The organism is Rubrobacter sp. M3-4 (genome assembly GCF_059772285.1).
On record NZ_JCBAJP010000008.1, the window covers coordinates 54,900 to 109,783 of the forward strand.

General features: G+C 66.6%; 60 protein-coding genes, 2 tRNA genes, 1 other RNA gene and 1 riboswitch (1 of these 64 only partly in view). Of the genes, 42 read left to right on the forward strand and 21 right to left on the reverse strand.

Annotated elements, in window-relative coordinates; genetic code table 11:
- A protein-coding gene (gene rpiA, locus AC6EKW_RS10450; protein WP_498514340.1) for a ribose 5-phosphate isomerase A crosses the window boundary here: on the forward strand, nt 1-58 show its 3' end. The gene continues 665 nt to the left of window position 1, outside the view; 58 of the gene's 723 nt are visible here — the last part of the coding sequence; the start codon falls outside the window, past its left edge; the stop codon is at nt 56-58.
- Here rpiA and AC6EKW_RS10455 read toward each other — a convergent pair.
- The gene (locus AC6EKW_RS10455; RefSeq protein WP_273886586.1) at nt 55-288 is read right to left on the reverse strand and encodes a hypothetical protein; all 234 of its coding nucleotides are present in this window, start codon (nt 286-288) and stop codon (nt 55-57) included. The genes rpiA and AC6EKW_RS10455 overlap by 4 nt on opposite strands.
- Before the next feature lie 149 nt (nt 289-437).
- On the opposite strand from AC6EKW_RS10455, the gene AC6EKW_RS10460 reads away from it, so the two are divergent.
- From AC6EKW_RS10460 to AC6EKW_RS10500, 9 genes are all read left to right on the forward strand, one after another.
- Nucleotides 438-947 carry a phosphatase PAP2 family protein gene (locus AC6EKW_RS10460; protein ID WP_498514341.1) on the forward strand — a complete coding sequence of 170 codons (510 nt, stop codon included), beginning with the start codon at nt 438-440 and terminating at the stop codon, nt 945-947.
- A 35-nt stretch (nt 948-982) separates the two neighbouring features.
- Nucleotides 983-1,513, forward strand: coding sequence for a hypothetical protein (locus AC6EKW_RS10465; protein ID WP_498514342.1), 531 nt, complete (start codon nt 983-985; stop codon nt 1,511-1,513).
- Between the two features lie 14 nt (nt 1,514-1,527).
- Nucleotides 1,528-2,223: a DUF3891 family protein gene (locus AC6EKW_RS10470; protein WP_498514343.1), complete on the forward strand. Its 696-nt coding sequence runs from the start codon at nt 1,528-1,530 to the stop codon at nt 2,221-2,223.
- Nucleotides 2,224-2,271: 48 nt separating this feature from the next.
- Nucleotides 2,272-3,333 (forward strand): M42 family metallopeptidase, encoded by a 1,062-nt coding sequence (locus tag AC6EKW_RS10475; RefSeq protein ID WP_498514344.1) that lies wholly within the window; start codon nt 2,272-2,274, stop codon nt 3,331-3,333.
- A 47-nt stretch (nt 3,334-3,380) separates the two neighbouring features.
- Nucleotides 3,381-3,725 carry a histidine triad nucleotide-binding protein gene (locus AC6EKW_RS10480; RefSeq protein ID WP_273843604.1) on the forward strand — a complete coding sequence of 115 codons (345 nt, stop codon included), beginning with the start codon at nt 3,381-3,383 and terminating at the stop codon, nt 3,723-3,725.
- 87 nt (nt 3,726-3,812) lie between these two features.
- Nucleotides 3,813-4,382, forward strand: a complete 570-nt coding sequence (locus AC6EKW_RS10485) for a CAP domain-containing protein (protein WP_498514345.1) — start codon at nt 3,813-3,815, stop codon at nt 4,380-4,382.
- Nucleotides 4,383-4,566: 184 nt separating this feature from the next.
- Entirely contained in the window at nt 4,567-5,178 is a 612-nt protein-coding gene (locus tag AC6EKW_RS10490) for a hypothetical protein (protein WP_273886592.1), read from the forward strand.
- Nucleotides 5,178-6,119: a golvesin C-terminal-like domain-containing protein gene (locus AC6EKW_RS10495; RefSeq protein WP_498514346.1), complete on the forward strand. Its 942-nt coding sequence runs from the start codon at nt 5,178-5,180 to the stop codon at nt 6,117-6,119. Before AC6EKW_RS10490 ends, AC6EKW_RS10495 begins: the two co-directional genes overlap by 1 nt.
- A gap of 134 nt (nt 6,120-6,253) precedes the next feature.
- On the forward strand, nt 6,254-7,000 hold the full coding sequence (locus AC6EKW_RS10500; RefSeq protein ID WP_498514347.1) for an SDR family NAD(P)-dependent oxidoreductase: 747 nt from the start codon (nt 6,254-6,256) through the stop codon (nt 6,998-7,000).
- 52 nt (nt 7,001-7,052) lie between these two features.
- On the opposite strand, the gene moeB is transcribed toward AC6EKW_RS10500, so the two are convergent.
- The 6 genes from moeB to AC6EKW_RS10530 all read right to left on the reverse strand — a co-directional run bounded on the left by moeB (nt 7,053) and on the right by AC6EKW_RS10530 (nt 11,849).
- Nucleotides 7,053-8,234: a molybdopterin-synthase adenylyltransferase MoeB gene (gene moeB / locus AC6EKW_RS10505; protein ID WP_273886595.1), complete on the reverse strand. Its 1,182-nt coding sequence runs from the start codon at nt 8,232-8,234 to the stop codon at nt 7,053-7,055.
- A 67-nt stretch (nt 8,235-8,301) separates the two neighbouring features.
- Nucleotides 8,302-8,565: a ubiquitin-like small modifier protein 1 gene (locus AC6EKW_RS10510; RefSeq protein ID WP_420541999.1), complete on the reverse strand. Its 264-nt coding sequence runs from the start codon at nt 8,563-8,565 to the stop codon at nt 8,302-8,304.
- A gap of 48 nt (nt 8,566-8,613) precedes the next feature.
- Complete coding sequence (locus tag AC6EKW_RS10515) at nt 8,614-9,033, reverse strand: M67 family metallopeptidase (protein WP_273886597.1); 420 nt, start codon at nt 9,031-9,033, stop codon at nt 8,614-8,616.
- Nucleotides 9,034-9,957: a PLP-dependent cysteine synthase family protein gene (locus AC6EKW_RS10520; protein WP_273886598.1), complete on the reverse strand. Its 924-nt coding sequence runs from the start codon at nt 9,955-9,957 to the stop codon at nt 9,034-9,036.
- Between the two features lie 168 nt (nt 9,958-10,125).
- Nucleotides 10,126-10,851 (reverse strand): chlorite dismutase family protein, encoded by a 726-nt coding sequence (locus tag AC6EKW_RS10525; protein WP_273886599.1) that lies wholly within the window; start codon nt 10,849-10,851, stop codon nt 10,126-10,128.
- Between the two features lie 2 nt (nt 10,852-10,853).
- A complete protein-coding gene (locus AC6EKW_RS10530; RefSeq protein ID WP_498514348.1) occupies nt 10,854-11,849 on the reverse strand; it encodes an aldo/keto reductase in 996 nt (331 codons plus the stop codon).
- A 295-nt stretch (nt 11,850-12,144) separates the two neighbouring features.
- On the opposite strand from AC6EKW_RS10530, the gene AC6EKW_RS10535 reads away from it, so the two are divergent.
- The 3 genes from AC6EKW_RS10535 (at nt 12,145) to AC6EKW_RS10545 (ending at nt 14,351) form a co-directional block, all read left to right on the forward strand.
- Nucleotides 12,145-13,236 (forward strand): septal ring lytic transglycosylase RlpA family protein, encoded by a 1,092-nt coding sequence (locus tag AC6EKW_RS10535; protein ID WP_498514349.1) that lies wholly within the window; start codon nt 12,145-12,147, stop codon nt 13,234-13,236.
- A 56-nt stretch (nt 13,237-13,292) separates the two neighbouring features.
- Nucleotides 13,293-14,048, forward strand: a complete 756-nt coding sequence (locus AC6EKW_RS10540) for a 2-phosphosulfolactate phosphatase (protein ID WP_498514350.1) — start codon at nt 13,293-13,295, stop codon at nt 14,046-14,048.
- 105 nt (nt 14,049-14,153) lie between these two features.
- Complete coding sequence (locus AC6EKW_RS10545) at nt 14,154-14,351, forward strand: hypothetical protein (RefSeq protein WP_273843581.1); 198 nt, start codon at nt 14,154-14,156, stop codon at nt 14,349-14,351.
- A gap of 147 nt (nt 14,352-14,498) precedes the next feature.
- Here AC6EKW_RS10545 and AC6EKW_RS10550 read toward each other — a convergent pair.
- Together AC6EKW_RS10550 and AC6EKW_RS10555 are read right to left on the reverse strand one after the other, a co-directional pair.
- Nucleotides 14,499-14,589 (reverse strand) — tRNA-Ser (locus AC6EKW_RS10550).
- A 77-nt stretch (nt 14,590-14,666) separates the two neighbouring features.
- Nucleotides 14,667-15,512, reverse strand: a complete 846-nt coding sequence (locus AC6EKW_RS10555; protein ID WP_273886603.1) for a YihY/virulence factor BrkB family protein — start codon at nt 15,510-15,512, stop codon at nt 14,667-14,669.
- Between the two features lie 170 nt (nt 15,513-15,682).
- Here AC6EKW_RS10555 and AC6EKW_RS10560 point away from each other — a divergent pair, with 170 nt between their 5' ends.
- The 13 genes from AC6EKW_RS10560 (at nt 15,683) to AC6EKW_RS10620 (ending at nt 29,662) form a co-directional block, all read left to right on the forward strand.
- Entirely contained in the window at nt 15,683-16,339 is a 657-nt protein-coding gene (locus AC6EKW_RS10560; RefSeq protein ID WP_273886604.1) for a DsbA family protein, read from the forward strand.
- The gene (locus AC6EKW_RS10565) at nt 16,329-16,763 is read left to right on the forward strand and encodes a vitamin K epoxide reductase family protein (protein WP_273886605.1); all 435 of its coding nucleotides are present in this window, start codon (nt 16,329-16,331) and stop codon (nt 16,761-16,763) included. Before AC6EKW_RS10560 ends, AC6EKW_RS10565 begins: the two co-directional genes overlap by 11 nt.
- A 42-nt stretch (nt 16,764-16,805) precedes the next feature.
- On the forward strand, nt 16,806-18,923 hold the full coding sequence (locus AC6EKW_RS10570) for a DNA topoisomerase III (protein ID WP_498514351.1): 2,118 nt from the start codon (nt 16,806-16,808) through the stop codon (nt 18,921-18,923).
- A 48-nt stretch (nt 18,924-18,971) separates the two neighbouring features.
- Complete coding sequence (locus tag AC6EKW_RS10575) at nt 18,972-19,712, forward strand: ABC transporter ATP-binding protein (RefSeq protein ID WP_273886607.1); 741 nt, start codon at nt 18,972-18,974, stop codon at nt 19,710-19,712.
- Complete coding sequence (locus AC6EKW_RS10580; protein WP_273886608.1) at nt 19,699-20,466, forward strand: ABC transporter permease; 768 nt, start codon at nt 19,699-19,701, stop codon at nt 20,464-20,466. The genes AC6EKW_RS10575 and AC6EKW_RS10580 overlap by 14 nt, the downstream gene beginning before the upstream one ends.
- A complete protein-coding gene (locus AC6EKW_RS10585) occupies nt 20,444-21,637 on the forward strand; it encodes a putative hexosyltransferase (protein ID WP_498514352.1) in 1,194 nt (397 codons plus the stop codon). Before AC6EKW_RS10580 ends, AC6EKW_RS10585 begins: the two co-directional genes overlap by 23 nt.
- A 64-nt stretch (nt 21,638-21,701) precedes the next feature.
- Nucleotides 21,702-21,857: riboswitch (cyclic di-AMP (ydaO/yuaA leader) on the forward strand.
- 224 nt (nt 21,858-22,081) lie between these two features.
- Nucleotides 22,082-22,438, forward strand: a complete 357-nt coding sequence (locus AC6EKW_RS10590; RefSeq protein WP_273843563.1) for a Na-translocating system protein MpsC family protein — start codon at nt 22,082-22,084, stop codon at nt 22,436-22,438.
- 316 nt (nt 22,439-22,754) lie between these two features.
- Entirely contained in the window at nt 22,755-22,847 is a 93-nt protein-coding gene (locus tag AC6EKW_RS10595) for a potassium-transporting ATPase subunit F (RefSeq protein ID WP_498514353.1), read from the forward strand.
- A 1-nt stretch (nt 22,848) separates the two neighbouring features.
- Nucleotides 22,849-24,915, forward strand: coding sequence for a potassium-transporting ATPase subunit KdpB (gene kdpB / locus AC6EKW_RS10600; RefSeq protein ID WP_498514354.1), 2,067 nt, complete (start codon nt 22,849-22,851; stop codon nt 24,913-24,915).
- Between the two features lie 200 nt (nt 24,916-25,115).
- Nucleotides 25,116-26,819 carry a potassium-transporting ATPase subunit KdpA gene (gene kdpA, locus AC6EKW_RS10605; protein WP_273843555.1) on the forward strand — a complete coding sequence of 568 codons (1,704 nt, stop codon included), beginning with the start codon at nt 25,116-25,118 and terminating at the stop codon, nt 26,817-26,819.
- Nucleotides 26,820-26,829: 10 nt separating this feature from the next.
- A complete protein-coding gene (kdpC, locus tag AC6EKW_RS10610; RefSeq protein WP_498514355.1) occupies nt 26,830-27,453 on the forward strand; it encodes a potassium-transporting ATPase subunit KdpC in 624 nt (207 codons plus the stop codon).
- A 1-nt stretch (nt 27,454) separates the two neighbouring features.
- The gene (locus AC6EKW_RS10615) at nt 27,455-28,567 is read left to right on the forward strand and encodes a universal stress protein (protein WP_498514356.1); all 1,113 of its coding nucleotides are present in this window, start codon (nt 27,455-27,457) and stop codon (nt 28,565-28,567) included.
- A gap of 42 nt (nt 28,568-28,609) precedes the next feature.
- Complete coding sequence (locus AC6EKW_RS10620) at nt 28,610-29,662, forward strand: zinc-dependent alcohol dehydrogenase family protein (RefSeq protein ID WP_498514357.1); 1,053 nt, start codon at nt 28,610-28,612, stop codon at nt 29,660-29,662.
- Between the two features lie 2 nt (nt 29,663-29,664).
- Here AC6EKW_RS10620 and folB read toward each other — a convergent pair whose 3' ends face one another.
- Nucleotides 29,665-30,036 (reverse strand): dihydroneopterin aldolase, encoded by a 372-nt coding sequence (folB, locus tag AC6EKW_RS10625; protein ID WP_273843546.1) that lies wholly within the window; start codon nt 30,034-30,036, stop codon nt 29,665-29,667.
- 128 nt (nt 30,037-30,164) lie between these two features.
- Between folB and AC6EKW_RS10630 the strand changes: the two genes are divergently transcribed.
- From AC6EKW_RS10630 to AC6EKW_RS10645, 4 genes are read left to right on the forward strand one after another with little or no spacing between them, the layout of a single operon-like run.
- Nucleotides 30,165-30,851, forward strand: coding sequence for a RibD family protein (locus AC6EKW_RS10630; protein WP_498514358.1), 687 nt, complete (start codon nt 30,165-30,167; stop codon nt 30,849-30,851).
- On the forward strand, nt 30,844-31,854 hold the full coding sequence (locus tag AC6EKW_RS10635; protein ID WP_498514359.1) for a zinc-dependent alcohol dehydrogenase: 1,011 nt from the start codon (nt 30,844-30,846) through the stop codon (nt 31,852-31,854). The genes AC6EKW_RS10630 and AC6EKW_RS10635 overlap by 8 nt, the downstream gene beginning before the upstream one ends.
- Nucleotides 31,855-31,857: 3 nt before the next feature.
- Complete coding sequence (locus AC6EKW_RS10640) at nt 31,858-32,232, forward strand: 6-pyruvoyl trahydropterin synthase family protein (RefSeq protein WP_498514360.1); 375 nt, start codon at nt 31,858-31,860, stop codon at nt 32,230-32,232.
- Nucleotides 32,233-32,236: 4 nt separating this feature from the next.
- Nucleotides 32,237-34,120, forward strand: a complete 1,884-nt coding sequence (locus AC6EKW_RS10645; protein WP_498514361.1) for a glycosyltransferase — start codon at nt 32,237-32,239, stop codon at nt 34,118-34,120.
- Here the strand turns inward: AC6EKW_RS10645 and AC6EKW_RS10650 are convergent.
- Nucleotides 34,117-34,911: a sulfite exporter TauE/SafE family protein gene (locus AC6EKW_RS10650; RefSeq protein ID WP_498514362.1), complete on the reverse strand. Its 795-nt coding sequence runs from the start codon at nt 34,909-34,911 to the stop codon at nt 34,117-34,119. The genes AC6EKW_RS10645 and AC6EKW_RS10650 overlap by 4 nt on opposite strands.
- A 192-nt stretch (nt 34,912-35,103) precedes the next feature.
- On the reverse strand, nt 35,104-36,252 hold the full coding sequence (cax, locus tag AC6EKW_RS10655) for a calcium/proton exchanger (RefSeq protein WP_498514363.1): 1,149 nt from the start codon (nt 36,250-36,252) through the stop codon (nt 35,104-35,106).
- Between the two features lie 30 nt (nt 36,253-36,282).
- On the opposite strand from cax, the gene AC6EKW_RS10660 reads away from it, so the two are divergent.
- Genes AC6EKW_RS10660 through AC6EKW_RS10675 form a run of 4 tightly spaced genes read left to right on the forward strand, consistent with a single transcriptional unit; the run spans nt 36,283 to nt 38,340 of the window.
- Entirely contained in the window at nt 36,283-36,999 is a 717-nt protein-coding gene (locus AC6EKW_RS10660) for a histidinol-phosphatase HisJ family protein (RefSeq protein ID WP_498514364.1), read from the forward strand.
- On the forward strand, nt 36,996-37,637 hold the full coding sequence (locus AC6EKW_RS10665; protein WP_498514365.1) for an alanine--tRNA ligase-related protein: 642 nt from the start codon (nt 36,996-36,998) through the stop codon (nt 37,635-37,637). The genes AC6EKW_RS10660 and AC6EKW_RS10665 overlap by 4 nt, the downstream gene beginning before the upstream one ends.
- Nucleotides 37,634-38,110, forward strand: a complete 477-nt coding sequence (locus AC6EKW_RS10670; RefSeq protein ID WP_498514366.1) for a DUF192 domain-containing protein — start codon at nt 37,634-37,636, stop codon at nt 38,108-38,110. Before AC6EKW_RS10665 ends, AC6EKW_RS10670 begins: the two co-directional genes overlap by 4 nt.
- Nucleotides 38,111-38,148: 38 nt before the next feature.
- On the forward strand, nt 38,149-38,340 hold the full coding sequence (locus AC6EKW_RS10675) for a hypothetical protein (protein ID WP_498514367.1): 192 nt from the start codon (nt 38,149-38,151) through the stop codon (nt 38,338-38,340).
- Nucleotides 38,341-38,625: 285 nt separating this feature from the next.
- Here the strand turns inward: AC6EKW_RS10675 and AC6EKW_RS10680 are convergent, their stop codons facing one another.
- On the reverse strand, nt 38,626-39,309 hold the full coding sequence (locus AC6EKW_RS10680; protein WP_498514368.1) for an HAD family hydrolase: 684 nt from the start codon (nt 39,307-39,309) through the stop codon (nt 38,626-38,628).
- Between the two features lie 159 nt (nt 39,310-39,468).
- Here AC6EKW_RS10680 and AC6EKW_RS10685 point away from each other — a divergent pair.
- Nucleotides 39,469-39,559, forward strand: a tRNA-Ser gene (locus AC6EKW_RS10685).
- A 39-nt stretch (nt 39,560-39,598) separates the two neighbouring features.
- Here AC6EKW_RS10685 and AC6EKW_RS10690 read toward each other — a convergent pair.
- On the reverse strand, nt 39,599-41,731 hold the full coding sequence (locus tag AC6EKW_RS10690; RefSeq protein WP_498514369.1) for a hypothetical protein: 2,133 nt from the start codon (nt 41,729-41,731) through the stop codon (nt 39,599-39,601).
- Nucleotides 41,732-42,080: 349 nt separating this feature from the next.
- Between AC6EKW_RS10690 and ffs the strand changes: the two genes are divergently transcribed.
- The 6 genes from ffs to AC6EKW_RS10720 all read left to right on the forward strand — a co-directional run bounded on the left by ffs (nt 42,081) and on the right by AC6EKW_RS10720 (nt 47,833).
- Nucleotides 42,081-42,346: signal recognition particle sRNA large type (gene ffs / locus AC6EKW_RS10695), an RNA gene on the forward strand.
- Between the two features lie 82 nt (nt 42,347-42,428).
- Nucleotides 42,429-44,147, forward strand: coding sequence for a DNA polymerase III subunit gamma/tau (dnaX, locus tag AC6EKW_RS10700; RefSeq protein ID WP_498514370.1), 1,719 nt, complete (start codon nt 42,429-42,431; stop codon nt 44,145-44,147).
- Nucleotides 44,148-44,151: 4 nt separating this feature from the next.
- Nucleotides 44,152-44,484 carry a YbaB/EbfC family nucleoid-associated protein gene (locus AC6EKW_RS10705; RefSeq protein WP_273886620.1) on the forward strand — a complete coding sequence of 111 codons (333 nt, stop codon included), beginning with the start codon at nt 44,152-44,154 and terminating at the stop codon, nt 44,482-44,484.
- Nucleotides 44,485-44,494: 10 nt separating this feature from the next.
- Nucleotides 44,495-45,094, forward strand: a complete 600-nt coding sequence (gene recR / locus AC6EKW_RS10710; protein ID WP_420542008.1) for a recombination mediator RecR — start codon at nt 44,495-44,497, stop codon at nt 45,092-45,094.
- Nucleotides 45,084-47,372, forward strand: coding sequence for a DEAD/DEAH box helicase (locus AC6EKW_RS10715; RefSeq protein WP_498514371.1), 2,289 nt, complete (start codon nt 45,084-45,086; stop codon nt 47,370-47,372). Before recR ends, AC6EKW_RS10715 begins: the two co-directional genes overlap by 11 nt.
- A gap of 17 nt (nt 47,373-47,389) precedes the next feature.
- Nucleotides 47,390-47,833: a TIGR00725 family protein gene (locus AC6EKW_RS10720; RefSeq protein WP_498514372.1), complete on the forward strand. Its 444-nt coding sequence runs from the start codon at nt 47,390-47,392 to the stop codon at nt 47,831-47,833.
- 26 nt (nt 47,834-47,859) lie between these two features.
- Here the strand turns inward: AC6EKW_RS10720 and AC6EKW_RS10725 are convergent, their stop codons facing one another.
- The 6 genes from AC6EKW_RS10725 to AC6EKW_RS10750 all read right to left on the reverse strand — a co-directional run bounded on the left by AC6EKW_RS10725 (nt 47,860) and on the right by AC6EKW_RS10750 (nt 53,035).
- On the reverse strand, nt 47,860-48,933 hold the full coding sequence (locus AC6EKW_RS10725) for an S-adenosylmethionine:tRNA ribosyltransferase-isomerase (protein ID WP_498514373.1): 1,074 nt from the start codon (nt 48,931-48,933) through the stop codon (nt 47,860-47,862).
- Nucleotides 48,930-49,640: an SDR family NAD(P)-dependent oxidoreductase gene (locus tag AC6EKW_RS10730; protein WP_498514374.1), complete on the reverse strand. Its 711-nt coding sequence runs from the start codon at nt 49,638-49,640 to the stop codon at nt 48,930-48,932. Before AC6EKW_RS10730 ends, AC6EKW_RS10725 begins: the two co-directional genes overlap by 4 nt.
- Before the next feature lie 306 nt (nt 49,641-49,946).
- Complete coding sequence (locus AC6EKW_RS10735) at nt 49,947-50,579, reverse strand: response regulator (RefSeq protein WP_498514375.1); 633 nt, start codon at nt 50,577-50,579, stop codon at nt 49,947-49,949.
- Nucleotides 50,580-50,581: 2 nt separating this feature from the next.
- Nucleotides 50,582-51,760 (reverse strand): GAF domain-containing sensor histidine kinase, encoded by a 1,179-nt coding sequence (locus tag AC6EKW_RS10740; protein ID WP_498514376.1) that lies wholly within the window; start codon nt 51,758-51,760, stop codon nt 50,582-50,584.
- Between the two features lie 36 nt (nt 51,761-51,796).
- Nucleotides 51,797-52,453, reverse strand: coding sequence for a DedA family protein (locus AC6EKW_RS10745; RefSeq protein ID WP_273886627.1), 657 nt, complete (start codon nt 52,451-52,453; stop codon nt 51,797-51,799).
- A 15-nt stretch (nt 52,454-52,468) separates the two neighbouring features.
- Nucleotides 52,469-53,035 (reverse strand): GNAT family N-acetyltransferase, encoded by a 567-nt coding sequence (locus AC6EKW_RS10750; RefSeq protein ID WP_498514377.1) that lies wholly within the window; start codon nt 53,033-53,035, stop codon nt 52,469-52,471.
- A gap of 35 nt (nt 53,036-53,070) precedes the next feature.
- On the opposite strand from AC6EKW_RS10750, the gene AC6EKW_RS10755 reads away from it, so the two are divergent.
- A complete protein-coding gene (locus tag AC6EKW_RS10755) occupies nt 53,071-53,853 on the forward strand; it encodes a biotin--[acetyl-CoA-carboxylase] ligase (RefSeq protein ID WP_498514378.1) in 783 nt (260 codons plus the stop codon).
- Here AC6EKW_RS10755 and aroD read toward each other — a convergent pair.
- Nucleotides 53,850-54,620 (reverse strand): type I 3-dehydroquinate dehydratase, encoded by a 771-nt coding sequence (gene aroD, locus AC6EKW_RS10760; RefSeq protein ID WP_273886630.1) that lies wholly within the window; start codon nt 54,618-54,620, stop codon nt 53,850-53,852. The genes AC6EKW_RS10755 and aroD overlap by 4 nt on opposite strands.
- Nucleotides 54,621-54,884: the final 264 nt, after the last annotated feature.

Sequence of the window (54,884 nt, forward strand, 5' to 3'; positions counted from 1 at the left end):
GGCGGTGGTGGCCCGCTCCTCCGGGGAGGTCGAGATAATGGAACGGAGAGGGAGCTAGCCCGCCCCGAACCCCGCGCGCAAGCCCGCACGGTGGGGCCGCTCCTTCTCCACGACGAGCTTGTATATGGAATCGAGCTCGACGTAGACCACCGCCTTCTCCCTGCCGACCAGAGCTCGAAGGTAGCCGTCCTCCAGGGAGAGATCGTCGAGCTTGTCGTTCTCGATCGTGAAGGTGTCCCTGCGGTCCCAGACGACCAGGTCGTGGCCGGCCTCTCTGGCTTCCTTCAAGGCTTTCTCTATCAGGTTTTTATCCATGGTACTCTTGAAACCCCCGTTCTGTGGAACGTGCTCTCAAGCAGGACCTATTCTACCCGGGATAGGGTTCGGCGGACGGCTGCGAACCGGGTAGACTTTATCGGCCGGAGTTGAAGACCATCTTGAAGGACATAGAGGAGTTCGACCGGGCGCTCTTCGGGGCTATCTTCCGCCTCAAGTGGGCGCCACTGACCCGTCTGCTGCGTCTGTTCACCCTGCTCGGCACCGCGGGGTTCCTGTGGGGGATGCTGGCCGCCGTGGCCTTCATATTCGGCGGGTTCAGGCTCTCGCACCTGCTCGTCCCCTGGGGGGCGGTGGCGATCTCCTGGACGTGCGCCGAGGGCTCCAAGCACCTCTTCAACCGCACCCGGCCCTACATCAGCGATACCGGGATCGCCCCCCTGATAAAGACCCCGAGCTCGAGCTCCTTCCCCTCCGGGCACTCGGCGACGGCGGCCGCAGGGGCGATAACCCTCTCGTTTGTCTACCCGGCTTTCGCTCCGGCCTTCGTCGCGGCCGGGTTTCTGGTCGCGCTCTCCCGGGTCTACCTGGGGGTGCACTACCCCTTCGACGTCGCCGCCGGGCTTCTCATAGGCTCGGTGGTGGCGGCCGCCCTCCTGATGCTCGCGTGAGATCCGGTGGGATCTGGTACAAAAGAGACGTGAAGGTGCAGCGCTACCATACGCTCGGGGCGGTGGCCTCCGAACTTCGGGCCCTCGCCTCCCTGGTGCGCGACCTCGACGGGCTGCTCGTCGGGGAGCCCGTGGTGCTGGCGCGCAGGCGGGACCTCGAAGTGGTGAGGCTCACCCTGCCCGGTTGCCGGGTTCTTTCTATTGAGGCCGGTATCTCGCGCAGGCAGTGGATAGAGCTCGGCAGCGTGTACTTCACGTGCACGACGGTCGACGCAGCCGTGGCGCCGGTCAACCTGCTGGTCGGGGTGGGCCTGCAGATTCTAATCACGCTGGGGTTCGCGGCGGGCATCATCCTCTACCGCCGCCGATCCCATCTGCGCGAGAGGGTGCTCGGGATGGGGCTCCCGGAGGAGTTCGCCCTCCGGTGGGCGGGGGAGATGGAGGATGGGGGCTTCGCCCTGATCCTGGTGACGGTCCTGCAGGAGAAGCTCGAGGTGACCGAGGAGGCCTTCCTCGGTCGGTCTGTGCGCTCCCCGCTCGCCGTGGACCGCAGGCTCGTTCTCTGAGGAGGAATGGATCCGTGATAGTGAGAGAGAAGGATGGCGGGTATCTCCTCATCGGCCAGCACGAGCACGCGCTGGCCTCGGGACGGTTCGCCCGGCACTGGGGTTGGGAACCGAGGCCCTCGTCCTCCACGGTCTACGCCATCGCCAACCACGACGTGGGATGGCGCGAGCTCGACCGCCGGGTGCTCTGGAACGAGGAGGGCCGGCCGTACTCCTTCGTCGACTACCCGATAGAGCCCAAGCTGGAGGGTTACCGGCGGGGCATAGGTCTGGTCGAGGATGAGGACCCCTACGCCGGGTTGCTCTGCAGCATGCACTACGCCTCCTTCTTCCGGCATCCGAAGACCGAGCCTGAGGCACGTTTCCTGGAGGAGGAGCTGTCCCGGCAGGAGCGCCTGCGCCGGGTCTTGCCAGAGGAAGCGCTCGGGACCGTCGAGCACGACTTCCGCCTCTTGCAGCTCTGCGACGACCTCTCGCTCTTCATCTGCCTCAACGACGCTGGACGCAACGACCACCCCTGGTACCGGGGCGGGTTCTCGTTCATGGGCCGGAGGCTCGAGCCGATCTGGGAGGGGGAGGTGCTCAGGATCTCCCCCAACCCCTTCACGGAGGACTTCGAGATCTCCATCCCCCGGCGGATGGTGGGCAAGGGAGGGGACCCCGAGGAGGAGGGGGAGATCCGCGTCGAGATAAAAGGCGGTGGAGGATAATATACTCTCGTCGTTCGGGTTTCGAGAAGAGAGCGATCTAGAAAGAGCATGATGAGAGAAACGTCCTACGATTTCTTCAAGAGGCTGCTCGCCGCGCCGGGTCCCAGCGGGGCCGAGGGGGCCGCAGCCGGGATCTGGCGCGAGGAGGCCTCCGGCTTCGCCGAGGTGCGCGGCGACAGGATGGGCAACTCCTTCGCCACGCTGAACCCGGGGGGTTCGCCGCGGGTGATGCTGAGCGGACATATCGACGAGATCGGGCTCATGGTCACCCACATCGACGAGAAGGGCCTCATCCGCTTCATCGGCGTCGGTGGGTGGGACTCGCAGGTCCTCGTCGGGCAGCGGGTGCGCCTCATGGGGCGTGGCGGCGAGGTCCTCGGCGTCATCGGCAAGAAGGCCATCCACCTCATGGACGCCGAGGAGCGCAAGAAGGTCTCCGAGATAAAGAGCCTCTGGATAGACATCGGGGCCAGAGACAGAGAAGAGGCGGAGAAGCGGGTCCGCGTCGGCGACGTGGGGGTCCTCGACCAGGAGCTCGTCGAGCTCGCGAACGGCAGGATAGCCGCCCGCTCGGTCGACAACCGGGTGGGGGCCTTCGTGGTTCTCGAGGCGCTCCGGCTCCTCTCCGAGGCGGATGGCCTCGCAGCCGAGGTCGTGGCCGTGGCGAGCGTGCAGGAGGAGATCGGGCTCAACGGCGCCCGGGCCGCGGCCTTCGGGCTCGACCCGGACGCGGCGATAGCCGTGGACGTCGCGCACGCGACCGACATCCCCGGCGTCTCGGAGAACGAGGAGGGCGAGCACGCTCTGGGTAGCGGCCCGGTGATCTCCCGCGCCTCCGCGCTGAGCCCGTTCGTCACCGAGGGGATCATCTCCGCCGCCGAGAGGGAGGGCATCCCGTACACACTCGCCGGGGACTCCCGGCGCACCGGCACCGACGCCGACGCGATCCACTTCTCGCGGGCGGGGATCGCGACCGGGCTCGTCTCCTGTCCCAACCGCTACATGCACTCCCCGAACGAGATCGTCGACCTCGAGGACGTCGAGCGCTGCGCGCGCGTGATCGCGGCGTACATCAGGGACCTGGAGAAGGGGACGGACTTCACGCGCTAGAAGGGTTCGCTTGAAGCGGCGGGCCGCGGCGGCTAAGCTACCCGGATATGGCAGAGAAGACGCTCTTCCAGAAGATAATGGACCGGGAGATACCGGGCGACATCCTCTACGAGGACGATCGCTGCATCGCCCTGCGCGACATCAACCCGCAGGCCCCGACGCACGTGCTCGTCGTCCCCCGCAAGGTCATCCCCTCCCTGGACGACCTGACGGAGGAGGATGAACCCATAGTCGGGCATCTGTTCACGGTGGCGAAGGAGGTCGCGGCCCGGGAGGGGCTCGAGAACGGCTGGCGCGCGGTGATCAACTGCGGTCCCGACGCGAACCAGACCATAGACCACCTTCACCTGCACGTGATCGGGGGGCGCAGGATGGGCTGGCCGCCGGGGTGAGAGACCTCGGGCTAAAGCTCCGCGGGCTTTCTGACGACTACGGGGATGTGTCCCTGTAGTCGTTTTTCGAAAGGAGGCCCGCAGACCTTGTCCGCGCGCCCGTTCTCTCTCACCGCAGCCCTCGCTTTCCTCGCTGCCTGCCTCGTGACCCTCGCGGCGTTCTCTCAGAACGTCGGGGCCCAGACCACGGGAGCCAAAGTGAGGAGGTGCTCCGGCGGCAAGATCACGCTCAGCCGCTACGAGGCCGGGGTATTCTGGCGACAGAACCGCATCCGGGCCGAGCACGGCCTCAGGCGGCTCTGCGTGAACCCCATTCTGGAGCGCGCTGCCCGAGCTCACTCGCGCGAGATGCTGCAGAAGCAGTACTTCTCGCACGACTCCTACGACGGGCAGAGCTTTTACGAGCGTCTGATCTCCTTTGGATATACCCCGAACGGGTACCGTTACTGGGCCGTGGGGGAGAACATCGCCTGGGGCAGCGGTTCCTACGGCCGTCCGGCGCACATCATGAACGCCTGGATGCACAGCCCGGAGCACCGGGCCAATATCCTGAACGGCGACTACCGGGAGGTAGGGATAGGTGTGTCCCGCGGGACCTTCGCGGGGTACAGGGGCGCCTCCATCTATACCGTGGACTTCGGCGTCCGCGAGCGTTGACCGGAGTGTGAAAGATCTAACCGAAGCTCCCCGGGGGCGGTAAAGGTCTGGCCCCCTCCTACCGATAACCAGCGTGTCGAGGCGAGATGGCCGCGCGGCGAGGAGAACGTACCGTTCGCGCGGATCTCATCTCCCGGAGAAGGAGGGGACGAGAATGAGATCTTCCGGAAGAACGGAGGGTGCCTTGTCCCGGACCATGGACCGCGGGGAGTTCTTGAAGGTCGGCGGCGGTCTGGCCGGGGGCGCGGCGTTGCTCGGCGTCGCTCCCGCGGCTTATGCCCGGGTCGAGGTGTCGTCGTCGTTGGAGCATGAGTTCAACCGGGCGGCGAAGAGATACAGGATACCGGTCGAGTTGCTTTTGGCGATGGGCTACGTCAACACCCACTGGGAGATGCCTCCCGCCAGCCTCTGCTCCTACCGCAAGGGGGACCCGGAGAGGCGGGGCGCTTTCGGCATCATGGCGCTCGTACAGAACCCCGGGGCGAACACCCTGGGTACGGCTTCGAAGCTCACCGGCATCCCGGAGCACCGGCTCAAAACCGATCGCTTCTCAAACATCCTCGGCGGGGCGGCGCTGCTCGCCTCCTCGCAGGGCAGCGCGAGGCCCGCGACCCTCGCCGGCTGGTACGGAGCCGTCTCCGGGAGGGGAGGGCACGGCCCGAAGTACGAGGCCGTCTCGGGTGTGGGGGGTGGGGACCTTTACGCGGCGCAGGTCCTCCAGACCCTGAGAAAAGGGGCCTCCAGACGTACCAGCGGCGGGGAACGGATCGTCCTGCAGGCGCGGGAGATCTCGTAATGGGTGCGGACTACCCCTACGCAGGCTACTACCCGGCGAGCACGGCGAACTACACCCCCGCAAACCGCCCCACCGACTACTCCATAGACATGGTCATAATCCACGTCACCCAGGGCTCCTGGTCGGCCACGATAAACTGGTTCGAAAACCCCGCAGCCCAGTCCTCGGCCCACTACGTGGTGCGCTCCTCCGACGGCTACATAGGACAGTCGGTTCTCGAGAAGGACATCGCCTGGCACGCGGGCAACTGGTACTACAACGAGCACTCGGTAGGGATAGAGCACGAGGGCTACATAGACGACCCGTCGTGGTTCACGGATGTTATGTACCGCTCTTCGGCGAGGCTGACGGCGTATCTGTGCGAGAAGTACAAGATAGCGATAGACCGGCAGCACATAATCGGGCACGACGAGGTACCGGACCCGAACAACCCTGGTCAGTACGGAGGGGTTGACCATCACAAGGACCCTGGTCCCTACTGGAACTGGGACCTCTACATGAGCTACGTCGCCCAGTACGCCGGCGCAGCCCAGGTCTACAGGCAGGTGGTGGACAACGCCAGCGCCCGGTTTTCGGCCTCCAGGAACTGGAAGACGAGCTCCTGGAACGGACAGAAACACGGCCGGAACTACCGTTACACCACCCCGAAGGCCGTCTCGGACGACGCGCTCTACAGGTTCAAGATCCCGACCACCGGGAGTTACAAGGTGTACGCCTGGTGGCCGAGCTCCCCGGGGTACAACCCTTCGGTCCCGGTCGGGATCCAGACGACCTCGGGGATCGAGTGGGTGCGGGTGGACCAGACCAAAAACGGCGGCCGCTGGAACAACCTCGGCACGTTCACGCTCGCAGCCGGAGACTCTGCCTGCGTGAGAATCTCCCGCTGGACCTCGGCCGGAGGTTACATCATCGCCGATGCCGTGAAGATCGTGAGCGCCTGAAGGAGCGAGAGGCGGACCCGCGCGGGTCCGCCTCTCGCCGTCGCGCCGGTATACGGATCCCCGCCCTGCCGCAGGAGACGACTTCTGCCAGAATGTCGCTTGCTGGAGGCAAACGCTGCGGAGGGGCTTTCTGGATGGATTTTCTGCGGGACAGGGTGGCGCTCGTTACCGGCGGGTCGCGTGGCATCGGCGAGGCCATCGTGAGGACGCTGTGCGGGGCCGGGGCCGGGGTGGTGCTCCACTACAACAGGGGCGAGAGGGAGGCGCGAAAGATAGCCTCCGAGACCGGGCACTGTCTCTGCGTGGGGGCCGACCTGGAGGACGCATCCTCCGTGGAGGGGCTCTGGTCCGAGGCAGTCGGGTGGCGGGGACGGGTAGACGTGCTGGTGAACAACGCAGGCATCTACGAGCCGGTCTCCGTGGAAGACGGTGGTCGCTGGAAGGAGGTCTGGCAGAGGACGCTCGGGATCAACCTGATCTCCGCCGCGGATCTCTGCCGGAAGGCCATCCTCCACTTCAGGGAGCGCGGGGGCGGCACGATCATCAACGTCGCGAGCCGGGCGGCCTTCCGCGGGGACGACCCCGAGTACATGCCCTACGCTGCCTCCAAGGGGGGCATGGTCTCGCTCACCCGCACCATCGCCCGGGGATTCGCCCGGGAGGGAGTCCTCGCCTACACCGTGGCCCCCGGCTTCGTCGAGACGGAGATGGCCCGCGAGTTCGTCCGGCGCGGCGGCGGGGACCCCGCACGCGAGATACCCCTCGGCTCGCTGGCACCACCGCAGGAGGTCGCGAACGTCGTCGCCTTCCTGGCCTCCGGGGCCGTCCGCCACGCGACCGGGGCCACGATAGACATAAACGGCGCCTCCTACGTGCACTGAAAAGCGGGGGCCGTGAACCGCACGACCCCCGCCCGCCGGAGTTGTGATCTCCCTAGTACTTCGGGACGCTCGGGTCTATCTCCTCGCTCCAGGCGTTGATCCCGCCCTTGACGTTGTAGACGTTCTCGAAGCCGGCGTCCCGCAGAAGCTTCACGGCCCTGGCGCTGCGCGCACCGCTCTTGCAGTGGACGGCGAGCGGCCTGTCGCGGTCGAGCTCGGCCAGGCGCTCCGGCAGCTCACCGAGCGGGATGAGCGGAGCCCCGATGTTCGCGACCGCGTACTCGTGCGGCTCGCGTACGTCGAGCACCGAGATATCGCCGCGGTCGAGCTTCTCCTTGAGCTCCTGCACGGTGATCTCCGGCACCTCGTTCTCCTCCTCGGCCGCCCGGGCCTGCGGGATGCCGCAGAACTCCTCGTAGTCTATGAGCTCGTGGATCGTACGGTTCTCACCGCAGATCGGGCACTGGGGGTTCTTGCGCAGCTTCATCTCCCGGAAGCGCATGCCGAGGGCGTCGTAGAGCAGGAGCCGACCGATCAGGGGCTCCCCGACCCCGAGGATGAGCTTCACAGTCTCGGTGGCCTGGATGACCCCGATCGCGCCGGGAAGGATCCCCAGCACCCCACCTTCGGCGCAGCTCGGGACGAGCCCCGGAGGCGGCGGCTCGGGGTAGAGGCAGCGGTAGCACGGCCCTTCCTCCGCGTAGAACACGCTCGCCTGCCCCTCGAAGCGGAAGATGGAGCCGTAGACGTTCGGCTTGCCCAGAAGGACGCACGCGTCGTTGACGAGATAGCGGGTCGGGAAGTTGTCCGTGCCGTCGACGATGATGTCGAAGTCGCGGAAGATGTCGAGGGCGTTCTCGCTCGTGAGCTGCTCCTCGAAGGCCTCGACTCTGACGTTGGGGTTTATGTCCGCGATGGTCTCACGGGCGCTCTCGAGCTTGGGCCGGCCCACATCGGAGGTCCCGTGGATGATCTGCCGGTGCAGGTTCGACTCGTCGACGACGTCGAAGTCGACGATCCCGATGGTGCCGACCCCCGCCGCCGCGAGGTACATCGCGAGCGGCGCGCCGAGCCCGCCGGCTCCGATCGTCAGCACCCGGGCCTGCTTGAGCTTCTTCTGCCCCTCCAGCGCCACCTCGGGCATGATCAGGTGGCGGCTGTAGCGGGCGATCTCCTCGTTGGTGAGCTCGACCTGCCCGTTCGTCTCGTGTATCAGAGGTTTGCGCGTCTGCATGTCTTCCTGAAACTCCTGACTTTGCTCTCCTGGGCTGGGACGAACCGCGGCCCGCCGGGATGGAACCTCAGCGGGTCTCCCCGCGACAACCCCCAGCGATGGACGGGATGATCGAGAGCTCGTCGTCCTCCGAGACGGCGGTCTCCGGCCCGTCGAGGTAGCGGATGTCCTCGTCACCCTTGTAGACGTTCACGAACGAACGCAGCTTGCCGTCTCCGGTGTAGAGGTGCTGCCTGAGCTCCGGGTACTCCTCTGCGAGCTTGCCGAGAGCCTCCCCGGCGGTCTTGCCGGTGATGGTGACCTCGGCGTTGCCCCCCGCATACTGTCTCAAGGGCGTTGGAATCTTGACCTTGGGCATCTTCTCGTGACTCCTTTTCTCTTACTCCACCAGCGTCTCTTCGTCGTAACCCGAGCGGTCGGGCTTGAGCACCCAGGAACGTATGTCCTTGATGCCGTCGGCCCCGACGGAGGCTATGACGTAGGACCACCCGGGCCAGGCATGCTCCCGGTCGTACTCCGAGGGTTCCGCCGGATGATCCGGGTGGGTGTGGTAGAAGCCGAGAACCTCCATCTCCCGCTCCTCGGCCCTCTCCTCGAACTCCTTTATCTTCAGCGGCTCGATGAGGAAGCGGCGCTCGCGCTCACCCTCGTGGGTGTTCTCCGCCCGCCACACGTCCACCACGATCTTCGTTCCCCCGGCGTTCATCCCGACGAGCACGCCGGCGCATTCCTCCGGGTACGCTTCCTTCGCATGTTCCTCGATGTTGCGGATGTCTCCCCGTCCGATCTTTAGCGGCAACTAGTCCTCCCAGAAGCTCTCGGAGAGGTATTTGTCCGCCCCGTCGGGCAGTATCGTCACGACGACTCCCTCCCCGATCTCTTTTGCAACTTCGAGCGAGGTGGCCACCGCGGCCCCGGCGGAGATGCCGATGAGCAGCCCCTCCTCGCGCGCCACCCGCTTCACCATCGCGTAGGCCGCCTCGGTCGAGGCGGCACGGTTCTCGTCGGCGACGAGCGGGTCGTAGATCTCGGGTACGATCGCACTCTCCATGTGCTTCATGCCCTCGAGACCGTGGAACGGAGAGTCCGGCTCGAAGGAGATCACCTTTATCTCCGGGTTGTACTCCTTGAGCCTCCGCGCGGTCCCGACGAAGGTGCCGCTGGTGCCGAGCCCGGCGACGAAATGCGTCACCTCCCCAGTCGTCTGCTCCCAGATCTCGGGCGCCGTGGTCTCGTAGTGCGCCCTCGGGTTGGCCGGGTTGGAGTACTGGTCCGGATAGAAGTAGCGCTCCGGATCCTCGGCGTAGAGCCTCCTGGCCTCCCGGATCGCCCCGTCCGAACCCTCTCCCGGGTCGGTCAGCACGATCTCTACCCCATACGCCCTCAGGATCTTCTTGCGCTCCTCGCTCGCGTTGGCCGGCATGCACAGCCTCACCCGATACCCGAGCGCAGCCCCGATCCAGGCGTACGCTATCCCCGTGTTGCCACTGGTCGCGTCGAGGATCGTCTTGCCCCGCCTCAGCTCACCCCTGCGCTCACCCTCCCGGATCATCCACAGCGCCGGACGGTCCTTGACCGAACCCCCAGGGTTGTACCACTCCGCCTTGCCCAGGAGCCTCACGCCGGGAACTTCCCGCTCGATGCTTGATAGCTCTACGAGAGGGGTGTTGCCGACCAGCTCCGTGGGGCGTACACCTATCCTGTCGCTAATCCGAGTAATCATGTCGGGATTATTATACAGACGGGGCGTCTGCTGTCCAGCGGGACGTGCTTTGAGGACCCTCAGAGTTTTTTCAGCCGGAGGGCCATGGATCGACCCTCCGGCCAAGGTTGGTGCGTATCAAAAATTATACAGCAGGTTAAACCCGCATCTCTACGGTCATAATGTTAACTATCCTAAAAAATCTAGGATATCCGGTAAAGATCTCCGTCGGCAGGTGAAGATGGGGGTATCGAGTTCGGTGTAGCTGCTGGCTTCGGTCTCGCGCAGATCCATCATGAGGTCCTGAAACTTCTTCGGGGACTCGGCCTCGAAAGAGAGGATGAACTCGTAGTCGCCGATGCCGAAGCAGTAGGCGGTGTTGTTCTTTATCGGGTAATGGGCCCGACCGACCTTCATGTGTTCGTTCATCATCCGCTGGCGCTCTTCGAGCGGGAGCCGGTACCACTCGCGGCGCTTCACGAACGGGTAGACGAAGAGGTACTCTCCCTCGCCGGGGACGATATAGCGCTTGTTCTCGAAGCCCGGGGTGTGTTCCCCGACGTAGATGGAGCGGCGGCTGATGGCGAAGTATGAGTGGGTGATCGAGAGGTATTTGCCGAGGCCGGTGTTGAGCAGCGCGCCGGTCATCTTCTCGAAGGCGTCCAGGTCGTATGCGATGCGCCAGAGCATGAAATCAGCGTCGGAGCGGAGCCCGAGCAGGGAGTAGGAGCGCAGGATCATCTGCTCCGAGCCGCTCTCCGCCGCGTCCAGGAACTCCTGTTTGCCGCGCTCACGCTCCTCTTCGGGGAGCCTCCTCCAGAGCGGGTCGAGCTTGAAGAAGGCGTAGTTTACGTACTGGACCGGGAGGTTTTCCTCCTCCTGCTCCCGGTATCGCTGGGTCGTCGTCTCGGCCATGACTACCTCCTGCTCGCGGACGCAAGGCCGAAGTTGTTCTCGTAGAGCTCGCCTATGCGGGCGAGTTCTTCGTCGGTGAGGTCGGGGGTGTCGGGGGCGGAGGCGAACTCCACGAGCTGCTCTCTGCCGTAGATGTTGGGCAGTGTGGAGACCACCTCCGGTTCGGCCAGGCAGAACTTGAGCGCCGCCTGTCCCAGCGTGCGGCCCCTTTCCTCGAGGAAGCGCAATTGCTCGACTTTCCTGACGCCCTCGACGAGCCACTCTTTCGGGCGGTGACGCCGGTGGTCGTTTTCCGGGAAGGTGGTGTTCTCGTCGTAGTGACCCTCGAGCATGCCGCTCGAGTGCGGGACGCGGACGACGAGGCTCGAGCCGGCCTCCCGCGCGGCGGCGATGAAGTCCCGGCCGGGATCCTGCTCGAGGATGTTGTAGATCATCTGCACCACCTGCACGCGGCGGTCGTGGATCGCGCGCAGGCCTTCCTCTCGCCAGCCGATGGCCGGGCCGAGGGCGACGCCGTAGGCCCGGACCTTTCCTTCCCGTCTGAAGTCTTCCAAAAGTTCGAAGAGCGCGTCGCTGTCTATGGCGTCGGACTTGGGGTTGTGCAGCTGGATGAAGTCTATGTAATCAGTGTCGAGCCGCTTCAGGCTCTGCTCCAGCGCGAAGCGCAGGAATCCTTCCGACCAGTTCTGCGGGCGTTCGCGTTGCCCTTCGCGCTCTGCGTGGTTGTAGAAGTCGTAGCCGAACTTCGTCGAGATCACGACATCGTCCCGCATGCTCCCGGAGGTGAGCCCGGCTTCGGCCAGGACTTCCTCGCCGAACCCCCTGCCGTACGTGTCCGCGGTGTCGAAGTAGTTGATGCCGAGGTCCCAGGCTTCCTTGAGGAGAGAGCGCGCCTTCCCCCTGTCTACATCACCCCACCAGCCGGTGGTTATGGTCCAGACCCCGAACCCCACCTCCGATACGCTTATGTCCGTGCCCTGTATGGTACGGTACTTCATCGACAGCCTCCGTCTCTCGTCTTGATTCCTCTCTTGGCCCGCCCTCGATGCTATAAACCGTCAAATCCAGTTTCTACACCATTCTAACTCCCCCTTCTGTACGCGTTTTCTCTCGTCCCCACCCCGCCACTACACAACATCTCGCGGACGATGCCCGGTCCACACCAGATATGAAGGTTGGTTCATTTTTGTTTAGAATGTTGCAACGAGGCGTTGCCTTTTCTACAGGGACGTTGATAAACTGATAAACAAGAGCAGTTTGCCAGGAAGATGAAACTTTGGAGGGGGGAATCGATTGGCAGCTCACGTCTTGCCGCTTCGGCGGGGGGCCAGGGTTCTGTCGTTGTTCGTCTGTTTCTCTCTGATCTTTTCGCTGGTCGTCGCCCGGGTGGCCTGGGCTCAGCAGATGGTCGCCTCGTGGTACGGGCCGGGCTTTCAGGGAGCCAAGACGGCGAGCGGGGAGCCGTTCAACATGTACGACTACACGGCTGCCTCTCCGTACCTGCCGTTCGGCACCAAGCTTAAGGTCTGCTACGACGGGTGCGTGGTGGTCACGGTCAACGACCGGGGTCCGTACGTGGCGGGCAGGCAGCTCGACCTCTCCTACGCCGCCGCCCGGGCCATCGGCCTGACCGCGGTGGGTGTCGCTTCGGTGGACGTGCAGGAGATGCCGGCTTCGACCCCGACGGGTCCCTACCCGTCCGGTGGTGGTTCAGGATCGACGGGGGCGCAGCCGCAGACCAGTGCTCTGACGCCGAGCGCCGCTTCCTCCTCGTCCTCTACTTCCTCGGCGACGTCGCCGTCGAGCAGCGTCTCCTCCGGGGCCAGCGCGTCGCCGCAGCCCAGCTCGGCGGCCTCCCAGTATGCGAACGCCGCGCAGGATCAGTACGCCAACGCCGCGCAGGATCAGTACGGCGGTCAGCCGCCGCAGGCTCCGCCCTCCTCGCCGGCCCCCGAGGCGGTGGTTCCGCCTCCGCCTCCCGCGCCCTCTCAGCTCGAAGTACCGCCACCGCAGCTCGTCAAGCCCGACTCGACGGCGCAGAGGGCGATAGAGATGGGGTTGGCGAAGGCTCCGCAGGGGTACACCGGTCCGGTGAAGCACTCCTCCGCGGCCTCTACCAGCGATCCGCAGTCGGTGCGTTCCTCGGCTGCGACGGTCTACTCGTCCGCACCGGCTTCTTCTCCGCAGAGCTCGCAGCCGGCTGACACCGTCACCCAGGCTTCGCACAGCTCCGGGGCGAGCTCCGCAGGTGGGGAGAAGCAGAAAGGGGCCGGCGGGATAACCATCCTCCCTGATACGGGCGGGGTGCAGCCCTGGACGCTCGTGGCGGGGGCTGCGCTGCTCTGCCTCGGTACGGTCGGCGTACGCCGGATCGTCCGCCGCTGAACCCGCGGCCCCGCGCTACGCGCGTATAATCGGCGTTCGTGCGTGGCGATGGGAGCTTGAGGGTCGGTTATGCCGGCGGGGAGCGGGGCGCGCGGGAGGCCGCCCGCCGTGGGGCTGCCGTGGTCGTCGTCGACGCGCTTCGGGCTTCGGCGACGATAGCGGTGCTGGTGGCGCTGGGGGTGCGGGTGAGGCCGGTGGCCACCGTTTCGGAGGCGCTGGCTACGGAGGCCGACTACCGGGCCGGGGAGCGTGGCGGGGAGAAGGTCCCGGGTTTCGACTTCGGGAACTCGCCGGTGGAGATCCTCGAGGCCGGCGTGGGCGCAGGTTCTACGGTGGCCCTCACCACCACCAACGGCACCCGCGTCATACGGGCCGCGAGCGGGGCTCCGGACATCTTCGCCGGGTGTTTCGTGAACGCGAGCGCGGTGGCGGAGGCCCTGCGCTCGCGTTCGGGGGAGGTGATCGTCGTCGGCTGCGGCTGGAGGGGGCACCGGGCCGCCGAGGACGAACGGGCCGCCGGGTCGATCATCGCCCGGCTGGTCGAAGCGGGTGCGATCCCCGACGTGCGCGCGCAGAAGGTGATGCGCGGATACCGGGAGCGCCCCCTGCGGACCCTCTACGGCACGAGCGCCGCGCGCAGGCTCCTCAGCCTGGGATACGACAGGGATCTGGACGTCTGTTTCGCCGAGGATTCCTTCCCGGTGGTCCCGGTTCTCGTAGACGGAGCTTTCGTAGCGCTCCGGAAGGGAGCGAAGATGTCCTCTGGTGCGCTACCGCACAATGCGCGCTCCGGTCGGCGAATTTCTTCTTGACAAGCCCTCCGGCCGGACTTATTCTGAAGGCAGGCTGGGAGGCTCAAACGTTACAAGCTACGACGTGGAGCCCTCCCAATCAGCCGGAGAGAGGAGGTGAAGTGGATGCCGACCATCACCCACGAGAAGGTTCGGGAGTACACCCGCGAGGAGGTCGACCGGGCCATCGACGTCATCGAGCGTCACCTCGAGAAGGAGGCCAGGACCCGCAATCTGCTGGACGAGCAGGCGATCATGCGTCCGAAGGACCTCTGCAAGCAGCAGGGTCTGGACATGGTTGCCGAGCTGCGGAGCATGGTCTGAGAGCTAAGCCTATGAAAGGGGATGCACAGTAGCAGCATCTTCCATCCGCCTTCATGGGCGGCTGTCCATCCCCCTTCATACGGGCTGGGAAAAGGGCCGGGAACGTTCCCGGCCCTTTTCCTGTTCTCCTGTGTGTTGGTGGGAGAGCGGAGGAGGAGGGATTCGAACCCTCGATACCCCTGTTGAGAGGTATAACACCTTAGCAGGGTGCCGCCTTCAACCACTCGGCCACTCCTCCGAGCGTTCGGGGAGCAAGTATATCAGAGATGGGGTGGGCTACCAGGATCGTTCTCGCCGGATCTGAGGCCCGTTGGATCAGCCGTTCGCCGGGGGCTTTCTCAGGTGGTCCAGCGTGGCGTTTAGCTCGGCGCCCAGCAGCAGGATTATCGAGGTGATGTAGAGGTAGAGCAGGAGCACTATGACGGTGCCGAGGGAGCCGTAGATCCTGTTGTACGAGCCGTAGTTGGCCACGTAGAAGCTGAAGGCCAGGCTGGCTGCGACCCACAGGAGCACGGCGAAGATGCCGCCCGGGACGATCCAGCGCAGTCGTTGATCGACGTTGGGTGCGAAGTAGTAGAGCAGCGCCACGGTCACGACCAGAAACAGCAAGGCCACGGGCCAGCGCACCACGCTCCAGACGAGCTCGAAGAGGGGACCGAGGCCGAATAGGCTGGCCAGGGCACGTCCTATCTGGGGCCCGAGGATGAGCAGCAAGGCTCCGACGACTATCATCAACGAGAGCCCGGCGGTCATCAGCAGGGCCATGCCGCGGACCTTCCAGAACGGGCGGGTCTCCTCGACGCCGTAGGCTTTGTTCAGCGCCCGGATGAGAGACGAGAAAGCCCCGGAGGCTGACCACAGGGTGAAGAGGATGCTGAAGGTGAAGAGCCCCGGGGCGGAGTTCTCTCCGCTTATTATCGGTCTCATGTATGACGCTACGAGCGTGTAGACCGAGTCGGGAACGAGCTGCTGGAAGTAACCGAGCACGATGGTGGCGAGCTGCGGGTTGCCGATGGTGCTCAGCAGAGAGAGCAGCGCGAGCAGGAAGGGGAAGAGGGCGAGTATGAGATGGAAGGCGAGGCTGGCGGCGACGGCCGGGATCTCGTTGTCCCGGAAGCGCAACGCGAGCTGCTTCGCCGTCTCTGGGATCAGGGCGCCCACCACGACACCTCCGCCTTTTCGCCCTTCGGAGCCCGGGAGAGGGTAACAGATCGGTAACACCTTTCAACCGGGGGCTTCCCGGTAGCGGGTCTGCTGGCATATAATCCCAGGTTGCGTTCCCCGCGTGGAAGGAGCCCGAGCTGAAGAGCGCCCCCATAAGGTCTCCCAGGATGATACTCGCCCTGATCGTGGCGGCCGCGATCATCGTCGCCGCCATCCTCGTCGTGCTCAGCCAGCTCGGCGGAGGAGGAGCGTCGAGCGGGGAGGTGAGCAAGCTCTACGCCGGGGTGCCCCAGAACGGCACGACGCTCGGGAAGGGGAGCGCTCCGGTCACCATCTACCTCTACGAGGATTTCCAGTGCCCCTACTGCGGGGAGTTCAGCCGCAACGTCTTCCCCAAGCTGGTCGAGAACTACGTGAAGACCGGCAAGGTGAAGCTGGTCTCCGAGCCGATGGCGTTCATAGGACCGGACTCGGTGAAGGCGGCGGAGGCCGCGCTCGCGGCCGCGAAGCAGAACCACTACTGGGGATACTACTACCTGCTCTTCGCGAACCAGAAGACCGAGAACAGCGGCTATGTGACACAGAGCTTTTTGAACGACCTCGCGCAGAAGACCCCGGGGCTCGACGTGAGCCGCTGGAAGAGCGCTCTCTCCGACCCTTCCCTCGCGAAGAAGCTCGAGCAGGTCCAGAAGAAAGCCAGCGCCGAGAAGGTCAACTCGACGCCGACCCTGATCGTCGAGGGGCCGAAGGGGCGGAAGAAGCTGGTGGGGCTGCACGATTACAAGTCCGTCTCGAGCGCCATAAAGCAGGTCGGTGGATCCTAGCCTCAAGGGAGAAGGGAATCGCGGGCTGCGGACCGCCCTGGTCGCGCTCGCCGTGATCGGGCTCGGGATAAGCGCCTACCTGACTTGGGTGCACTTCGAGGGTATAGCCCCGGTCTGCGCCGGAGGCAGCCACGGCTGCGAGACGGTTCAGGCCAGCCGCTACGCGACCCTCGCCGGCATTCCGGTCCCTCTCCTGGGGCTCTTCGGTTACGCGCTGCTTTTCGTCTCCGCCCTGGTGCGAGGTGAGGGTGGGGCCTACCTCGGTCTTCTCGTCACGCTCGTCGGGACCCTCTTCAGCGCTTATCTCACCTACCTGGAACTCTTCGTCATCCACGCAATCTGCCAGTGGTGCGTGACGAGTGCGGTGGTCATGCTCCTCTCTTTCGTCCTGGCCTTCATCCGGGTCTGGCGCATCATCACCTAGGCCGGGGGTGCCGGAGAGGCCCCAGCTTCGTATACTCGGCGCATGAAGCTCATCGTCGCCGAGAAGCCTTCGGTGGCACGGGATATCGCGAACGCCCTGGGACGTCACCGCCGGGGTGAGGGGTGTCTCGTTGGGAGCGGCTGGATCGCGACCTGGGCGCTCGGACACCTCGCGGAGCTCGCCCCGCCGGAGGCCTACGGCGAGCGCTACAAGAGCTGGCGGCTCGAAGATCTGCCGATCCTGCCCGATAGGTTCAGGGTCGTCGTCTCCCCGAAGACCCGAGAGCAATTTCGGATCGTAAAGCGGCTGCTGTGCAGCCCCGAGGTCGAGGAGGTCGTGAACGCCTGCGACGCGGGGAGGGAGGGAGAGCTCATCTTCTCCCGCCTCTACCGGCTCTCGGGGTGCGACAGGCCGGTGAAGCGGCTCTGGATCTCCGCGCTCACCCCCGAGGCGATCCGGGAGGGGTTCGCTTCCCTGAGGGACGCGCGCGAGATGTGCCCGCTCGAGGACGCCGCCAGGAGCCGCAGCGAGGCCGACTGGATCGTGGGGATGAACGCCACCCGTGCCTTCTCGGTTCGCTTCTCCCGCCCCGGCGACGTCCTCTCCGTCGGGCGCGTCCAGACCCCGACGCTGAGGCTCCTCGTAGACCGCGAGCGTGAGATAGAGGGCTTCACCCCCGAGACGTTCTGGACCGTGCGCGCCCGCTTCTCCCGCGGCGGCGACTCCTACGAGGGCGTGTGGTTCAAAGGCAAGGAGAGCCGCCTTGGGGAGAAGGAGGCGGCGGAGCGGATAGCAGAGAGGGTACGCGGTGGTATGGGGTTGGTGCGCCGGGTACGGAAAAAGGTGGCTTCCGAGCGGCCCCCGCTCCTCTACGACCTCACCGCGCTGCAGCGCGACGCCAACGCCCGCTTCGGCTTCACCGCGGAGCGCACCCTGAAAGCCGCCCAGAGCCTCTACGAGCGGCGCAAGCTCATCACCTACCCCCGCACCTCGAGCCGTTACCTCTCGAAGGACGTCGTCCCCACGCTCGAGAGGCGCATCGTTGCGGCGGGGGCGCTGCCAGCGCTCGAACCGTTCGCCTCGAAACTTCTCTCGCTTCCGGAGCTCCCGCGTGGGAGGCGTATCGTGGACGACGCGAAGGTGACCGACCACCACGCGATCATCCCTACCGGGAGACGCCCTTCGGGCGAGCTCCCGCCGGACGAGGCGAGGGTGCTGGATCTCGTCTTCCGGCGCTTTCTCGCGGTCTTTTTCCCCGAGGCCCGTTTCGAGCACACCACGGTCGTCACCGCCGTCGGGGAGGATGCTTTCCTCTCCCGCGGCAGGGTGGTGCTCGAAGCCGGCTGGAGGGCGCTCTACCCCGACGGCGTCGGCGGGAGGAGGGAGAAGGAGCCCCCACTCCTGCCGTCCGTCGAGGAGGGGCAGGAGTGGGCGGTGGCCGATGTGGCGGTGAAGGAGGGGAAGACCAAACCCCCGCCGCGCTACTCGGAGGCGACGCTCCTCGGGGCGATGGAGACCGCCGGCAGGCTCGTCGAGGACGAGGAACTGCGGCAGCGGATGAAGGACTCCGGCCTCGGCACGCCCGCGACCCGCGCGGCGATCATAGAACGCTTGATCCAGGTCGGCTACGTCGAGCGGGAGAAGAAGGTGCTCGTGCCCACCCGGAAGGGCCGCCGGCTCGTCGCGCTCGTCGGGGATGGGTCGCTCGCCTCCCCCGAGATGACCGCCCGCTGGGAGGAGCGCCTGGCGAAGATGGAGCGCGGCGAGGAAGACCGACGGCGCTTCATGGCGGGGATAGAAACCTTCACGAAGGAGCTCGTCGAGGAGGTGCGCCGTAAGGCGGGAGAGAAGGTGCCGCAGCCTGCCGACGGTTCAATCGGCGCCTGTCCGAAGTGCGGCTCCCCGGTCGTCGAGACGAAGAAGGCGTACTCCTGCTCCGCGTGGAGGGGGACCGGATGCGACTTCGCCATCTGGAAGACCATCTCCGGCAAGCGGGTGAGCGAGGCGCAGGCGAGGCGACTGCTCGAGCAGCGGAAGACCGGGGTGCTCAAGGGATTCAGGAGCAGATCCGGCGGGACCTACTCAGCCGCTCTCGTGCTGGATGAGGAGGGGAAAGTGCGGATCGAGCGCGGGAAGAACGGATCGTCCGGTTCGCGTTAAACTCTCCTGCGGTATGCAGGATGGAACGACAGGAGAGAGGAGCGCCGGGTGAAGACGGTCCCGGCGCTCAAGGTCGAAAAGCTCAGGAAAACCTACCCTGGAGGGCTCGTGGCCCTCGACGGCGTCTCGCTCGAGATAGAGCCCGGGACCTTCTTCGGGCTCCTGGGGCCCAACGGTGCGGGCAAGACGACCTTCATAAGCAGCATCGTCAACCTGGCCCGGCCCGACTCCGGGAACATCGAGGTCTTCGGCCACGACGCCATCCGCGACTTCCGGCGGGCGCGGCGCATGGTCGGGGTCTCGCCCCAGGAGGTGAACCTCGACAAGTTCCTCACGGTCGAGGAGACGCTTTTGTACCACGCGGGTTACTACGGCGTCCCGAAGCGCAAGGCGCGCGAGCGGGCGGCGGAGCTGCTGGAGCGCTTCGGGCTCTCCGACAAGAGGAACGCCCGCACCAACACCCTCTCCGGCGGGATGAAGCGGCGGGTTATGTTCGCCCGGGCGCTGATGCACGACCCCGGGATACTCTTCCTCGACGAGCCGACGGCCGGGGTCGACGTCGAGCTGCGCTACAGCCTCTGGAGCTACATCCGCGAGCTCAACCGCGGGGGGCTCACGATCGTGCTCACCACCCACTACATGGAGGAGGCGGAGGAGCTCTGTGAGGAGGTCGCCCTGATCTCGGGCGGCAGGATCGCCGACAGGGGTACCGTCGGGGAGCTCGAGGAGAGGCACGGTGCGTCGAGCATCGAAGAGGTCTACATGAAGGTGATCCATGCTGATAGTTGACAGAGGGTTCCTGACGCTGCTCAAGCGCGAGGTGCTGCGCTTTCTGCGGGTGTGGTCCCAGACGATCGTGCCCCCCCTTCTGACCTCGCTTCTGTACGTCGTCGTCTTCGGGTTCGCGCTCGGTGGGAGGATAAAGGAGATAGAGGGCATCCCCTATCTGCAGTACATCCTCCCCGGGATCGCGACGATGAGCCTGGTGACCGGGGCGTACTCGAACACTTCGAGCTCGGTCTTCGACGCCAAACGCGAGCGCTACATAGACGATGTCCTCGCGAGCCCGATGAGCGACCTGCAGATCGCGCTGGCATACTCTCTGGGCGGGACGCTGCGCGGCGTGATCGTGGGCTGCGGGGTCTTCCTGGTCGGGATGCCCTTCGCCAGGACCGGGGCCGAGAACCCGCTGCTTCTGCTCGCGGTCTGGGCCCTCGCCGCGTTCGCGTTCTCCTCGCTCGGCGTGATCGTGGGGGTCGTCTCGACCCGGATAGACCACATCTCCTTCATGGGCAACGTCATAATCCAGCCGCTCGCTTTTCTCGGCGGTGTCTTCTACTCGGTCAGGATGCTGCCGCACCCGCTGAAGGTGGCGACGCTCTTCGACCCGATCTTCCACACCGTGGACGCCGCCCGCTACGCGGCTCTCGGCATCTCGGATCTCGACATCCTCCCGGCGCTCGCCGTGGTCTTCTTCCTCGCCGCCGTCTGCTTCGCCGGGGCCTGCTGGGCGATAAGCCGTGGCCCGAACCTCCGCTACTAGGAGGACGCGGCGGGAGGGCAGCCCCCTCCGTTTCGTCTTCTGGACCTTCGTCCTCTCCCGCGCCTTCTTTCTCGGGGTGGGGGCGCTCGCTCATTTTCTCCTGCCGCAGGCCCGTCCCGGCGGCATCCCCGGCCCCCGAGGGGTACTGGGCTACTGGGCGAACTGGGACGGGGCGTGGTACTCCGGGATCGCGACCTCCGGCTACGGCCTGCACGCCCCCGAGAGCACGGCTTTCTTCCCGCTCTATCCGCTGCTGGTGCACCTCGGGGTGCGCCTGGGAGGTGGGGTGGCGCCGTGGGGTGTCGCCGTCTCGCTCGCCGCTCTCCCCTTCGCCTTCTACTTCGTCTACGAGACGGCCGCGCGGTTGCACGGCGACCGGGCGGCCCGCGCCTCGGTGCTCACGCTCGCCTTCTTCCCTACGGCGTTCTTCCTGAACGCGGTCTATACCGAGAGCCTCTTCCTCGCGCTCTCGGCCGGGTGCCTCTGGGCCGCCTTGGTGCGGCGCGACCTGCTCCTCGCCGGCTTCCTCGGAGCGCTCGCCGCGGCGACCCGCAACCTCGGGGTGTTGCTCCTCCTGCCGCTCTTTCTCGAGTGGGTGCGCAATCGCAGGGAGTTCGGTCGGCGGGGGCTCGCTGAGATAGCGGTGGTCCCCGCCGGGCTCTGCGCCTACGCGCTCTACCTCGCCGGGCGCTTCGGAGACCCGCTCGTCTTCGCCCGGCAGCAGCGGGCCTACTGGGGACGCACGCTGACCGATCCGCTCGCGACCGCCCGGATGGCGTGGAGGAGCGCGAGGGAGGGTGCCCGCTACCTCGCCGAGCCGCACGCTCTCTTCGTGAGCACGCTTCCGGAACCTTCGCTCGCCGCCTCGAACACCCTCAACCTCGCGTTCTTCACCCTCTTCCTCGCCGTGATGGTTTTCGGGGTCTTCGTGCTCCCGCCGGGGTTGAGCCTCTACGCGCTGGCCCTCGTGCTCGTGCCCCTGCTCACACCTTCACCCCTGTTCCCGCTCATGAGCCTGCCCCGATTCCTTCTCGATGCGTTCCCGTTCTTCATCGCGCTCGGGGTAACCCTCTCCCGCAGCAGGAAGGCCCTCTTCCTGTGGCTCATCCTGAGCTCATTCGTAGGTGCAACGCTCACGGCGCTGTTCGTCACCTGGAGGTGGGTTGCTTGAACCGGCTTGCAAAAGATTGCTCCTGAGGCTGAACAGCGTGATATAATAAAATTACAACTGAATACATGCTGAGAAGCCGAATCTCCTCGAAGTTGAGGAGAGCGGGGGACCCGAGTGGGGCCTTGCCCCTGGGGTGAATCGCCGGTGCGGTCCGGTGTAGGGCTTAGCTCTTTCGGCCCGAACCCGTCAGCTAACCTCGTAGGCTGTAAGGAAAGAGGGCGCCCGCTGCATTCGGGATGGTTTTGGTGGTTGCGGGCGGAACCACCTGGATGCTGCGGGATGGTCAGAATCTACTCGGACCAGTCTCTGCGGTCCTTTCCCTTGCGGGGGAGGGCCAGCGGACATGGGGCCGGTAGCTGCGACCCCTCTACTGAGGTGGAGGTGCGATGCGGCACCGGCCCTTTGCCGTTGCCGCATCCAGGAAGCAGGAGGTGCGGCGTATCTGTGGCGCACAGGCAGAGCAGGACCGAGGCTGTCATCAGCGACGAGGTCATGGCCTTTCTGCGGAAGATCATCGGCCGTGGCCCGGACCGTATCCACACCTACATGATCGATGCCCTGGCGGTGGTGCGCTGTTGTGGCGTGTTGACCGTCTTCGAGCGGCGCCTCGTCGACACCGTCCAGGGGAGGAACACGGTGAAAGACCTGCGGGAGCAGGTCTTCCGTTCAGGGGCGGAGGAACTCTCCGGGAGGCTCGAAGGTTGTACGGGCAGGCGGGTTCTATACGTCCACTCTTCGATTTCTCCCGAGAGGGACGAGTGGGTCTACGTCATCGAATTCGAGGATGGGTTGGCCGAATGAGGAATCCGGGTGCGGAGACGGTGAAGCGAGAAGAAGGAAGCCCGGCGGGTGGGTCCGATGTCGGTGGTTCCCTGGAGGGTGTGCGGGGGGTGGTCCGGACAGAATGGAATCTCCTGCTGGTCCGTTGTGGAGTTGCCTATGGGCTGATGGATCCGGAGTGCGCTCTCTACCTTTATGGCTTACGCAGCGAAGTCTACCGTCTCAGCGACTACATAGGAGAGTACGTCGAGGTCTTTGGCCCGGTCGTACGGGAAGATTGCGAGCCGCCGGTCGTGCAGGTCATGAGGTTGCAGGTTCTTCGACAGAGGTGGATGGGATGAGCGTGGCCGGATACCTGGTGCTCGGGCTCCTCTCGCTGGTTTTGATCATCTATCTGCTTTACGTGATCGTGCGTCCGGGGAGGTTTTAGGATGGCTTCCCCCCAGAGGATTCCGAAAGAGCAGCGCCCGCGCAACCTGGCACGTTCCAGAGGGATCTTCGACCCCGAGCTTTCCAGGCAGGCGGCGGCGGAGTCGTTCAAGAAGCTCGACCCGCGGGAAATGGTGAGAAACCCCGTCATGTTCGTGGTCGAGGTGGGGACGGTGGTCGTGGGCTTTCTGAGCGGGTACGGCCTTTTCACCGGCTCGTCCCTGACCGGTTACAACCTGGCGATCTTCTTTCTGCTCCTGATCACCCTGCTGTTCGCCAACTTCGCGGAGGGCCTCGCCGAGGCCCGGGGAAGAGCGCAGGCCGAGTCGCTCAGGAAGACCCGCTCGGAGACCCCGGCGAGGAGGCTCGTGGACGGTCGGGAGGAGAGGGTGAGCAGCACCGAGCTGAAGAAAGGGGACCTCTTCGTCGTTGAGGAGGGGGAGATCATCCCGGCCGACGGCACGATCGTGGAGGGGATAGCCTCGGTGGACGAGTCGGCGATAACCGGGGAATCGGCCCCGGTGATAAGAGAGGCCGGCGGGGACCGATCCAGCGTGACCGGGGGCACCAGGGTGCTCTCCGACAGGATAGTCGTCGAGGTCACCTCCGAGCCGGGACAGAGTTTTCTGGATACCATGATCTCGCTCGTCGAGGGGGCGAGCCGCCAGAAGACGCCGAACGAGGTGGCCCTGACGATCCTGCTCGCCGCACTCACCGCGATCTTCCTGATCGTCACCGTGACGCTACTGCCCTTCTCGATCTACACCGGGAAGCCGGTCGGTGTGACCACCCTCGTCGCCCTGCTGGTTTGTCTGATACCCACGACCATCGGAGCGCTGCTCTCGGCGATAGGCATCGCCGGGATGGACCGGGCCGTCAGGGCGAACGTGTTGGCCAAGAGTGGCCGGGCCGTCGAGGTTGCAGGGGACGTGGACACGCTGCTTCTGGACAAGACCGGGACCATCACGCTAGGCAACCGGAGGGCGACGCGCTTCGTGCCGCTCGGTGGGAACACCGAGGAGAACCTTAGGCGGTTCGCCTACCTCTCCTCGCTCGCCGACGAGACCCCCGAGGGGCGCTCCATAGTCGAACTGGCAGAAGAGCAGGGTGTAGAGCGGGAGAACCCTGGTGGAGCGCGGTTCGTTCCGTTCACCGCCCAGACCAGGATGAGCGGGGTAGACCTTCCGGACGGGACCGGGATACGCAAAGGGGCCGTCGACGCCGTGAAGAAGTGGGCCGAGAGAGACGGCGGAATCCCGGAGAATCTGGAGCAGGTGGCCGATGAGATCTCGGAGAAGGGTGGTACGCCGCTCGCCGTGGGCGTCGATCATAAGATCATCGGGATAATCCAGCTGGAAGACATCATAAAACCGGGGATGCGCGAACGCTTCGACCGTCTCAGGGCCGCCGGGATCCGCACGGTCATGATCACCGGGGACAACCCGAAGACGGCGGCTTTTATCGCGAGGGAGGCCGGGGTGGACGACTTCATAGCCGAGGCCACGCCGGAGGGCAAGCTGGATTTCGTCCGCGCCGAGCAGAAGAAAGGGCACCTCATCGCCATGTCGGGAGACGGTACCAACGATGCCCCGGCGCTCGCCCAGGCGGATGTCGGGCTCGCGATGAACTCCGGTACCCAGGCGGCCAAAGAGGCGGGGAACATGGTCGACCTCGACTCCGACCCGACCAAGCTCATCGAGGTCGTCGAGATCGGCAAGCAATTGCTCATAACGCGTGGGGCTCTCACCACGTTCTCGGTGGCGAACGACGTGGCGAAGTTCTTCGCGATAATCCCGGCGATCTTCGTGGTCGCCTACCCGCAGCTCTCCGCCCTCAACATCATGCGTCTGGCCACGCCGCAGGGCGCGATCCTCTCGGCGGTGATCTTCAACGCGCTAATCATCCCGCTCCTCATCCCGCTGGCGCTGCGGGGGGTGCGCTACCGCCCGCTGGGCGCAAACACTCTGCTGCGGCGCAACCTGCTCATCTACGGTGTAGGAGGGGTGGTGGCACCTTTCGTGGGGATAAAGATCATCGATCTCGTGCTCAGCGCGCTGAGCCTCGGTTAGGAGGATGCCTTGGGAGATGTGCTCTACGTTCTCATCACGCTGGTGTGCTTCGGGATCATGGGCTTCTTCACCCTGGCTCTAGAGAAGATCTGACCGGAGGGGGCGATGGTGAAAGAGGTGTGGGGGCCGTTGTTTCTGGTCTTCTTCGTAACCTTCGTACTTTCGCTGATGTACCTCTATCAAGGATGAAGGGAAGCCTGATGCTGTACGGGATTTTGCAGATCATAGTCATACTCGTCGTTTTGAGCCTGTTGGCTGTGCCGCTCGGACGATATCTGGTCTGGATCTTCGAGGGAGAGAGACACCTGCTGCCAGAGAGGATGATTTACAGGCTGCTCGGCATAAGGCCGGACGATGAGATGGGCTGGAAAAGATATTCTCTCTCCCTGCTATCCGTCTGTGCGGCGTCCATGCTCCTTGGATACCTGGTGCTGAGGTTGCAGGCTCTCCTACCACTGGATACCGGGCATCTGCCACCGCAAGATCCGGATCAGGCCTTCAATACATCCTCTTCTTTTGTCACCACCACCAACTGGCAAAGCTACGCGGGTGAGGTTAGCCTGTCCTATCTTGAACAGATGCTCTTCGTGACTTTCATGCAGGTCTTCGCCCCCGCTACCGGGCTGGCTGCTGCGGCCGCCGTGATACGGGGGCTATCTCGCAGCGGGTTGGCAGAGCTTGGCAACTTCTGGGTGGATCTCACGCGTATCATCCTGCGCCTGCAGCTCCCTCTATCTTTCCTGCTCGCGCTGGTACTGGTATGGCAGGGAGTGCCTCAGACGCTCTCGCCCTCGGTGGTTGCGCACACTCTGCAGGGGGGGATCCAGGAGATAGCCCGTGGTCCGGTGGCCAGCCTGGACGCTATAAAACATCTCGGCAACAATGGTGGGGGTTATTTCAACGCAAACTCAGCTCACCCCTATGAGGATCCCACGCCGCTGACCGGTGCGCTGCAGATACTGGCGATGCTGCTGATTACGGCCTCGGTCATCCATGCTTTCGGGAGGATGCTCTCCCGCGAGAGACAGGGGGTGGTGTTCTTCGCAGTCTTCCTGGTTTTGCTTGTGGGATCCGTTGCCCTGATCTACTCCTCCGAGCAGGCGGGAAATCCGCTTCTGAGCAAGGTCGGTGCGGACCAGACCCCCACCTCGACGCAGAGCGGGGGTAACATGGAGGGTAAGGAGGTGCGCTTTGGCATCTCCCAGAGCAGTCTGTTTACTGCGGTGACGACCGGGACCCAGACCGGCTCAGTCGACAACATGCACGACTCCCTGACCCCTCTCGGGGGACTAGGAGCGTTGATCAACATGCAGCTCAATGCCGTCTTCGGCGGAGAGGGGGTAGGGTTTGTCAGCCTGCTGACGTACGCCATCCTCGCCGTATTCATCGTCGGTCTGATGGTTGGCCGCAGCCCGGAGTTTCTGGGCAAGAAGATCGATGCCCGGGAGATTACCCTCGTTGTTGTGTCACTCTTGATCTACCCGGCGAGCATCCTGGGTTTCACCGCGCTGGCGATGGTATGGCCGGGGTCTCTGAACGGCCTGGGCAACCCCGGCGCCCACGGCTTCAGCGAGGTGCTCTACGCTTTCACCTCGGGTACGGAGAACAACGGCTCAGCCTTTGCGGGGCTCTCCGCCGACACACCTTTCTACAACACGACGATAGGGCTCGCGATGCTTGCTGGTCGCTACCTGCCTCTGGTGCCACTTCTGGCCGTGGCGGGATCTCTGGCGGGGAAGGGCACGCTGCCTGAAACCAAGGGAACCTTCTCAACCGCGACACCACTTTTCGGTGCCACTCTGATCGGGGTGATACTGATCATCGGTGGCCTGACGTTCTTCCCTTCCTGGGCCCTGGGCCCGCTGGCGGAGGAGTTCCAGATGCTCGCCGGCAAAACCTTCTAGGAGGAGAGGTATGGAACCGCGCACACGTACATCGATGACCTCGCTCTTGCGGCCGGCAATCGTCTCGGCGGTCCTCTTCATGCTGGTTTGCGGACTGGTGTATCCGCTCGTTACCACCGGTGTTGCGCAGGTGCTCTTCCCGGATCAGGCCAACGGCAGCCTTCTGGAGAAGGACGGCGAGGTCGTTGGCTCGAAGCTCATCGGCCAGCAGTTTACTTCGCCGCGCTACTTCCATCCCCGTCCGAGCGCCACCCAGTCCCGCCCGTACAACGCCTCCTACAGCGGAGGCAGCAACCTCGGCCCCACGAACAAGAAGCTCATCTCCCGGGTGAGGGAGCGGGTCGAGGCCTACAGGAAGGAGAACGGGCTCTCACCCGGTGCCCCGGTGCCGGTGGACGCGGTGACCGCCTCGGGCTCCGGGCTCGACCCGGACATCTCGGTGGCCAACGCCGAGCTGCAGGCCGCACGCGTTGCGAAGGCCCGCGGGCTTCCGCTGCAGCGGGTCAGGGAGCTTATAAAGCGGTACACGACCGGGCGCCAGTTCGGCTTCCTGGGAGAGCCGCGGGTTAACGTGCTGGAGCTCAACCTGGCGCTCGACAGGCTCTCAGGGCAGGGGGGACGGACGGGAAGTTGAGTTGAGACGCTCACCGGAGGAGTACCTCGCCCGGCTCGAGAAGGAGGATGAGGCGAGGCTGACGATCTACGTTGGCTTCGCCGCCGGGGTAGGAAAGACCTACAAGATGCTCGCCGACGCCCACGACCTGAAGCGTGCCGGGGTGGATGTGGTGTGCGGTTACATAGAGACCCACGGCAGGAGAGAGACCGAGGAGATGATCGGCGATCTCGAGGTTATCCCGAGGAAGAAGATCGAATACAGGGGTATCCTGCTCGAGGAGATGGATACAGAGGCCGTAATGTTCCGCCACCCTCAGGTGGCGCTCGTGGACGAGCTGGCGCACACCAACGTCCCCGGTTCCAAGAACGCCAAGCGCTACCAGGATGTGGAGGAGATCCTCGCCGCCGGGATAGACGTCTTCTCTACCATGAACATCCAGCACCTCGAGAGCGTAAACGAGTTCGTCGAGCGGGCCACCGGCGTAAAGGTGCGCGAGACCGTCCCCGACCGCATAGTGCGGCGTGCAGAGCTCATAAACGTCGATGTGACCGTGGATACCCTCCGGGAGAGGCTGCTGGAGGGCAGGGTGTACCCGCCGGAGCGGGTCCGGCAGGCGCTGGAGAACTTCTTCACCGAGGAGAACCTCTCCCTCCTGCGGGAGCTCTCGCTGCACGAGACCGCCCGGGACCTCGAGGCCCGCTACACCGCCCGCCGGGAGAACGGCCCCCGCTCGGGAGAGCCAGAGCGGGTGATGGTCGCGCTGAGCTCCAAGCCTGACGCCAGAAGCCTGCTGCGGCGAGGCAGCCGGGTGGCGGGGAGGATGAACACCGACTGGTACGCTGTTTACGTCGAGACCCCGCGTACGGCGCCGGAGAGGCTCTCCGCGACCGCCCAGCGTCAGATCTCGGAGAACCTGCAGTTCGCCCGCGAGCTCGGCGCAGAAGTCGTGGTCCTCAAGGGGAAGGACGTGGTGGCCGAGCTGGTCCGCTTCGCCCGCGAGCACAACGTCACCTACGTCATCATGGGGCATCCGCGTCGTAGCAGGTGGGAGAAATTCTGGCGCGGGGATGTCATAGATCGCTTCATCTACGAGATCGGAGAAGGGGTGGACGTGCAGATCGTCTCCTCCTGAGCTTAAAATGGTCCTGCAGGGTCAAGGGAAAGGAGACGCGACATGAAGGCCGCCGTGATGGAGAAGCAGCGGGAGCCGCTCGTCGTCCGGGAGGTCGAGGAGCCTTCCTGCGCCCCGGACGGTGCGATAGTCCGGGTGGAGGCGAACGGGGTCTGCCGCAGCGACTGGCACGCCTGGCAGGGGGACTGGGACTGGTTCGGGGTGAATCCGCCGCTGCCGCACGTGCTGGGTCACGAGTTCGCCGGGGTCGTGGAAGAGGTCGGGCCGGAGGTGCGCCACCACTCGGCGGGTGAGCGGGTGGTGGTCCCGTTCAACGTCGCGGACGGCACCTGCCCGGAGTGCGTCGCCGGCCACCACAACGTCTGCGACAACATCGGTCTGATCGGCTTCACCCAGTGGGGCTCCTTCGGCCGCTACGTGCACGTGCCCCACGCCGATGTGAACCTGGTCAACCTCCCGGAGTCGGTCGGCTTCGTCGAGGCGGCTTCGATCGGCTGCCGCTTCATGACCGCCTTCCACGGGCTCGCGGATCAGGCGCAGGTCCGCCCCGGCGAGTGGGTCGCGGTGCACGGCTGCGGCGGGGTGGGGCTCTCGGCGACGATGATCGCGACCGCCCTCGGCGCCGGGGTGATAGCCGTGGACATAGACGACCGCAAGCTGGAGTTCGCGCGTGAGATCGGGGCGGTGGAGACCGTCAACGCGAGGGAGACCGACGCGACCCGGGCGGTGCGGGAGATCACCGGCGGCGGCGCCCACGTCTCGGTCGACGCCCTCGGTATAGCCCAGACCTGCCAGGCCTCGGTTGGGAGCGTGCGCAAGCGGGGCAGGCACCTTCAGATAGGGCTCACCACCAGCGCCGAACGCGGCGTCATCGGGCTCCCGGTCGACCTGATCGTGCAGAAGGAGATCCGGCTCATCGGCTCGCTCGGGATGGGGCCGGTGAGCTATCCGTACATGCTCTCGATGATAGAGCAGGGCAAACTCTCCCCGAAGAAGCTCGTCTCACGCACCATCCCGATAGAGGAGGCCGGAGACGTGCTCGCCTCGATGGGGGACTTCGGCACCTTAGGGGTCGTGGTCGTGGACCGCTGGTAGCTTCAGGCCCGCTCCCTCACGACCTCGACGGCCGAGCCCCCAAGAACGGTGTTCTCGAGCCGGACGTGGGGCTTTGCGACCTTCACCCGCACCTCTTCGACCCTCGGGTGATGTTCCAGGATCGCAGCGGCGATCCTCTCGGCCACCGTCTCGGTGAGGTTCACCGGCTCTCCCTCGACGATCTCACGTGAGAGCCGGTGGACCTCGCCATAATCCACGGTTTTATTCAGGTCGTCGGTGAGGCCTGCCTCCCTGAGGTCGCATCTCATCTCGACGTCGACGACGAAGGGCTGGCCCAGCTCACGCTCTGCGGAGAGCGTGCCGTGGTAGCCGTGAAAGACCATGCCTTCGAGCAGTATCCTGTCCTCTCCCAAGTCCTTCTCCCTCTCTTTGTGATCTTCTCCGGGGCAGTATAACGGAGTGTGATCCCGGACCCTTCCGCGCCGTGGGGCCGTGTTAACCTTCTCCTGGGTTGCGAAGAGACGAGGCTGGAGGAGTGGAGATGTCCCCCCCAGGGAACGCAGCGAGACCTTCCGTCACCGTGAGCTACGCCCAGACGCTCGACGGCCGGCTTGCGACCTCGGGCGGCTCCTCGCAGTGGATCAGCTGCCCTGAGTCGCTCCGCCACGCGCACGCGCTGCGCGCCGGCCACGACGCGGTGATGGTCGGGGTGGGTACGGCCCGCGCGGACGACCCGCGCCTCACCGTCCGACACGCGCCGGGCAGAGACCCGCTCAGGGTGGTCGTGGACAGCACCCTGCGCACCCCTCCTGAGGCCGCGGTCCTCGCCGGCGGTGCGGCGAGGGGTACCGTGCTCGCCACAACCGCTCGGGCCCCGGGGGAGCGGCGCGAGAGGCTCGAGAAGCTAGGAGCGCGTATCCTGATCCTGCCGGAGGACGGCGAGGGGCGGGTTGATCTTGCGGTGATGCTCGAGAACCTCGGCGGGATGGGCGTGAAATCCGTGATGGTCGAGGGTGGAGCGAGGCTCATCACCTCCCTGTTGCGCGAGCGGCTGGTGGACAGGGTCTGCGTCTGCATCGCGCCGAAGATACTCGGGTGCGGGATAGAGGCCGTTGGCGACCTCGGAATCTCCAGCCTCGACGACTCGCTCGTGCTCCCGGAGATCTCGGTGGAGCGCTGCGGGGCGGATATCCTGCTGGAGAGCCCGATAGAGTACCCGAATGCCTGAGGCACTTCCCGCCCGGGCCGTCTGGTTCGAGGGGCCGCGCCGGGCCGCGCTGCGCGAGCACGAGGTCCCGCCCCCCGGCCCGGGAGAGGTGCGTGTGGAGTCCCTCTATTCCGGGATAAGCTCAGGGACCGAGATGCTCGTCTACCGGGGAGAGGTCTCCCCCAGGCTCGACCTCGACCTCCCCACGCTGGAGGGGAGCTTGGCCCTGCCGGTCAAATACGGTTACGCCGTCGTGGGGCGCGTCCTCGACGTCGGCGAGGGGACCGGAGGGCTGCGGCGGGACGACATCGTCTTCGTCCACCACCCGCACCAGAGCGTTTTCTGCGTCCCGGTCGGGCTGCCCGTGCGGTTGCCGGAGGACCTCGATCCGCTGCTCGGGATCTTTGCGGCGAACCTCGAGACCGCGCTCAACGTCATCCACGACACCCCGTTGCTCCTCGGGGAGACCGCGGTGGTCTTCGGGCAGGGGGTGGTGGGGATGATGATCGCGCAGCTGCTCCGCCTCGCCGGGGCCGGTCGCGTCGTCACGGTCGAGCCGCGTGAAAAACGACGAGCTCTCTCGCTCTCCATCGGGGCCGACGCCGCGCTCGCGCCGGGGGAGGACATCCTGAAATCCTGCGGGCGACGCCCGGATGTGGCGGTGGAGGTGAGCGGTGTGGGCGAGGCGCTGCAGCAGGCTATAGATTCGGTGGCCGACGAGGGGACGGTCGTCGCCGTATCCTGGTATGGAACGAAGCCCGTGATCCTGCAGCTCGGCGGCCGCTTCCACCGGGGGCGGGTGCGTATCCGCTCCTCTCAGGTGGGCAGGATCGGGCCGGAGGCGTCCCCGCGCTGGGACCGCCGCCGCAGGATGGAGGTCGTCCTGGATCTGCTCGGCCGTCTGCATCTACAGGAGTTCGTCACCCACCGCTTCCACCTCGAGGATGCACCGGCGGCCTACCGCCTGCTCGACGGCGGGGCGGAGGACGTCGTGCAGGCGGTCTTCGTCTACGAGGGAGGGTGAGAGATGTACGAGATCTTTGTCGCAGCAGGCTTCGAGGCCGCGCACAGCCTCCCGGAGGGCTTCGGGCCCGCCTCGCGTACCCACGGTCACACCTACCGGCTCGAGGTCATCCTCCGCGGAGAAAGCCTCCGGGAGGATGGCACCCTCTACGACCTGGGGGAGCTCAAACCCGCGGTCGAGAAACTCGCCGCCTCGTTGCACTACCGCAACCTGAACGAGGTCGAGGGCCTCTCGGCCGGTCCCACGACCGCCGAGGCCATCGCCGACTACTGCTGGGAACGTCTGGCACCTTCGCTGCGCGACCGGGGGCTCGATGCCCTCACCGTGAGGGTCTGGGAGAACCCCTCGGCCTACGCCGCCCGCGAGGACGCCCTGTAGGCCGGTGCGGGTCGCTTTCGTCACCGTCGGGGATACCTCGCGCAGGACCGGGGGGTACCTGTATGACGCGCGCGTCGTGGCCGGGCTGCGGGGGGCGGGGTTGGAGGTCGAGGAGGTTATCGCCTGCGGGGCTGCCCCCGGGGAGCAGGAGGCGTCGTCGCAGCGCTTCGGGCTCACCTTCGACCCGCGTCCCTTCGACGTCGTGGTGGTCGACGCGCTCGCCAGGGTCGTCTGCGCTCCGCACCTCGACCGCTGGCGCAGAGAACGTCCCCTCGTCGCGATGGTGCACGAGTTGCCCGCGGTCGCGGACCCCGGGAGGGCGCTCTACGAGCGCCGCTTCGAAGGCCCGCTTCTCCGCGCCAACCTTTTGGTGTGCGTCAGCCGGCACGGAAAGGCGATCCTCGAGAAACGAGGGGTCGAACCGGGGCGCATCCGCGTGGTCCCGCCGGGTTTCGACAGGCTCTCCGCCCGGCGGGGGGGTGCGGGCCGGACCGGGCCCCTGCGTGTTTTGTGCGTGGCCCAGTGGATAGAGCGCAAGGGAATCCTCGACCTCGTGGAGGCCTGGTCGGGGCTCGAGACAGAAGAAGCGTCCCTCATCCTCGCCGGAGAACAGGACGCCGACCCGTCCTACGCCTCGGTCGTGCGGGATGCGCTGCGTGAAACCCCCGGTGTAGAGGCGGTCGGCGCGGTCGCGGACGGGGAGCTCGCCCGGCTCTACGCGGCATCGGACATCTTCGTCCTGCCCTCGCGCTACGAGGGTTACGGGCTGGTCTACGCGGAGGCGCTGTCTTTCGGGCTGCCGGTCGTCGCCTGCGACACCGGCCCGGTTCCCGAGCTCGTCGGGGAGGCCGGGATCCTCGTCCCGCCGGGAGACCGGAGAGGGCTGCGCGGCGCGCTCGGGCGTCTCCTCTCGGACGCCGGGCTCAGGGAGGCGCTGTCGAGGGTCGCGCTGCAGCGGGCCCGGGAACTTCCGCGCTGGGAGGAGACGGTGGAAGGGTTCTTAGAGGTGCTTCAGGAGGCGGTGGGGATGCGTCTCGGAGAGGACTTCCTGGAGGAGAACCGCCGTTCGTGGAATGCCGCCGCCGAGGCTCACGAGAGCCACCGCGGGGCCCTGGCAGGCTTCCTGCGGGAGGGCGGGAGCGCGCTCTTCCCGGAGGAACGTTCGCTCCTCGGGGACGTCGCGGGGAAGAGGGTTTTGCACCTGCAGTCGGGAGCCGGACCGGACTCCGTGAGCCTGGCACTCCTCGGGGCCGAGGTTACCGGGGTGGACATGAGCGACGAGGCCGTGGCCGCCGCCCGCAGCCTCGCCGAGAGGGTCGGGGTGGAGGTCCGCTTCGAGCGGGCCGAGATCTGCGGTTGGATGGAGCGGGCCGCGGAAGGCGGCAGGAGATTCGATGCAGCATTCGCCTCCTACGGGGTGGTCTGCTGGATCCCGGACCTCGGTCGCTGGGCGCGCGCCATCTCGGGCATCCTCGCCCCCGGCGGGTGCTTCGTGCTCGTCGAGTTCCACCCGGCGGCGGACATGTTCGCCGCCGACTGGTCGCACTCCCGGTCTTATCCCGCGGGCGGGGTGCCCGAGGAGCTCGAGGAAGGGGTCGGAGACTACGTGGGCCAGTCGGGAGGGGGACTCACCCCGGCGGGATTCGAGCCCGGGATGGAGGGCTTCTCGAACCCGCACCGGGCGGTGCTGTTCCGCTGGGGGCTCGGGGAGGTGATCACAGCCCTGGCCGGGGCCGGTTTGTTCGTCCGGGAGCTCAGGGAATACCCCTACTCGAACGGAGAGCGACACTTCGAGAGGATGCGCGAGCTTCCGGGACGGCGCATGATCCCCCCGGATGACGTACCGGAGGTGCCGCTCATGTACGGGCTCCGGGCGGAGAAGGCCTAGCCCGAGAGGATCATCCTGACGCCGACGAAGATGAGCATCGCCGCGAGCAGGAGCCGCAGTGGACGGCCCGGGATCACCTTGGCCAGGCGGCTGCCGACGAGGACGCCCGGGATGCCACCGAGCAGCAGTATGCCGGTGATCTCGAAGCTGACGTTGCCGCTTATCGCATGCGCGAGCCCGACGGTGAACGACAGTATCGTCGCGTGCGCCACGTCGGTGCCGACGACCTCGACCGAGCTGAGGGGGTAGACGAGCAGCAGGATTATCGCGATCATGGTCCCCGACCCGATCGAGGTCAGGCCGACGAGATACCCGCCGAGCGCACCCAGCGCCGTGGTGAGAGCCTTCCTGCGCAGGCTCATCGGGCTCTGCCCGTCCCATCCGCCGACCCTGCCCTTCCTGCCGGGCTTCTCCGGGATGAAGTGCCGGGCGATGAGCGAGAGGCCGGCCAGGATCACTACCGCCGCGATCGCGGTGCCGAGTATCCCGTCCACGCTCCGGGCGCTGTAGATCCTCTCCAGCCGATCCACCGTGTACACCCCGAGCAGCCCCGCCGGGACGCTCCCGAGCGCGAGGTACGCCACCACCTGCAGGTTTACCGAACGCTGCCTGCGGTGCTGCGCCGAGCCGAAGAGCTTCGTGATCGTCGCGTACGCCAGGTCCGTGCCGACCGCCGTGGGCGCCGGTATGCCCACCGAAAGCAGAAACGGGCTCATCAGAGAACCGCCGCCCACCCCCGTGAGCCCGACCAGAAACCCTACCAGAAGACCGAAGAGCGCCAGCTCAACCAAATCAACAACCCCGCTTTTCTCCGGCCCCCCGATCCCGGCTCCGGAAGGCTGATTTGTCTATTGCTTTGGTAAACATATCGCAGAACGATACCGCCTGCTCGGGCACCTGTCAAGTGGGGCATCCGGCGGATTCCGGCGTTGTTTCTTGGGTTGTGCAGGTATTTTGTGGGTGATGGGCCGGGTGGCCGGTTTTCAGCCGGAGAAGAAGAAAGCGAGGGCGACCACGGCGTAGACGCCGCAGAGCATGGCGCCTTCGAGCCAGTTGGAGCGACCGTCGAGGGAGATGATGGCGGCGACTATCGCGGCTGCGGCGAGGGACCCTAGTTCGAGGGCGCTGAAGGTCAGGTGCAGTGGGTGGCCGAGCAGGGGCCCCAGGAAGACCAGCACGGGGGTGACGAGCAGCGCCACCTGCAGGGAGGAGCCGACCGAGGTGAACATCGAGAACTCTATCTTGTTCTCGTAGGCCAGCTTCACGCCGACGACGTGTTCGGCCACGTTGCCGATGATCGGGACCAGGATCACGCCGATGAAGAGCTCTGAGATGCCGATCTCCTTGACCAGGGGTTCTATTGCGCCGACGAAGATCTCCGAGATCCAGGAGACCGCCCCCGTTGAGAGAGCGAGGAGCCCGGCGGAGGCTCTGGGGCCGAAGGCCGGGGGTTCTTCGGTTCCGGAGGGGGCCTCTGGTTCGGTGAAGTAGAAGACGAGGCTCAGGATGTAGAGGACGACGAGCACCACCGCGACGCCGATGCTCAGGTATTCGGTCGCCAGGTTACCCTCCCGGGGTCCGGTGTTCGCGAAGATGGTGGGGATGGAGAGACCTATGGCGACGATGACGAGCATCGCGCTGTTCGCCCCGGCCACGGTCTGGGAGAACTTCTGGGGGCCGTTCTTGAGTCCTCCGAAGAGCACGCTCATGCCCAGGACGAGTAGCACGTTCCCTATGACCGAGCCGATGATCGAGGCCTTCACCACGGTGGTGAGCCCGGCCGAGAGGGCGAAGATCGTGATGATCAGCTCCGCTGCGTTGCCGAAGGTGGCGTTCAGGATGCCGCCGATGCGCGGGCCGGCGTGCGCGCCCAGGCTGTCGGTCGCCTGTCCCAGCACCCAGGCGAGCCCGATGAGCGCGAGGGCGCTCAGGATGAAGACGAGGATGGTCGGGGCATCCGTGAACTCGGTCGCGACCGCTGCGGCGGAGAACAGGCCGGTGACGATGTAGGCCAGGGTTCGCAGGGCGGCGCTCCTTTCTTTCAGGTGATCCTCGCCCCGGCATCTTATAAGATATGGGCCGCTGTCGTCCGTACACGAGAGGAGAAAAGCCCCGCGGTGATCGACTACCATCTACACGTCGTTGCCCACGGAGACCGCCCGATGACCACCGAAAACATCCTCCGCTACTGTGAGGTCGCAAGGGAGCGAGGGCTCGTCCAGATGGGCATAACCGAGCACGACCGGTATCTGGATGACGTAGACCTCGCGGCCTTCCAGAGGGCGCGCGAAGAGGTGGACGGGCTCGAGCTGAGGCTCGGCATAGAGATAGACTTCGTGCCCGGGACGGAGGAAGAGATGGACCGGGTCGCGCGCGCCCTCCCCTACGACTACGTCATCGGCAGCGTACACAAGGTCGACGGCAAGGACGTGGACCACCCCGACCACCGCGAGGTCTACGACGAGTACGAGCCCTACGAGCTCTACGAGCGCTACTTCGAGAACGTCCGCAAAGCAGCCCTCTCCGGACGCTTCGACGTCATAGGCCACCCCGACCTGGTGAAGATCTTCGGGTGCCGTCCGGAGCGCGACATCACCCCGATGCTCGAGGAGACCGCCGACGCGATAGCCGAAGCCGGGGTCGCGGTCGACGTGAACGCTGCGGGGCTGCGCAAGCCGGTCGGCGAGATATACCCCTCGAGGCGTTTTCTGGAGATGTTCTTCCGGCGGGACGTCCCGATAGTCCTCTCCTCCGATGCGCATTCTCCGGAGGAGGTCGCCGCTGGCTACGACAGGAGCCTCAAGCTCGTGCGCGAGGTCGGATACAGGGAGGTGATCACGTTCAAGGACCGCGAACGGGGTTCGCTCGCCCTTCCGTGACCGGGGAGCTCTTCCTGCGGGATGCTTACCTGAAGGAGTTCGAGGCCCGGGTGGTGGCCCTGCGGGGCAGGGAGGTCGTGCTGGACCGCACCGCATTCTACCCCGGTGGTGAGGGGCAGCCCCCGGACAGAGGCATGCTCGGTATCGGGCCCGTGCGGGCCTCCGTGGTCGACGTGCGGCGCGAGGGCAATGAGATCGTGCACGTCCTCGATATGGCCATCCCCCGGACCGTCCGCGAGTTGCGCGGCGAGCTCGACTGGGAGCGCCGTTACTCGCACATGCGCTACCGGACCGCGCTGTACGTTCTCTCGGCCGTGCTCTCGCGGGAATTCGAAGCCCGGATCGAGGGCGGGAGGATACGCGCGGGATGGGCCCGCCTCGACTTCTCGCCTCGCGGTCGGTGGACGGTGGAGATGGTAGAGGATAGGACCAACGAGGTGCTCGCTGAGGACCGCCCGGTCAGGGTGCGCTGGCTCCGCCGGGGTGACGTGGCACGCATGGTCGAGGTAGAGGGGTTCGGCGCGCGGGTCGATGGCGGGACCCACGTCGCGAACACCCGCGAGGTCGGGAGGGTTGAGATCACGTCGTGCAGGAGCAGGGGTGTCCGACGCGGGCGGCTGGAGTTCGTTCTGAGATGAGAGCGCTCGCAGCCGCTCTGCTCGCCTTATTCGTCCTCGCCACGGGATGTACGGGTGGTGCCTCCGGAGCATCCTCGGCCTCCCGTCCCCGGGCGCAGCACCTCGCGACCAAAACGCTCACCATATACGCCTCCGACGGCAGGAAGGTCAGGGTCGAGGCCGAGATCGCCGACACCGGGCCGGAGCGGGAGAAGGGGCTGATGTACCGCACCTCCATGCCGGAGAACCACGGGATGCTCTTCGTCTTCGACCATCCGTCCGTGCTCCGCTTCTGGATGAAGAACACCCTGATCCCGCTCTCGGTGGCCTTCATCGACTCGAAGGGCAGGATCGTGGACATCCAGAGCATGGAGCCCCGGACGGAGACGGTCCACTCCTCCAAGAAACCGGCCCGGTACGCGCTGGAGATGAACCAGGGCTTCTTCCGGAGGCATCACATCGAGGTGGGCGACAGGGTCGAGCTGCCTGAATAGCTCGACCCTGCCCCGTACTCGTCGGTCTGAAGGCCGCGATGCTACGGCTACGGGCTGCCGCCGAACCGGACGGCGACGGCGTTCCGGGCGTCCTGACCCTCAACCGCGAGGGGCAGGTAGTGCAGCATACCCCGGCGGTGGAGCGCTGGCTGCGGGAAGTCGAGGATCTCGGCCCCGACTGGCGAGAAGGCGATGGACTTCCAGCGGCGGGATGGTTGTGGGCGCGCTGAAGCGCTCGCTAGGACCCGAAAACGATCGGGAGAAGGCTGGTGTTCCGCGCCTCCGCATCCGGGCGCGCTCGGGGCACTGGCTGACGCTCTACGGTTCCCTCTCCGAACCGGTCCCCGGTCGGCTCGGGCCTCTCTGGCGCGAACCTCTGCTCCCCAAAACCACCGAGCGAGGTCTTAAGGACGTGTGTCTTTCTGATGCGCAGATGTTCGAGCAACCCCGCCAGCTCCTTTGCCCCGCCGCTCAGGCCCGCTCACCGCGGGCGTCGAAGGTGATGTAGCTGCGGCTCAGTCTCCGACCGGGATGTCCCCGACGAGCACGCCGAGTTCGTCGAGCACCCAGCGCAGGTCCGCAGGATCTCGGCAGACCCGGAAAGCCCCGGCCCGGATGAGCTCGTCCTCGCCATAACCGCCGCTCAGGAGCCCGATGCCGAGCATCCCGGCCCGTCTCGCCGCGAGCAGATCCCACACGGCGTCTCCGACCACGTAGCACTCTGCGCTCTCGACCCCGAGCCGCTTCTGGCAGGCGAGGAAGAGGTCCGGCTCCGGCTTTGCTCTTCTGACGTCCCCGCTGTGCACGACCACCGTCTCCGGCCCAACCTCGAGGGCCTCGAGGCTCGCGTCGATCTCGGGATGGCGTCCGGAGGTGGCGATGCCGTGCACCACCCCGTTATCCCTCAGATGCCTCAGCAGCTCGACAGCACCGGGTAGCGGCCTCCTCTCGGGCAAAAACTCCTCGAAGAGTTCCCCGTGTCGCCGCTGCAGCGCCTCCACCTCCTCGGGGCTCATCCTGCGACCTATCTCCCGCGCCACAGCCCGCGTGAAGAGCCCGCCGCTCATCCCTATCCGGCGGTGTATGCGCCACCCGTCGATCGAGATACCCACCTCTGCGAACGCCCGTTGCCAGGCGAAGACGTGGGCGTAGACCGTGTCGACCAGCGTGCCGTCGAGATCGAAGATCAGAGCGCGCAAAACTCTCCCTCCTTCGTGTGATGGGTTGGCCTGGGATCTCTGTGACCGACTCGGTGTTCCAGAGATTACCCGAGTGTAGTTTACAGTCGAAGGTTTCTGGGCTGACCGCGGGCGTGGAGGTCAAGGTGCGGGTGGTCTGGTAAACTCTCACCCCGAGACGGAGAGGTGTCCGAGATGGCCTAAGGAGCGCGACTGGAAATCGCGTAGGCGGTGTAGAGCCGCCTCGAGGGTTCGAATCCCTCCCTCTCCGCTTTTCCCGTTCAAATCCGGCCGCGAAGTGGGCCCGGCGCTACGAGCCGTGCTGGGGTGGAGGGATGGGGAGTAGCGTCTTGTTGGTCTCGAAAGCCTTCTGCAGGATGTAGTAGCTCTGCTTCTTGCGCTCGTGGTAAGGGGGCTGGTTCCAGGGGCTCCAGGTGTAGCGGAGGGGGGAGATCTTCTTCCCCGGCTCCGTCGCCGGGTATATCCTCAGGCCCGTGCTCCGGGTGGTCCGGACTTTACCGGCCTGGTAGAAGTTCTCCCACACCATCAGGCGGCTCGGGTCGGTATAACCGAGCATCATCCAGGGGATGCGCACCTCTATCACTGCTCCCTTGGCGTACCAGTCGGCGAGGCTGTCGTAGCCGGGGTTGTCCGGGTCGGTGATCCCGGGCGTCATCCTGCCCACGTCGAACGCCTCGAAGGGGATCTTGCGGCCGCTCTGCGGGAGGGTGAGCGGGTAGCTCAGGGCCAGCTTCCAGAGCAAGAACCTGCCCGCCCTGGCGTTCCCTCCGTCGCGCACCTCGGGGATCGCGTGCTGCCTGCTGCCGTAGTACCAGGTAAAGTAATCGTAGGCGCTGTCTATCATCATGCGCGAGTCCTTACCGCCCCTGAGCTGCAGCAAGGTCTGTATACCCCCGGGGAAGCGTAGCCCCGATGCGACATCCGCCTTCTCGCTGCCGCCCGGCTGGTTGCCGAACCCGATGGTCACCGGGTGCCTTGAGAGGTCCCATTCGCCATGTTTCTTCTTCAGGAGGAGGTAGACGTAGGCGGGATCGTGGGTGACCGAGAGGGTGAAGCCGGGGTAGCTCTTCGTCTTTTCCGCGTGGTTCTTCCAGTCCGAGGTCTTGCCGTCCAGGTATATCTGGGCCCCCGCCTTTCCCGCCGCTTCGTTGATCACCCCGAAGTTCTGCTCGTTTGTCAGAGGGTTTAGCCACTTGGAGCGGCGGTTCGCCGGGATGTCGAGGGCCCGGGTGTTCCAGGTGTACTTGAACCACTCGTCCTGCCAGGAGAACACCAGGGCCCCGTCGTAACCCTGTTGCCGGATGTCTTCGAGCATGCTTTTGTCGATCTCGCCCTGCTCTTTTTCGGTATGGTAGCCCTGGTTCCTGCCCAACGGACCCCGGTGGGCCATGCCGCGGCTGCTCGGCACGCCGAACTCCGCCACCACGAGCGGCATCCCCTTCACGTAGTGCCTGAGCTCGTTGAGATACCCGGCGTAGGGGTCTCTGCGGCCGTCGGGGGTCACGTAGCGCTGGTACTTCCGCTCGTAGCGCATGAAGTCCGGGTAGTAGGGATAGACGTGGAAGGCTGCGTAGTAGCCGGCTTTCCACCGGGAGGTCGGTTTTATGTGCGTCGGGTCCACGGAGACCATGTCCTCTTGCGGGAAGGCCTCGTCGGGATGGTGCAGCGGGTCGGTGGTGAGCCAGTTCGTTATGGCGACGGGATGCTGCCAGCCGTAGTGTATCTCCGTGTTCGCCAACGTCTCGAGCATCGAGGCGAGCCAGCTTTCGAAAGGGGTGGCGTTTTTCGTGGCGCGGAAGTATCTGCCGGAGTACGGAGTCAGGTGGGGGTGTGCGGCGTCCGTGACCTTGACGGCGTACGGGTACCACTCGGTCCCGACCATCCAGCCGAGCAGGTACTCGGAGACGTCGGTCCGGTAGCGGCCGCTGGCGTGCCCGGGACGCGGAGGGAGGTCGGCGTCTCCGTGCACGACGCGCACGGCGTTCTTTATCTCTTCCCTGAAGCTGTGGGTGATCTCGGGGGCGTACGCGTCGGTTCCCTTTCGGTCCTTCCCGATCAACCTCTTCTCCGGCGTCCAGACACCCTGGATGAGCCACAGAGGGTCCTTGCGCCCGGAGTCGAACTGCGCGAGCGCTTCGTAGAACCGGGGTGGGAGGATGGTGTAGACCCGCACGACGTCCACGTGCATCGCCTTCATCATCCCGAACCACCGCAGGTAGTCTTTCTTGGTCGGGGCGAGATCTCCGGGCGCGTGTCCCGGCAGCGTCGCTCCCAGGTTGACCCCGTCCCAGAACCGGGTCCTCCAGCCGTCGCCCGCGTAGACGGCGAGGTGGGTGCCTCGCACCGACGAGACGCGCTTTATCCCGTAGGCGTGTGAGATGGGCCGGCTGCGCCCTTCCTGGGTCCATAGGATCGTGCCCACCGCACCCGCCAGAGCCAACAGCAGAGCGACTAGGAGGACGTACTTCCCGTATCCCCGGCTTTCTCTTCTCTCGTAGTGCTCGTACAGCTTACTTCCTTACTTCCGTCTCGCGCGGCCAGCCGCCGCGCGTCCCGACGACAGAACCCTGTGGGTGAGGCTGCATCTCTCTGAGAAAGGCCGGAGACTCACCGCCGACCCCTCCCCCGAACACCAAGATAAGCCCGGAGGTCGCCGGCGTCAACGTCGCCGGGGTGTCCGGGGTGCGGACGGTGCGCTGCTGACACCGGGTTAGCCTCGAAAGATCGCGTTCTCCGATGATGACCGAGGTTCATCTGTTAAACTTAAAAAGCCGCGCTAAGCGGGGAGCTGGCGATGCCCTGTACCTGCGATCGCCTTAGCAGGGCCTAGATCCCCGCCCGAGGCGGCCCGGGTTCGGTGGAGGCCGGTGACTGCGGCGTCGATGGCCGGGTCCCGGGCAATGAGGCCCCGTGAACCGTGTCAGGGCCGGGAGGCAGCAGCACTAAGCGGGTAACCTCATGTGCTACGGGGCAGCCCGACCGGAGCCAGCGGCCGGATGCTCGCCGGGTCTGAGTCCGTCGACGGCGGGGTGCGCGGCATTTTATTTTGCCCTCTTGCGGGGCTACACCTCCTTATATACTAGGAGCATGGAGGAATCCTTCTTCGAGGCTTCTTGCCGGTGAGCCGGGCCGCTCTATACCGCAGGTGGCGTCCGCGACGCTTCAGCGAGATCGCCGGGCAGGAGCCGGTGGTCCGCACGCTGGTACGCGCGATAGAGACCGACAGGGTCGCGCACGCCTACCTGTTTTCCGGCCCGCGCGGGACGGGGAAGACCTCGACGGCCAAGGTGCTCGCCATGGGGCTCAACTGCGCCCGCGGGCCGACGCCCGAGCCGTGCGGCGGGTGCGAGAGCTGCCGGGGGATCATCGAGGGTTCCTCGCTCGACGTGGTCGAGATGGACGCGGCCTCCAACCGGGGGATCGACGAGATCCGGGACCTCCGGGACCGGGTGAACCTCTCACCCGCGCAGGGGCGGGTGAAAGTCTACATCATAGACGAGGTCCACATGCTCACCGCCGAGGCCTTCAACGCGCTATTGAAGATGCTCGAGGAGCCGCCATCCCACGTCGTCTTCGTCCTGGCGACCACCGAGCGGCACAAGGTCCTGCCGACGATAGTGAGCCGCTGTCAGAGCTTCGAGTTCCGCAGGCCCGGCGTGGGGCTGCTCGCCGAGAAACTCGGCGAGATCGCCGCCGCCGAGAACATGGAGGCCGAGCCGGAGGCGCTCACGCTCATCGCCCGCCGGGCCGGGGGGTCCTTCCGGGACGCCGAGGGGCTCCTGGATCAGCTCTCCTCCTTCGCCGAGGGAAAGGTCACCACGGCGATGGTGCGCGAGCTTCTCGGGAGCGTGAGCTTCGAGGTTCTGCTCGACGTCTCCTCCGCGCTGCACGAGAGGAGGGCGGCGGACGCCCTGCGGGCGCTCGACCGCCTCTCGAACGAAGGTAAGGACCTGGGGCAGTTCGCCGAGGAGTTCACCGCTCATCTGAGAACGCTCCTGCTGCTGCAGAGCGCACCGGAGGTCGCCCTCTCCGAGATAGGCGAGGAGGAGCGCACCCCGCTCGAGGAGCAGGCCGCGGAGATCCCGCCTGCGGAACTCGTGCGGACGATAGAGGTGCTCGGCGAAACACGCGGCCGCATCCGGCGCGGCTCCGACGCCCGGCTCGAGCTGGAGCTCGCCTTCGTCCGGCTCTCGCGCGGCTACGCCGAGCCCGACCTCGACGATCTCATGGCCCGCATCGAACGCCTGGAGAAGGCGATCTCGGAGGGGGCGGTGGCGTCGCCCCGGGGTGCCTTGCCGGAGGGCGCCGGGGAGAGGATGGGGGAGGATCCCCCGGAGGCTTCACCTCCCGAGGAGGACGAGGTGGAAGAGGAGCCCGTGCAGGAGGATCCCTCGGACGATCTCGAGGCTAAGATCGCCTCCGCGTGGCCCGGGATAGTGCGGGAGCTCAAGGCGAAGCGCAAGGCCCTCGCCGCGGCGGTCTACGAGAACGCCCGCGTCGAGCGTTTCGACGGAGAGGTTCTCGAGCTCTCCTTCCCGGAGCACTTCTTCGTCGGCGAGGCCACGAAGGAGAAGAACCTGGAGCCGCTGCTGGAGGCGATGGAGGGTCGCTTCGGGAAGCGGCCGCGCCTCGAGGCCCGGGTCGGGGGAAAGAGAGGGGACGATGAGGCCCCACCTCCTGCCGGGGAGCCTCCGGAGGAGCCCGAAAGCCCCGCCCCCCGCCCCGTCGGTGAGGCTTCGGAAGGGGCAGGGGGGGATGGTAGAATCCGCAGCGAGCAGGAGGTGTTCGAGCTGGCGCGGGAGTACTTCGGACGGCAGAACCACGACGGAGGGAGCTAGAGAGTTGAGCAAGCGCCGCAACGTGAACAAGATGATGCAGCAGGTCCAGAAGATGCAGCAGGAGATGCAGCAGGTCCAGGAGGACCTCAAGAAGGAGACCGTGACCGCCTCGGCCGGGGGAGGGGCCGTCAAGGCCACGGTCACCGGCGGGCTCGAGGTCGTCTCGGTCGAGATAGACCCCGGCGTCGTGGACCCCGAGGACATCGAGATGCTGCAGGATATGGTCGTCGCGGCCGTCAACGAGGCGCTAAACGGCGCGCAGGAGATGGCCTCGAAGAAGCTCGGCGGGATCACCGGCGGGCTCGGCGACCTCGGGCTGGGGTTGCCGGGGCTGTAGGGGGAGAACCCTGACGACCTACGCGCGCCCCGTCGAGCGGCTCATCTCGGAGCTCTCGAAGCTTCCCTCCATCGGTCCCAGGAGCGCCCAGCGCATCGCCTTCCACATCGTCAGGGAGCGAGAGGAGGAGGCTCTGGCGCTGGCCGGCGCGATCAGGGAGGTCAAGGAGCGCATAAAGCCCTGCCGGCGTTGCTTCAACCTCACCGACGAGGAGGAGTGCGAGATCTGCCGCGATCCCAGGCGGGACGCCTCGGTGATCTGCGTGGTCGAGGACCCCTACGACATCGGCCCCATAGAGCGCACCGGCGAGTACCGGGGGCTCTACCACGTCCTCGGCGGGGCGCTCTCCCCGCTGGACGGTGTGGAGCCGGAGGATCTGCGCATAGCCGAGCTCGTCGAGAGGGTCAGGCGTGAAGGGACGAAGGAGCTCATCCTGGCGACCAACCCGAACACGACCGGGGAGGCCACGGCCCTCTACATAGCGCAGGAGGTGGAGGGGCTGCCGGTGCGGGTGACGGCGCTCGCGAGCGGGCTCCCGGTCGGCGGGGATCTGGAGTACGCCGACGAGGTGACGCTCGGGAGGGCGTTCGCCGGGCGGCGTGAGATCTAGGAGGGGCAGGCTGCGGGAGGCACCGGGCGCGGAGGATCTGCGCCTGGCGGAGTCCCTGGGGACCGTCGTCGCCTCGCTCCCGCCGCGCAGGCCCAGCTTCGCCGGGATGCCCTCCCTTCCCACGGAGCTCGAGGAGGCGCTCGGGAGGCTCGGGGTGAGCGCGCTCTATTCGCACCAGCGGGAGGCCTACGACGGGCTCTTGCGCGGCGAGAACGTCATCGTCTCCACCGCCACCGCGAGCGGCAAGTCTCTCTGCTACGAGATCCCGGCGTTCGAGAACGCCCTCACCGACCCTTCGAGCCGGGCGCTCTTCCTCTACCCCACGAAGGCGCTCGCCCAGGACCAGCTCGGCAAGATAGAGGAGTTCGCCCTGCGTGGAGTGCGGGCCGCGACCTACGACGGCGACACCCCGCAGGCGTTGCGCGCCGACGTCCGGCGTCGGGCGAACATAGTGCTCACCAACCCGGACATGCTGAGCGTCGGGATCCTGCCGCACCACGACGGGTGGGGGCACTTCTTCCGGAACTTGCGGCTGGTGGCCGTGGACGAGGCGCACGTGCTGCGCGGGGTCTTCGGCTCGCACGCAGCGATGGTCCTGAGGCGGCTCAGGCGGGTGGCTGCGCTGCACGGGGCCGATCCCCGCTTCGTGTTCACCAGCGCCACCGTCGCCAACCCACAGGAGCTCGCCGAGAGCCTCACCGGGCTGCCGTTCTCGCTCGTGGACGAGGACGGGGCATCCTCCGGCGGCAGGCGCGTGGTCTTCCGCAACCCGCCGCTCCTGGACGAGAGCCGGGGGGAGCGCAGGAGCCTGCTCGTCGAGGGGGCTCTGGTCTTCGCCGAGCTCGTCTCCAGAGGGGTGAGGACGATCGCCTTCGCCAGGACCCGCAGGGGGGCGGAGCTCGTCTACCGCTACGCCGCCAACCGGTTGGGGATCGAGACAGCCCGGCGCATCTCGCCCTACCGGGCGGGTTATACCGCGCGCGAGCGGCGCGAGATAGAGGGACGGCTCTTCCGCGGGGAGCTGCTCGGGGTGGTATCGACCAACGCGCTCGAGCTTGGGGTGGACGTCGGGGAGCTCGACGCGGTGGTCTGCTGCGGGTATCCGGGGAGCATCGCCTCGATCTGGCAGCAGTGGGGCCGGGCGGGACGGGGGGAGAGGCCCGCGCTCTCGGTCTACATCGCCGGGCGCGACGCGCTCGACCAGTTCATCTTCGAGAACCCGAAGAGGGTGCTCGGACGCCGGGTCGAGGCGGCCCGGGTGACGGTCGAGAACCCCTACATCCTCGCCCCACACCTGCTGGCCGCGGCCCACGAGAGCCCGCTCGAGGAGTCCGACGAAGAGTTCTTCGGCCCGGCGTTCCGCCGGGTCGCGGGGGAGCTGGCGGAGGAGGGAGCGCTGAGGAGGAGCGGGGGGCGACTGCTCTACACGGGGGGAGGGCATCCGGCGCGGGACATCTCGTTGCGCTCGGCCTCCGCGGAGCGGGTCGCGGTCGTCGATGCGGACGGCGAGGTGATAGGGAGCTCCGAGGTGACCCGCGCTCCGGGGGAGCTCCATCCCGGCGCGACCTACCTGCACCGCGGCCGGGCCTACGAGGTGGAGGAGCTCGACCTCGCCGCCCGCAGGGCCGTCGTACGCCGGGTCCCGGACCGCTACTACACCAGACCGCGCGTCGAGACCGACGTCGAGGTGATCGAGGAGGCCGGCAGCCGGCCTCTCGCGAACGGGGCCACGCTGCACCGGGGACGGGTGAGGACGAGCGAGAGGGTCACCCACTACAAGAAGGTGCGGGTCGCGGACGATCGGGAGGTCGGCGTATACCCGCTCGACCTGCCGGAGGTGGTGCTCGAGACGCAGGCCTTCTGGGTGACGCTGCCGCCTCCCCCGGAGGGGGCGAGGCCGAGCTTCGAGCGCTTCGGGGGCGCGCTGCACGCGGCCGAGCACGGCATGATCGGGCTTTTGCCGCTCTTCGCGATGTGCGACCGGGCCGATCTCGGGGGGCTCTCCACGCCGGTGCACCGACAGACGTATCTGCCCACCATCTTCGTCTACGACGGATACCCCGGCGGCGTGGGGATCTCCGAACGCGGCTACGAGGCGTTCGCCTCGCTCGCCCGAGACACGTTGGGTGTGATCGTGCGCTGCCCCTGCGAGCGGGGGTGCCCGGCGTGCATCCAGTCCCCGAAGTGCGGTAACTGGAACGAGCCGCTGAACAAGGAGGGGGCCGTCGCGCTGCTGCGCTACCTGCTCGGGCAGATAGACCAGCACCCAGCGCTGTGAGGGGGCCTTACATAGCGGTGATCGGGGCGGGAGACGCCCGCGGCGAGCTCTACGAGCGGGCGCGCAGGGTCGGGGCTCTCGTCGCGCGGCGCGGTGGGGTGGTAATCTGCGGCGGGCTCGGTGGTGTGATGGAGGCGGCCGCGCGCGGGGCTGTGGAGTCGGGTGGGGTGGCGATCGGGCTTCTGCCCGACGAGGATCGCGGGCGGGCGAACCCCTACCTCTCGTACGCGATCCCCACGGGGATGGGGCAGGCCCGCAACCTGGCGGTGGTCTGCGCGGCGGACGCGGTGATCGCGGTCGGCGGCGGGTACGGGACGCTCTCGGAGATGGGGCTCGCCCGCAAGGTGGATCGCCGGGTCGTCTCGCTGGGGAGCTGGGACCTCGGGGAGCACACCCTGCATGCCGCCTCGCCCGAGGAGGCGGTGGAGATGGCCTTCGCGGCTGCCCGCCGGGTGCCGTGAAGATCCTCCCCGGGAGCCCGGTGTCTTCAGGTCAGGATCAGATGCAGGTCGCCGAACTCGTGCCAGAGATAGCCCTCCGCGAGCGCTGCGGCGTAGGCTGCCTCGAGGTGCTCCCTGCCCGCCAGGGCCTCGAGCATCGCTAGGTGCGAGGAGCGGGGCTCGTGCCAGCCGGTGATCATGGCGTCCGCGGCCCGGAGGGGGCGTTCGGGCGTCACCACCAGCCCGGTCCATCCCTCGCCCGGGTGGACCGTTCCATCTTCCTCCGCGACCGTCTCGAGCGCCCGCACGACGGTGGTTCCGACCGCGACCACACGACGTCCGGATCTCCTCGCCGCGTTCACCAGCCGGGCGCTCTCGGGCGGGACGCGGTAGTACTCCTCGCAGGGTGGCTCGCCGTCCTCCGGGCTGGAGACGCCGGTGTGGAGGAGGAGCGGCGCGAACTGCACCCCGCGCGCGACGAGGCGCGTGATCACCTCCGGCGTGAACGCCCTCCCCGCCGAGGGCATCTCGGCGCTGCCTTTCTCGGTGGCGTAGACGGTCTGGTAGCAGCCGGACGGCCAGCTCTCGGGGACGTGGCGGTAGCGGATCGGGGCTCCGTTCTCCTCGAGGTACTCCTCGAGCGGGCGGTGGAGGTCCAGGGTCGCGACCCACAGCCGCGGGCTTCCGGGATAGCGGGCGTGCAGGGTGGCCCCTCCCCCTTCGGGGAGATCCAGGTGCTCTCCCGGCTCGCCTCCCCGGAAGGGTTCCGTGGCGACCCCGTCGGGGCGGCGCAGCTCGACGGTCCACAGGTTCGCGGGCAGGCGGGTCGAGAGGTGGAGCACCAGGGGCGTGCCGTCGGCGCGTTTTGCGGCGAGCGCGGCGTTCATGGTGCCGCTGGTGTTTATGGCGAGCACGTCTCCTGACCGGAGGAAGCGCGGCAGCTCCCGGAAGCGGGCGTGGACGATGCGGCCGTCCGGGCGACGGGAGACGAGCAGCCGCACCTCGTCGCGCGAGAGGCCCCGCGCTTCGGGCGGCTCTGCGGCCTCGAGCTTTCGCGGCAGCTCGAAGTCGAGCGGTTGGAGCGTTCCCGGTGTCGAAGAACGTGTGGTGTGGGGGTTCATCCCTTCTCCCTTCCTGAGGGGAGCAGCGTGCGGGCCTCGTAGCGGCCGCCCGGGTGGTCGCCCTCCAGGAGCACGACCAGCGCCGGCGCGACCTCTTCCGGGAGCGGCCGGTCGCTTATGTCCTCCTCCGGGAAGGCCTCCTGGTGCATCCGGGTGCGCATGTCTCCCGGGTCCAGCAGGTAGATGCGCAGGGAGGGGTTCTCGGCGGCGAGGATGTTCGTGAGCTGTTCCAGGGCCGCCTTGCTCGAGCCGTAACCTCCCCAGCCGGGGTAGGGTTCGCGGGCCGCGTCGCTGGTGACGTTCACTATCCTGGCCTCCGGCTTCAGGGTATCCTTCGCGGCCTGGATGAGCCCGAGCGGGGCGATGACGTTCACCCGGTAGACCTCCTCCAGCACCGCGAGCGGGTAGTCCAGGAGCGACGGCTGCGGGCTCGGGCCGAGGATGCTCGCGTTGTTGACGAGGGCGTCCAGCCCTCCAAGCTCTCGAGCCGCGGCGGCGAGCGCCCGGCGGTGCTCCGGGTCCGAGACGTCGCCCGCGAGGGCGACGACCCCCTCCTGCGTCAGCGCCGAGAGCTCCTCCCGGGCTTCCCGGAGGGCCTCTGGTTCACGGGCGTCCACGACGAGCGACCAGCCGCTTCCGGCGAGCTCACGGGCGAGCGCGAACCCGAGGCCGCGAGAGGCCCCGGTGATGAGAGCCGTTCTGGGCATGATCTCCTCCTTCATGCTTTTTCGGGTGCTCGAGCGGGCGGCCCGCGGACCGCCGCGCCTCCCGGTGGAGGGTCTGGAGCATCCACTGTTTACGGTGCTCTTTTTGCTCCCTCGCCAGTCGGTACGTCTCCGCCTCCGCGAGCATCTCCGCGTGGCGCTGGCGATAGATCTCGTAGTGGATGTCGTACATGGCACTCCCTTCTCGGGACGTCTTCCTCTCGGAAGGTATGGTGCCTCTTCGGGGGGAATCTGCCATCGTGCGGCGGGACGGTTTCCCGCCCTGTACGAGAGTACGGGTTCCCGGCGTCAGGGAGAGGAGATCAGACCACGCCGGGCTGCGATCCTGGCGGCCTCGGTGCGGTTTCGGGCGCCGAGCTTGGAGAGGATGGAGGAGACGTGGAACTTGACGGTGCGCTCGCTGATGTAGAGTTCTTGTGCGATCCTGGCGTTCGAGAGGCCGCTGGCGAGGAGCCCCAGCACCTCCAGCTCGCGCGGGGTGAGCCCTTCGGCCTCGCCCGGGCCGCCGCGTTCCAGGATGAACCTGGCGGCCTCAGGACCGAGCAGGGTGCCGCCTGCGTGTACGGTGCGGATGGCGTCGAAGATCTCCTGCCGGGAGGCACCTTTGAGCAGGTAGCCCCCCGCCCCGGCCCTGAGGGCGCCGGCGATGCGGCCGTCGGTATCGTAGGCGGTGAAGACGAGAGCCCGGGTGCCGGGGTCGCGCTCCTTTAGTGTGCGCAGCACGGCCACCCCGTCCAGCTTCGGCATCTCGAGGTCGAGCAGGACGATGTCCGGTCGGAGACGCTGCACCTGGCGCAGCGTCTCCTCGCCGTCCTGTGCCTCGCCGACGACCTCGAACTCCGGACGGGTGGAGAGCACGGCGATCAGCCCCTCGCGCAGCATCGGGTGGTCGTCGGCGACGAGGATGCGGATCTTCTCCAACCTCAACCCTCCTTCAGCGGGACGCCCGCCCTCACGGCCGTACCCCTGCCGCTTGCGCTCTCTATCTCCAGCGTGCCACCGACCGAGGCGGCGCGCTCGCGCATCCCGGTGATGCCGTAGTGACCCTCCGGGATGCGGCAGGGATCGAAGCCCACCCCGTCGTCCTCGACCGAGAGGAGCGCCCGCTCCGGCGTGACCGTCAGCCGGACGGTCGCGCGGTCCGCCCGGGCGTGGCGGGCGACGTTGGAGAGGGCCTCCTGGCAGATGCGGTAGAGCGCGACCTCCACGCGCGGGGGGAGGGGGCTCGCCCCGTTCACCGTCTTGAGGCGGGCGGCCACCCCGCTCTCCTCCTCCCAGCGGTCCACGAGCACCCGCAGGGCCTGTGCGAGCGGGCGCCCTTCGAGCGGCGCGGCGCGCAGGTCCTGCACCGAGCGGCGGGCTTCCTGCAGGTTCTGGCGGGTGAGGGAGAGGGCGCGGCCGAGGGCCTCGCGAGCCCTCGGCGAGCACGGGTCCTCCTCCAGCAGCGCCTCGGCCGACTCGAGCTGCAGGACGGTGGCGGAGAGGGTCTGGGCGATGGTGTCGTGTATCTCGCGGGCGAGGCGGTTGCGTTCTTCCATCATGCCGAGGTGCGCGCTGCGGTCGAAGAGACGGGAGCGCTCGATCGCGATGGCGAGCAGGTCCCCGATGGTGTAGAGCAGCCGCAGCTCCTCCCCCGAGAGGCTCCTCCAGCCCGGGCTCGCCAGGTTCATCACCCCGAGCTTCTTCGGCCCGGCGTACAGCGGGATCGAGGCGTGGTACCTGAGGCCGCCGGTGCCGCCGACGAGGTCCGCGAGCCGGCTGCAGGCCAGGACGTTCACGTTCGCCGCGCCGTCGAGGTCGCCGCGGCGGTAGGTGTCCAGGCAGTAACAGTAGCTCGATCCGTCCATGCGGCGCGGGTCCGAGGCGAGACCGGGAGGGAGGTTGCGGGTCGCGGCGAGGTAGGGCTCGCCGGAGGGTTCGTCGAGGAGCCAGATCCAGCCGGTCTCGAGTTCGAGGAGCTCTGCGACCTGCGAGAGGGTGAACTCCAGCGCCTCGTCCAGCCGCACCGAGCGGTTGAGCTCGCGGGCGGTGGCGTTGAGGACCGAGAGCTCGTGATTGCGGCGCTCGAGTCCTTCGGTCGCGCTCTGCTTCTCTTCCGGCATCACACCCTCCTTCGCGGAGGAGAGTGTAGCAGCCTGCTACCCCTCCCGGCGCCGCCTGCGGCGGTAGACGTAGAGGGCGAGGACGATCAGGACGAGAGCGGCGAAGACGTAGCCGGCGGACTTCGCCACGGAGAGCAGAACGCCCCAGTACTCGCCGAAGGCGTAACCGACGAGGGTGTAGGCCACGGCCCAGACGGCGACGGCGGCCAGATTGTACGGGAGGAAGCGGCGGTAGCTCATGCGGCTTACGCCGGAGAAGAGCGGTGTCATGCTCCTCAGGCCGGGTCCGAAGCGGCCCATGAAGACGGATTTGCCGCCGTGGGAGGCGAAGAACTTCTCGACCTTCGAGAGGTTCTTGCGGCTGATGATGATCCCGAGGAGGCGCACCCGCGAGGCGCGCTCGACCAGCGGCCGGCCGCCGGCGCGTCCGATCCAGTACATCGCGTTGTCCGAGACGAGGGCGCCGCCGAAGCCCGAGGCCATCACCAGAGGGAGCTTTATCCGGCCTTCGTTCGAGATCCAACCGCCCGCGAAGAGCACCACGTCTCCGGAGGCCGGCAACCCGAAGTTGTCCAGCGCCGCCCCGATGAAGACCACCAGGTACCCGTAGGTGGCCATGAGGGCCGTGAGGAACTCGAGCAATCCCTGGGGCGAGTCGGGCAGGTTCTGGATGAGGATCGAAATCTGGTGCATCGGGCGCTGGTTATATCACGCGGGCGGCCCCGAGCGCAGGAAGTCCTCCCTGCGGAGCCCATACCAGACTTCCTCGACCTCTTTCCTGCCGGGGTACATGGGGTAGGTGCCCCTCCGCTCGAAGCGCAACCCCGTCTTCTGCATGACCCGCACCGAGGCCGGGTTCTCGACCAGGGCTATTGCGACGACGTGCTCGATGCCGAGTTCGGTGAAGCCTTTCTCTACGAGCGCCCGGGCGCCCTCCGTGGCGTATCCTTTTCCCCAGGCGCTCCTCTTGAGCCGGTAGCCGAGCTCCGTCTTCTCCGGGTCCTCGTCGAACGGCCTGAACTCGAACCACCCTAGAAATTCGCCGCTCGACTTCTCTATGGCTGCCCAATACCCGAATTTGCCGCTGGTCCTCTCGTACCAGGAGAGGATGCGCGGGAGGACCTCGCGCGTGATCTCCTCGCGGGTGCGCGTCTTCCCACCGGGGTTGGCGTAGCGCACGACCTCCGGGTCCGAGTCGAGCTCGAAGAGGTTCTGTACGTCGTCCCGGGTGAAGCGGCGCAGGAGCAGGCGTTCGGTCTGCAGGTATGCATCCATAGGTCGGGAGATTATATAGAATCCCGGAGGCGAGCATGGAGTGCGAAGGACGAACGAGCCGCCTCGACCGGGAGCGGGTGGAGCGTCTGGGGAGCCCGCTCGCCCGGCGGGTGGAACTCTACGCCGAGGTCCCCTCGACCCAGGAGCGGGCGAAGGAGCTGGCCCGCGAGGGTGCGCCGCACGGGACGCTCGTCGTCGCCGGGGTGCAGACGGGAGGCAGGGGACGCCTGGGCCGGGCCTGGTCCTCTCCCGCCGGCGGGCTGTGGATGTCGTTGGTCCTGCGGCCGGAGATCCCGGCCACCCACGCGCCCAGGATCACGCTGGCCGCTGCGGTCGGGGTAGCGAAGGTGCTGCGGGAGATGGGGGTGGAGGCGGAGATAAAGTGGCCGAACGACCTGCTCGTCGGCGGGAGGAAGGTGTGCGGGATACTCGCCGAGGCCGGTTTCGGGCGTTCGGGGGGGCTCGAGTTCGCGGTGCTCGGCGTCGGGATCAACGCAAACGTGGACCCGGCGTCGGTGGAGGGGCTGGGGGGAACCTCGCTTCGGGCGGAGCTTGGCCGCGAGGTGGACCTCGTACGGCTCCTCGCCGCGGTGCTCGGAGAGCTGGAGGTGGAGCTGGCGCGCCTTAACGACTTCGAGGCCATAGCCTCCGACTGGCGGTCGCTGAGCTGCACGCTCGGGCGGCGGATCAGGGTGCGTCGGGCCGGAGGCGTGGTTGAGGGGCTCGCGGTGGACCTCGGGCCGGACGGGGAGCTCGTGCTCGAGACCGGCGACGGACGGGTGGCGCTCTTCGAGGGGGAGGTGGAGAGGTTGCGTTAGGGCTGATCTCCCTGGTGTATCAGCCGGAGCATCCTGCGCAGTTCCTCCGCGTCCGGCTGACCCGGTGCGGAGGCCGCACCGGCGGTGCCGAAGGTTGCCGCAGAACCGAAGACGCCGCCGAAGAACCTCGATGCCAGCCCGAGACGTCCCATCGCCATCGTGATCAGGGGGCGGTCGGCGTAGCGCTCGTGCATCGTCAGCGTGGCGTCGAGCAGCACGAGCACGTCTCGGGCGGAGCGCGGCATGACGGCGACCTTGCAGACGTCCGCCCCCAGACCCTGCATCCGGCGCAGCCTGGAGACGATCTCGTCTTTCTCCGGCGTCCCGGAGAAGTCGTGGCTGGAGACCACGACCGGCATTCCCCGCGAATGGGCCGACCCGATCAAACCCCCCAGGGCATCCGGACCGAACCGGTACTCGAGATCCACCATGTCCGCCGCACCGGCCTCGATGATCCGGGCGTTGAGACGGACGTACTCTTCCTCCGGGATCCCGGCCTCCCCGCCCTCTTCCTCCGTCCGGCAGGTGAAGAGCAGCGGTCGTCCTCCCGCGAGCGCGGAGATCTCCCGGGCCGTGGCGACGACCCGCGAGGGGTCCCCGAGCCCTTCGAAGAAATCCACCCGCCACTCGACGATGTCCGCGTGGTGTTCACCAAGCGCACCGGCCCGTTCTTTCAGCCGCTCCGGGCTCCCGTCGGTGAGCGGTACGATGACCTTGGGGGACCCCTCCCCGATCCGCACCCCCCGAACACAGACTGCCCTGATCATCTCATCTCCAGATCTTCTTCGAAATAGAGGACGATCCCCCACCTCCACCACGGGAGGAAAACACCAGAAAAGAAAGTGCGCCTGGAAGGATTCGAACCTCCGACACGGGGTTTAGGAATCTGCCTCCACAAGTACAGTAACATCCGTAGAGTTTCAATAAGCCCTGCAAATACCGCACATTCTGTCTCACCTGTACTCCAGTGACACTTTACAACATATCCTGCGTTGGTGTACCGGTTGGTGTACCAGACGAACAGGGAGACT

Bases quoted from the DNA above. Each gene is read 5' to 3' on its own strand.
- AC6EKW_RS10475 (WP_498514344.1), top strand. From the start codon at position 2,272: ATGATGAGAGAAACGTCCTACGATTTCTTCAAGAGGCTGCTCGCCGCG.
- AC6EKW_RS10480 (WP_273843604.1), top strand. From the start codon at position 3,381: ATGGCAGAGAAGACGCTCTTCCAGAAGATAATGGACCGGGAGATACCG.
- AC6EKW_RS10495 (WP_498514346.1), top strand. From the start codon at position 5,178: ATGGGTGCGGACTACCCCTACGCAGGCTACTACCCGGCGAGCACGGCG.
- AC6EKW_RS10500 (WP_498514347.1), top strand. From the start codon at position 6,254: ATGGATTTTCTGCGGGACAGGGTGGCGCTCGTTACCGGCGGGTCGCGT.
- moeB (WP_273886595.1), bottom strand. From the start codon at position 8,234: ATGCAGACGCGCAAACCTCTGATACACGAGACGAACGGGCAGGTCGAG.
- AC6EKW_RS10520 (WP_273886598.1), bottom strand. From the start codon at position 9,957: ATGATTACTCGGATTAGCGACAGGATAGGTGTACGCCCCACGGAGCTG.
- AC6EKW_RS10525 (WP_273886599.1), bottom strand. From the start codon at position 10,851: ATGGCCGAGACGACGACCCAGCGATACCGGGAGCAGGAGGAGGAAAAC.
- AC6EKW_RS10530 (WP_498514348.1), bottom strand. From the start codon at position 11,849: ATGAAGTACCGTACCATACAGGGCACGGACATAAGCGTATCGGAGGTG.
- AC6EKW_RS10545 (WP_273843581.1), top strand. From the start codon at position 14,154: ATGCCGACCATCACCCACGAGAAGGTTCGGGAGTACACCCGCGAGGAG.
- AC6EKW_RS10560 (WP_273886604.1), top strand. From the start codon at position 15,683: ATGATACTCGCCCTGATCGTGGCGGCCGCGATCATCGTCGCCGCCATC.
- AC6EKW_RS10570 (WP_498514351.1), top strand. From the start codon at position 16,806: ATGAAGCTCATCGTCGCCGAGAAGCCTTCGGTGGCACGGGATATCGCG.
- AC6EKW_RS10580 (WP_273886608.1), top strand. From the start codon at position 19,699: ATGCTGATAGTTGACAGAGGGTTCCTGACGCTGCTCAAGCGCGAGGTG.
- AC6EKW_RS10595 (WP_498514353.1), top strand. From the start codon at position 22,755: ATGAGCGTGGCCGGATACCTGGTGCTCGGGCTCCTCTCGCTGGTTTTG.
- kdpB (WP_498514354.1), top strand. From the start codon at position 22,849: ATGGCTTCCCCCCAGAGGATTCCGAAAGAGCAGCGCCCGCGCAACCTG.
- kdpA (WP_273843555.1), top strand. From the start codon at position 25,116: ATGCTGTACGGGATTTTGCAGATCATAGTCATACTCGTCGTTTTGAGC.
- kdpC (WP_498514355.1), top strand. From the start codon at position 26,830: ATGGAACCGCGCACACGTACATCGATGACCTCGCTCTTGCGGCCGGCA.
- AC6EKW_RS10620 (WP_498514357.1), top strand. From the start codon at position 28,610: ATGAAGGCCGCCGTGATGGAGAAGCAGCGGGAGCCGCTCGTCGTCCGG.
- AC6EKW_RS10630 (WP_498514358.1), top strand. From the start codon at position 30,165: ATGTCCCCCCCAGGGAACGCAGCGAGACCTTCCGTCACCGTGAGCTAC.
- AC6EKW_RS10635 (WP_498514359.1), top strand. From the start codon at position 30,844: ATGCCTGAGGCACTTCCCGCCCGGGCCGTCTGGTTCGAGGGGCCGCGC.
- AC6EKW_RS10640 (WP_498514360.1), top strand. From the start codon at position 31,858: ATGTACGAGATCTTTGTCGCAGCAGGCTTCGAGGCCGCGCACAGCCTC.
- cax (WP_498514363.1), bottom strand. From the start codon at position 36,252: ATGGTAGTCGATCACCGCGGGGCTTTTCTCCTCTCGTGTACGGACGAC.
- AC6EKW_RS10660 (WP_498514364.1), top strand. From the start codon at position 36,283: ATGACCACCGAAAACATCCTCCGCTACTGTGAGGTCGCAAGGGAGCGA.
- AC6EKW_RS10670 (WP_498514366.1), top strand. From the start codon at position 37,634: ATGAGAGCGCTCGCAGCCGCTCTGCTCGCCTTATTCGTCCTCGCCACG.
- AC6EKW_RS10675 (WP_498514367.1), top strand. From the start codon at position 38,149: ATGCTACGGCTACGGGCTGCCGCCGAACCGGACGGCGACGGCGTTCCG.
- AC6EKW_RS10725 (WP_498514373.1), bottom strand. From the start codon at position 48,933: ATGAACCCCCACACCACACGTTCTTCGACACCGGGAACGCTCCAACCG.
- AC6EKW_RS10730 (WP_498514374.1), bottom strand. From the start codon at position 49,640: ATGCCCAGAACGGCTCTCATCACCGGGGCCTCTCGCGGCCTCGGGTTC.
- AC6EKW_RS10740 (WP_498514376.1), bottom strand. From the start codon at position 51,760: ATGCCGGAAGAGAAGCAGAGCGCGACCGAAGGACTCGAGCGCCGCAAT.
- AC6EKW_RS10745 (WP_273886627.1), bottom strand. From the start codon at position 52,453: ATGCACCAGATTTCGATCCTCATCCAGAACCTGCCCGACTCGCCCCAG.
- AC6EKW_RS10750 (WP_498514377.1), bottom strand. From the start codon at position 53,035: ATGGATGCATACCTGCAGACCGAACGCCTGCTCCTGCGCCGCTTCACC.
- AC6EKW_RS10755 (WP_498514378.1), top strand. From the start codon at position 53,071: ATGGAGTGCGAAGGACGAACGAGCCGCCTCGACCGGGAGCGGGTGGAG.
- aroD (WP_273886630.1), bottom strand. From the start codon at position 54,620: ATGATCAGGGCAGTCTGTGTTCGGGGGGTGCGGATCGGGGAGGGGTCC.